The organism is Acidovorax lacteus (assembly GCF_039540375.1).
GTDB classification, from domain to species: Bacteria; Pseudomonadota; Gammaproteobacteria; order Burkholderiales; family Burkholderiaceae_C; genus Acidovorax_G; species Acidovorax_G lacteus.
On the sequence record NZ_BAABEX010000010.1, the window covers coordinates 1 to 57360 of the forward strand.

The 57360-nt window shown below is 68.6% G+C and carries 48 protein-coding genes (1 of these 48 only partly in view); 33 read left to right on the forward strand and 15 right to left on the reverse strand.

Going from position 1 to position 57360, the window contains the following annotated elements:
- Positions 1–756: MBL fold metallo-hydrolase (locus ABD866_RS08030; RefSeq protein ID WP_345063039.1), on the reverse strand; the 756-nt coding region annotated here is incomplete at its 3' end.
- 114 nt (positions 757–870) lie between these two features.
- Between ABD866_RS08030 and ABD866_RS08035 the strand changes: the two genes are divergently transcribed.
- The 9 genes from ABD866_RS08035 to ppk2 all read left to right on the forward strand — a co-directional run bounded on the left by ABD866_RS08035 (position 871) and on the right by ppk2 (position 10492).
- Entirely contained in the window at positions 871–1278 is a 408-nt protein-coding gene (locus tag ABD866_RS08035) for a MerR family transcriptional regulator (RefSeq protein ID WP_345063042.1), read from the forward strand.
- Between the two features lie 29 nt (positions 1279–1307).
- Positions 1308–1766: a PaaI family thioesterase gene (locus ABD866_RS08040; RefSeq protein WP_345063045.1), complete on the forward strand. Its 459-nt coding sequence runs from the start codon at positions 1308–1310 to the stop codon at positions 1764–1766.
- Between the two features lie 185 nt (positions 1767–1951).
- Positions 1952–3130, forward strand: a complete 1179-nt coding sequence (locus ABD866_RS08045) for an isovaleryl-CoA dehydrogenase (protein WP_345063047.1) — start codon at positions 1952–1954, stop codon at positions 3128–3130.
- Positions 3131–3208: 78 nt separating this feature from the next.
- Positions 3209–3868, forward strand: a complete 660-nt coding sequence (can, locus tag ABD866_RS08050) for a carbonate dehydratase (RefSeq protein ID WP_345063049.1) — start codon at positions 3209–3211, stop codon at positions 3866–3868.
- A 43-nt stretch (positions 3869–3911) separates the two neighbouring features.
- Positions 3912–5732, forward strand: coding sequence for a bifunctional isocitrate dehydrogenase kinase/phosphatase (aceK, locus tag ABD866_RS08055; protein ID WP_345063052.1), 1821 nt, complete (start codon positions 3912–3914; stop codon positions 5730–5732).
- Positions 5733–5848: 116 nt separating this feature from the next.
- Positions 5849–7033 carry an acetyl-CoA C-acyltransferase gene (locus ABD866_RS08060; protein ID WP_345063055.1) on the forward strand — a complete coding sequence of 395 codons (1185 nt, stop codon included), beginning with the start codon at positions 5849–5851 and terminating at the stop codon, positions 7031–7033.
- A gap of 322 nt (positions 7034–7355) precedes the next feature.
- Positions 7356–8030 carry an SDR family oxidoreductase gene (locus tag ABD866_RS08065; RefSeq protein ID WP_345063057.1) on the forward strand — a complete coding sequence of 225 codons (675 nt, stop codon included), beginning with the start codon at positions 7356–7358 and terminating at the stop codon, positions 8028–8030.
- A 41-nt stretch (positions 8031–8071) separates the two neighbouring features.
- Positions 8072–9202: an acyl-CoA dehydrogenase family protein gene (locus tag ABD866_RS08070; protein WP_345063060.1), complete on the forward strand. Its 1131-nt coding sequence runs from the start codon at positions 8072–8074 to the stop codon at positions 9200–9202.
- Between the two features lie 90 nt (positions 9203–9292).
- Positions 9293–10492, forward strand: a complete 1200-nt coding sequence (gene ppk2 / locus ABD866_RS08075) for a polyphosphate kinase 2 (protein WP_345063063.1) — start codon at positions 9293–9295, stop codon at positions 10490–10492.
- A 54-nt stretch (positions 10493–10546) separates the two neighbouring features.
- On the opposite strand, the gene ABD866_RS08080 is transcribed toward ppk2, so the two are convergent.
- The 4 genes from ABD866_RS08080 to ABD866_RS08095 are packed head-to-tail and all read right to left on the reverse strand — an operon-like array spanning position 10547 to position 15136.
- Positions 10547–12373, reverse strand: coding sequence for an ATP-binding response regulator (locus tag ABD866_RS08080; protein WP_345063066.1), 1827 nt, complete (start codon positions 12371–12373; stop codon positions 10547–10549).
- Entirely contained in the window at positions 12370–13029 is a 660-nt protein-coding gene (locus ABD866_RS08085; RefSeq protein WP_345063069.1) for a LuxR C-terminal-related transcriptional regulator, read from the reverse strand. Before ABD866_RS08085 ends, ABD866_RS08080 begins: the two co-directional genes overlap by 4 nt.
- The gene (locus ABD866_RS08090) at positions 13005–14117 is read right to left on the reverse strand and encodes an NAD(P)-dependent alcohol dehydrogenase (RefSeq protein ID WP_345063072.1); all 1113 of its coding nucleotides are present in this window, start codon (positions 14115–14117) and stop codon (positions 13005–13007) included. The genes ABD866_RS08085 and ABD866_RS08090 overlap by 25 nt, the downstream gene beginning before the upstream one ends.
- A gap of 11 nt (positions 14118–14128) precedes the next feature.
- Positions 14129–15136 (reverse strand): peptidoglycan-binding protein, encoded by a 1008-nt coding sequence (locus tag ABD866_RS08095; protein ID WP_345063186.1) that lies wholly within the window; start codon positions 15134–15136, stop codon positions 14129–14131.
- Between the two features lie 351 nt (positions 15137–15487).
- On the opposite strand from ABD866_RS08095, the gene ABD866_RS08100 reads away from it, so the two are divergent.
- From ABD866_RS08100 to ABD866_RS08115, 4 genes are all read left to right on the forward strand, one after another.
- Positions 15488–16546 (forward strand): DUF4369 domain-containing protein, encoded by a 1059-nt coding sequence (locus tag ABD866_RS08100; RefSeq protein WP_345063074.1) that lies wholly within the window; start codon positions 15488–15490, stop codon positions 16544–16546.
- 101 nt (positions 16547–16647) lie between these two features.
- A complete protein-coding gene (locus ABD866_RS08105; RefSeq protein WP_345063077.1) occupies positions 16648–17334 on the forward strand; it encodes a DUF4197 domain-containing protein in 687 nt (228 codons plus the stop codon).
- Between the two features lie 7 nt (positions 17335–17341).
- Entirely contained in the window at positions 17342–17791 is a 450-nt protein-coding gene (locus tag ABD866_RS08110; RefSeq protein WP_345063080.1) for a YchJ family protein, read from the forward strand.
- A 416-nt stretch (positions 17792–18207) separates the two neighbouring features.
- Positions 18208–18867, forward strand: coding sequence for an HAD family hydrolase (locus tag ABD866_RS08115; RefSeq protein ID WP_345063083.1), 660 nt, complete (start codon positions 18208–18210; stop codon positions 18865–18867).
- Between the two features lie 236 nt (positions 18868–19103).
- Here the strand turns inward: ABD866_RS08115 and ABD866_RS08120 are convergent, their stop codons facing one another.
- Complete coding sequence (locus ABD866_RS08120) at positions 19104–20210, reverse strand: tartrate dehydrogenase (RefSeq protein ID WP_345063086.1); 1107 nt, start codon at positions 20208–20210, stop codon at positions 19104–19106.
- Positions 20211–20304: 94 nt separating this feature from the next.
- Between ABD866_RS08120 and ABD866_RS08125 the strand changes: the two genes are divergently transcribed.
- Positions 20305–21228, forward strand: a complete 924-nt coding sequence (locus ABD866_RS08125; RefSeq protein ID WP_345063089.1) for a LysR substrate-binding domain-containing protein — start codon at positions 20305–20307, stop codon at positions 21226–21228.
- Between the two features lie 73 nt (positions 21229–21301).
- On the opposite strand, the gene ABD866_RS08130 is transcribed toward ABD866_RS08125, so the two are convergent.
- Complete coding sequence (locus ABD866_RS08130; RefSeq protein ID WP_345063188.1) at positions 21302–22306, reverse strand: AraC family transcriptional regulator; 1005 nt, start codon at positions 22304–22306, stop codon at positions 21302–21304.
- A 253-nt stretch (positions 22307–22559) separates the two neighbouring features.
- On the opposite strand from ABD866_RS08130, the gene ABD866_RS08135 reads away from it, so the two are divergent.
- The 8 genes from ABD866_RS08135 (at position 22560) to ABD866_RS08170 (ending at position 32467) form a co-directional block, all read left to right on the forward strand.
- Positions 22560–24281 carry an AMP-binding protein gene (locus ABD866_RS08135; protein WP_345063092.1) on the forward strand — a complete coding sequence of 574 codons (1722 nt, stop codon included), beginning with the start codon at positions 22560–22562 and terminating at the stop codon, positions 24279–24281.
- Between the two features lie 52 nt (positions 24282–24333).
- Entirely contained in the window at positions 24334–25941 is a 1608-nt protein-coding gene (locus ABD866_RS08140) for a carboxyl transferase domain-containing protein (RefSeq protein ID WP_345063095.1), read from the forward strand.
- A 31-nt stretch (positions 25942–25972) separates the two neighbouring features.
- Positions 25973–26989, forward strand: a complete 1017-nt coding sequence (locus ABD866_RS08145) for a dienelactone hydrolase family protein (RefSeq protein ID WP_345063098.1) — start codon at positions 25973–25975, stop codon at positions 26987–26989.
- Between the two features lie 26 nt (positions 26990–27015).
- The gene (locus ABD866_RS08150; protein ID WP_345063193.1) at positions 27016–27507 is read left to right on the forward strand and encodes a DinB family protein; all 492 of its coding nucleotides are present in this window, start codon (positions 27016–27018) and stop codon (positions 27505–27507) included.
- The gene (locus ABD866_RS08155) at positions 27504–28286 is read left to right on the forward strand and encodes an enoyl-CoA hydratase/isomerase family protein (RefSeq protein ID WP_345063101.1); all 783 of its coding nucleotides are present in this window, start codon (positions 27504–27506) and stop codon (positions 28284–28286) included. The genes ABD866_RS08150 and ABD866_RS08155 overlap by 4 nt, the downstream gene beginning before the upstream one ends.
- A 77-nt stretch (positions 28287–28363) precedes the next feature.
- Positions 28364–30385: an acetyl-CoA carboxylase biotin carboxylase subunit gene (locus ABD866_RS08160; protein WP_345063104.1), complete on the forward strand. Its 2022-nt coding sequence runs from the start codon at positions 28364–28366 to the stop codon at positions 30383–30385.
- A gap of 58 nt (positions 30386–30443) precedes the next feature.
- Positions 30444–31364, forward strand: coding sequence for a 2-hydroxyacid dehydrogenase (locus ABD866_RS08165; RefSeq protein ID WP_345063107.1), 921 nt, complete (start codon positions 30444–30446; stop codon positions 31362–31364).
- 194 nt (positions 31365–31558) lie between these two features.
- Positions 31559–32467, forward strand: a complete 909-nt coding sequence (locus tag ABD866_RS08170; RefSeq protein WP_345063109.1) for a hydroxymethylglutaryl-CoA lyase — start codon at positions 31559–31561, stop codon at positions 32465–32467.
- A gap of 18 nt (positions 32468–32485) precedes the next feature.
- Here ABD866_RS08170 and ABD866_RS08175 read toward each other — a convergent pair whose 3' ends face one another.
- On the reverse strand, positions 32486–34201 hold the full coding sequence (locus ABD866_RS08175; protein ID WP_345063111.1) for a 7TM diverse intracellular signaling domain-containing protein: 1716 nt from the start codon (positions 34199–34201) through the stop codon (positions 32486–32488).
- Positions 34202–34277: 76 nt separating this feature from the next.
- Here ABD866_RS08175 and ABD866_RS08180 point away from each other — a divergent pair, with 76 nt between their 5' ends.
- The 5 genes from ABD866_RS08180 (at position 34278) to ABD866_RS08200 (ending at position 37980) form a co-directional block, all read left to right on the forward strand.
- Entirely contained in the window at positions 34278–34790 is a 513-nt protein-coding gene (locus ABD866_RS08180) for a YbaK/EbsC family protein (RefSeq protein ID WP_345063113.1), read from the forward strand.
- A 14-nt stretch (positions 34791–34804) separates the two neighbouring features.
- Positions 34805–35074: a DUF1289 domain-containing protein gene (locus ABD866_RS08185; protein WP_425549563.1), complete on the forward strand. Its 270-nt coding sequence runs from the start codon at positions 34805–34807 to the stop codon at positions 35072–35074.
- Between the two features lie 19 nt (positions 35075–35093).
- Positions 35094–35747 (forward strand): 2-hydroxychromene-2-carboxylate isomerase, encoded by a 654-nt coding sequence (locus ABD866_RS08190; RefSeq protein ID WP_345063118.1) that lies wholly within the window; start codon positions 35094–35096, stop codon positions 35745–35747.
- A gap of 169 nt (positions 35748–35916) precedes the next feature.
- Positions 35917–37599 (forward strand): MFS transporter, encoded by a 1683-nt coding sequence (locus ABD866_RS08195; RefSeq protein ID WP_345063120.1) that lies wholly within the window; start codon positions 35917–35919, stop codon positions 37597–37599.
- 120 nt (positions 37600–37719) lie between these two features.
- Positions 37720–37980, forward strand: a complete 261-nt coding sequence (locus ABD866_RS08200; protein ID WP_345063123.1) for a hypothetical protein — start codon at positions 37720–37722, stop codon at positions 37978–37980.
- A 345-nt stretch (positions 37981–38325) separates the two neighbouring features.
- Here the strand turns inward: ABD866_RS08200 and ABD866_RS08205 are convergent, their stop codons facing one another.
- Entirely contained in the window at positions 38326–39459 is a 1134-nt protein-coding gene (locus ABD866_RS08205) for an ABC transporter substrate-binding protein (protein WP_345063126.1), read from the reverse strand.
- A 180-nt stretch (positions 39460–39639) separates the two neighbouring features.
- On the opposite strand from ABD866_RS08205, the gene uvrA reads away from it, so the two are divergent.
- The 5 genes from uvrA to ABD866_RS08230 all read left to right on the forward strand — a co-directional run bounded on the left by uvrA (position 39640) and on the right by ABD866_RS08230 (position 48987).
- The gene (gene uvrA, locus ABD866_RS08210) at positions 39640–45480 is read left to right on the forward strand and encodes an excinuclease ABC subunit UvrA (protein ID WP_345063128.1); all 5841 of its coding nucleotides are present in this window, start codon (positions 39640–39642) and stop codon (positions 45478–45480) included.
- A 70-nt stretch (positions 45481–45550) separates the two neighbouring features.
- Positions 45551–45946 carry a hypothetical protein gene (locus ABD866_RS08215; protein WP_345063130.1) on the forward strand — a complete coding sequence of 132 codons (396 nt, stop codon included), beginning with the start codon at positions 45551–45553 and terminating at the stop codon, positions 45944–45946.
- A 151-nt stretch (positions 45947–46097) separates the two neighbouring features.
- Positions 46098–46853, forward strand: coding sequence for a class II aldolase/adducin family protein (locus ABD866_RS08220; protein ID WP_345063131.1), 756 nt, complete (start codon positions 46098–46100; stop codon positions 46851–46853).
- Positions 46850–47905: a 2-dehydropantoate 2-reductase gene (locus tag ABD866_RS08225; RefSeq protein WP_345063132.1), complete on the forward strand. Its 1056-nt coding sequence runs from the start codon at positions 46850–46852 to the stop codon at positions 47903–47905. Before ABD866_RS08220 ends, ABD866_RS08225 begins: the two co-directional genes overlap by 4 nt.
- A 119-nt stretch (positions 47906–48024) precedes the next feature.
- Positions 48025–48987 carry a tripartite tricarboxylate transporter substrate binding protein gene (locus ABD866_RS08230; protein WP_345063134.1) on the forward strand — a complete coding sequence of 321 codons (963 nt, stop codon included), beginning with the start codon at positions 48025–48027 and terminating at the stop codon, positions 48985–48987.
- A 24-nt stretch (positions 48988–49011) separates the two neighbouring features.
- Here the strand turns inward: ABD866_RS08230 and ABD866_RS08235 are convergent, their stop codons facing one another.
- The 6 genes from ABD866_RS08235 to ABD866_RS08260 all read right to left on the reverse strand — a co-directional run bounded on the left by ABD866_RS08235 (position 49012) and on the right by ABD866_RS08260 (position 56127).
- Entirely contained in the window at positions 49012–49830 is an 819-nt protein-coding gene (locus tag ABD866_RS08235; protein ID WP_345063135.1) for an HAD-IIB family hydrolase, read from the reverse strand.
- A gap of 98 nt (positions 49831–49928) precedes the next feature.
- The gene (locus ABD866_RS08240; RefSeq protein ID WP_345063196.1) at positions 49929–51650 is read right to left on the reverse strand and encodes a hypothetical protein; all 1722 of its coding nucleotides are present in this window, start codon (positions 51648–51650) and stop codon (positions 49929–49931) included.
- Positions 51628–52737 carry a glycosyltransferase family 2 protein gene (locus tag ABD866_RS08245; protein ID WP_345063137.1) on the reverse strand — a complete coding sequence of 370 codons (1110 nt, stop codon included), beginning with the start codon at positions 52735–52737 and terminating at the stop codon, positions 51628–51630. The genes ABD866_RS08240 and ABD866_RS08245 overlap by 23 nt, the downstream gene beginning before the upstream one ends.
- 16 nt (positions 52738–52753) lie before the next feature.
- A complete protein-coding gene (locus tag ABD866_RS08250; RefSeq protein WP_345063139.1) occupies positions 52754–53104 on the reverse strand; it encodes an EamA family transporter in 351 nt (116 codons plus the stop codon).
- 28 nt (positions 53105–53132) lie between these two features.
- On the reverse strand, positions 53133–54509 hold the full coding sequence (locus tag ABD866_RS08255; RefSeq protein ID WP_345063141.1) for a hypothetical protein: 1377 nt from the start codon (positions 54507–54509) through the stop codon (positions 53133–53135).
- The gene (locus ABD866_RS08260; protein WP_345063143.1) at positions 54499–56127 is read right to left on the reverse strand and encodes a peptide chain release factor 3; all 1629 of its coding nucleotides are present in this window, start codon (positions 56125–56127) and stop codon (positions 54499–54501) included. The genes ABD866_RS08255 and ABD866_RS08260 overlap by 11 nt, the downstream gene beginning before the upstream one ends.
- 159 nt (positions 56128–56286) lie before the next feature.
- Between ABD866_RS08260 and ABD866_RS08265 the strand changes: the two genes are divergently transcribed.
- On the forward strand, positions 56287–57360 hold the 5' portion of the coding sequence (locus ABD866_RS08265) for a tetratricopeptide repeat protein (RefSeq protein ID WP_345063144.1). Its footprint extends 543 nt past the window's final position; the window shows 1074 of its 1617 coding nt (coding positions 1–1074); it begins with the start codon at positions 56287–56289; its stop codon lies off the right edge, out of view.

Genomic DNA, 57360 nt, shown 5'->3' on the forward strand with positions numbered 1-57360 from the left:
GTACCGCTTGAGCGACTTCAGGAACAGCCCCAACGGATCTCCATGCGGCTCCATTGCGTGCACGCTTACGTTCGTCGATATCGTCGGGAGAACCATGTCTCCGCTGATCAAGATATGCCGGTCAGCGCAATGCAGCATGATGTGCTCGGGAGCGTGCCCGTAGCCGTCGATCGCATCCCATTGATCCTGTCCCACACGCACCGCGTAGCCGTCTGCAAGGCGCTCAAACTGCCTCGGCAAGGACGGCACCAAGCCTGGGTAGTATCGGCGCCTTGCGCGGACGTGTTCCACGAACTCTGGTGTGTGAAAGCCGTGTTGTCGATAGAACGCGATACCAGACTCGCCACCGAAGCCATCCTGGTCATACACCCCGATGCGGGCTACGTGGTAATCGAGCACGCTGATCCACAGCGGGGCGTGGAAGCGATCACACAGCCAATGGGCCAGGCCGATGTGATCAGGGTGCATGTGCGTCACCACCACCCGCAGGATGGGCAAGTCGTCGAGCCCATTCGTGATGATCTGTTCCCACGCTGCACGGGTGTCTGCGGTGTCTGCGCCGCAATCCACCAGCGTCCAGCCCTCACGCCCGTCAATGGCGTCGCGTAAAAGCCAAAGGTTGATATGGTCCAGCGCGAAGGGAAGAGGCATCCGGATCCAGCGGATTCCTGGGGCCACCTCTAGAAAACTGCCGCGCTCAGGCAGTTGCGTGCCAAACGGGTAGTGAAGCGGTGCGGAACCAGTGGATGCGTACATGGTGAATCCGTTAGGATTGACGTTAACGTAAACGTCATGGGTTGCCCCATTGTAAAAACGCCTGCGCATTTCCCTGTCGCACGCGTGATCCCGCAATCGGAAGCCCCCATTTTCATGGCCACCACCTACAGCATCGGCGATCTCGCCAAAGAGTTCGATCTCACCACGCGCGCGATTCGCTTCTATGAGGACATGGGCTTGATACAGCCCGAGCGCACCGGCCCCGGCGGACGCAACCGCGTCTACAGTGCACGCGACCGTACGCGTCTGCGGCTGACTTTGCGGGCCAAGCGCCTTGGACTGTCCCTGACCGAGGCCAAGGAAATCATCGACCTCTACGACAGCCCGCGCGACACCGGCGTGCAATTGCGCCGTTTTCTGGATGTGCTGGCCGTGCACCGCGCCCAGTTGGAGGCCCAGATGGCAGAGCTTCAGGCCACGCTGGACGAAGTGCGCGAGCACGAGAAGGAGGCGCGAAGTCTGCTGACCAAAAGCGAAAAAAGCAAAATCGCGCATAATTGACGTTTACGTAAACGTAAATCAAAAGGATCATGCGCCCTGTTTTCGAGCCCCGCTGCGCCGACTATGCCGAGCGCGTGCGCGCCAGCTTTGCGCGCCAGGGCGTCATGCACACGCTGGGCGCGAAGCTGACCCGAATTGAGCCGGGCGCGGTGGACATAGCCCTCGACTGGGCTCCTGGGCTGACGCAGCAGCACGGCTTTCTGCATGCCGGTGTGGTGTCCACTGCGCTGGATTCGGCCTGCGGTTACGCAGGCTTCACGCTCATGGCTCAAGACGCAGCCGTGCTGACCATTGAATTCAAGATCAACCTGCTGGCACCGGCGCGCGGCGAGCGCTTTCGCATGGAAGGCCGTGTGATCAAACCGGGCCGCACCATTACGGTGTGCGAGGGCCAAGCCTTTGCACTGCAAGGCGATCAGGAGCATCTGGTGGCGACCATGCATTGCACGCTCATGGCCGTGGTGGGCCGTGATGGCGTGCAGGGATAAGCCATGCACACCGCCCGCATCGCGTCTGCACCGTCGCGCCGCACGCTGCTGTCGGCCTGCTGGCAAGGGCCGACCCCACCGCCCCAAACCCCGTGGTCTGGGCATGCTGGCCCGACCTCCCGAAGCGCCTGCGATGCCGCCCGGCGCACCACTGCCCACTTCCATTCCATTCCAAGGAGACTTCCATGAGCCTTCCAGGCCTGAACTTTCAACTCGGTGAAGACATTGACGCCCTGCGCGACGCGGTGCGCGACTTCGCGCAGGCCGAGATCGCGCCTCGCGCGGCCGAGATCGACAAGACCGACCAGTTCCCGATGGACCTCTGGCGCAAGATGGGCGATCTGGGCGTGCTGGGCATCACGGTGCCCGAGGAGTACGGCGGCGCCAACATGGGCTACCTGGCCCACATGGTGGCCATGGAAGAAATCAGCCGTGCCAGCGCGAGCGTCGGCCTGTCATATGGCGCGCACAGCAACCTGTGCGTGAACCAGATCAAGCGCAACGGCAGCGAAGCCCAGCGCCAGAAGTACCTGCCCAAGCTGATCAGCGGAGAACACGTGGGCGCACTGGCCATGAGCGAACCCGGCGCCGGCTCCGATGTCATCAGCATGAAGCTCAAGGCCGAAGACAAGGGCGGCTACTACCTGCTCAACGGCAACAAGATGTGGATCACCAACGGCCCCGACGCCGACACGCTGGTGGTCTATGCCAAGACCGAGCCCGAGCTGGGCGCGCGCGGCGTCACGGCCTTCCTGATCGAAAAGGGCATGAAGGGCTTATCGATCGCACAAAAGCTCGACAAGCTGGGCATGCGCGGCAGCCACACCGGCGAGCTGGTGTTTGAAAACGTTGAGGTGCCGGCTGAAAACATCCTGGGCGGGCTGAACAACGGCGCCCGCGTGCTCATGAGCGGGCTCGACTACGAACGCGCCGTACTGGCCGCAGGCCCCATCGGCATCATGCAGGCCGTGATGGACAACGTGGTGCCCTACATCCACGACCGCAAGCAGTTCGGCCAGAGCATTGGCGAGTTCCAGCTCATCCAGGGCAAGGTGGCCGACATGTACACCGTGCTGCAGGCCGGCCGGGCGTTCTGCTACACGGTGGGCAAGAACCTCGATTTGCTGGGTACCGAACACGTGCGCCAGGTGCGCAAGGACTGCGCTTCGGTCATCCTCTGGTGCGCCGAAAAGGCCACCTGGATGGCCGGCGAGGGCATCCAGATCTTCGGCGGCAACGGCTACATCAACGAATACCCGCTGGGCCGCCTGTGGCGCGATGCCAAGCTGTACGAGATCGGCGCTGGCACCAGCGAAATCCGCCGCATGCTGATTGGCCGCGAGCTGTTCGCCGAGACCATGTAAGGCCCAGGGCGCACGCCAGCCTCCCGCGTGCGCCGTTGGCGCCGCAGGCGGGAGGCGGGCGTGCCCCAGAATCGCGCCATGTCCGATATCCAAGACCTCTTTGCCCACAACCGCGCCTGGGCGGCGCAGATGGAGCGCGACCGGCCCGGCTTCTTCACCAACTTGATGGCGCAGCAGCAGCCCAAGTACATGTGGATCGGCTGTTCCGACAGCCGCGTGCCGGCCAACCAGATCACCGGGCTGGAGCCGGGCGAGGTCTTCGTCCACCGCAACGTGGCCAATGTGGTCGTGCCCACCGACCTGAACTGCCTCTCGACCATCCAGTACGCAGTCGATCAATTGCATGTGGAGCACCTGATGGTGGTCGGCCATTACGGCTGCGGCGGTGTGCGCGCCGCGCTGCAGGATGCGCGCGTGGGCCTGGCCGACAACTGGATCCGCCATGTAAAGGACGTACGCGACCGCCACCGCGCGCTGATCGCGGCCGTGCCCGAGGCGGCGCGTCTGGATGTGCTGTGCGAGCTCAACGCCATCGAGCAGGTGGTCAACATTGCCCAGACCACCGTGGTACAGGACGCCTGGGCGCGCGGCCAGCCGGTCACGCTGCACGGCTGGTGCTACGGCCTCAAAGACGGCCTGATCAACGACCTTCACATGACCGTGGCTGGCACGCAAGGGCTGGACGCGCTCTACAAAGCCGCCATCGAAGGTGTGGCCGCCGTGCGCCGCAGCGCCTGAAGGCGCGATGATCAGCGCTTTGCACCGAGCCCCAGGAGAACCCATGTTTCCGCAGCGACTGGACGCCCCCCAAGCCTACGACATCGCCAAGGCGATGATGGACGGCTTCAACCGCCACTACCGCCTGTTCCGCACCGAATCGGCCCGCGCCAAGCACCGCTTTGAAACCGCCGACTGGCACGGCCAGCAACGTGCGCAGCGCGAGCGCATCGAGTTCTACGACCTGCGCGTGAAGGAATGCACGCTGCGGCTGGAGAAGGAGTTCCGCGCGGGCGAGCAGCCCATGGAGGTCTGGCACCAGGTCAAGCTGCACTACATCGGCCTGCTGGTGAACCACCACCAGCCTGAGCTGGCCGAGACCTTCTTCAACTCGGTCACCACCAAGATCCTGCACCGCACGCACTTCCACAACGATTTCATCTTCGTGCGCCCCGCGGTCAGCACCGAATACATCGAAAACGACGAGCCCGCCGCGCGACCCACCTACCGCTCGTACTACCCCTCGCGCGACACCATGCACGAGACGCTCACGCGCATCGTGGACAACTTCCAGCTCCAGCGCGAGTTTGAAGATCTCTCGCGCGACACGGGCTTCGTGCTGGCGGCTATCCAGCGGCGCATCGGCAACGTCAAGCTGCGCGCCAACTTCCAGATCCAGGTGCTCTCCAGCCTGTTCTTTCGCAACAAGGGCGCGTACGTGGTGGGCAAGGTCATCAACGGCTTCAACGAGCTGCCGTTTGCGCTGCCCATCCTGCACAACCCGCAGGGCAAGCTGGTGATCGATGCCGCGCTGTTCGGCGAAGACGACCTGCAGATGCTCTTCAGCTTTGCGCGCGCCTACTTCATGGTGGACATGGAAATCCCCAGCGCCTATGTGCAGTTCCTGCGCAGCCTCATGCCGCGCAAGCCACGCGCCGAGCTGTACAACGCGCTGGGCCTGGCCAAGCAGGGCAAGACGCTGTTCTACCGCGACTTCCTCTACCACCTGCGCCATTCGAGCGACAAGTTCCGCATTGCGCCCGGCATCAAGGGCATGGTCATGCTGGTGTTCGACCTGCCGAGCTTCCCGTTCGTGTTCAAGATCATCAAGGACTACTACCCGCCCCAAAAAGACACCACGCGCGAGCAGATCAAGGGCAAGTACCTGCTGGTCAAGCAGCACGACCGCGTGGGCCGCATGGCCGACACGCTCGAATACAGCGAGGTGGCCTTTCCGCGTGAGCGCTTTGACGACGAGCTGATCGCCGAGATCCAGAAGTTCGCGCCCAGCCAGCTCGAAATCAGCGACCGCGACGGCGACGGCCAGCAGGAAGTGATCATCAAGCACCTCTACATCGAGCGCCGCATGATCCCGCTGAACATCTACCTGCAAGAAGCGTTCGACACCGGCCTGCAGGACACGCGTGCGCGCGAGCAGATGGAGCGCAGCGTGGTCGAGTACGGAAATGCCATCAAAGACCTGGTGGCCGCCAATATCTTCCCGGGCGACATGCTCTGGAAGAACTTCGGCATCACGCGCAACGGCAAGGTCGTGTTCTACGACTACGACGAAATCGAATACCTGACCGACTGCAACTTCCGCCGCGTGCCCGCGCCGCGCAACGAAGAAGACGAAATGTCCGGCGAGATCTGGTACAGCGTCGGCCCCAAGGACGTGTTCCCCGAAACCTTCGGCCCTTTCCTGCTGGGCAACCCCGCCGTGCGCGACGTGTTCATGCAGCACCACGGCGACCTGCTCGACCCGGCCTTCTGGCAGGCGCACAAAGAGCGCATCCAGGCCGGCCACGTGCACGACGTGTTCCCGTACGACCCCGAGCGCCGCTTTGCGCACCCGCCGCAGGCGCCCGCCACGGCAGCCGCCTGACGTCCCTGCCATGCCCCTGACCGCCGCACACCCCTGCTGTCGCATGGCCCGGCCCGCGGCGTATGTGCGGCGCCCACCCACCCTTCTTTCATCGCACCCCTTCAAGGAGAAAGCACATGGCTTCTGATCCCATCGTCATCGTCGGCGCAGCCCGCACCCCCATGGGCGCGTTCCAGGGCGAGTTTTCCGACCTGGCCGCGCACGACCTGGGCGGCGCCGCCATCAAGGCCGCCGTGGCGCGCGCAGGCGTGGCGCCCGAGAAGGTCGATGAAGTGCTGTTCGGTAACTGCCTGATGGCCGGCCAGGGCCAGGCCCCTGCGCGCCAGGCGGGCTTCAAGGGCGGGCTGCCGCGCAGCACCGGCGCCGTCACGCTGTCGAAGATGTGCGGCGCGGGCATGGAAGCCACCATCCTCGCGCACGACCAGCTTGTGGCCGGCAGCCGCGACGTGATGGTGGCCGGCGGCATGGAGAGCATGACCAACGCGCCCTACCTGCTCAAGAAGGGCCGCGGCGGCTACCGCATGGGCCACGACAAGATCTTCGACCACATGATGCTCGACGGACTGGAAGACGCCTACGAGGCCGGCCGCAGCATGGGCACCTTTGGCGAAGACTGCGCCGCCAAGTACCAGTTCACGCGCGAGCAGCAGGACGCCTTTGCCATGGCCAGCGTGCAGCGCGCGCAGCAGGCCATCCAGTCGGGCGCATTTGCCGCCGAGATCACGCCCGTGACCTTCACCACCCGCAAGGGCGAAGTCACCGTGGCGCAGGACGAAGGCCCGCTCAAGATCCGCCTGGACAAGATCCCCACGCTCAAGCCAGCGTTCAAGAAGGACGGCACCATCACCGCCGCCGCCAGCTCCAGCATCAACGACGGCGCTGCGGCGCTGGTGTTGATGCGCCAGTCCACCGCGCAGGCGCTGGGCTGCAAGCCGCTGGCAAAAATCGTCGCCCACGCCACCCACGCGCAAGAGCCCGAATGGTTCACCACCGCCCCCGTGGGCGCGACGCAGAAGGCGCTGAAAAAAGCCGGCTGGCAGGTCGACGACGTGGACCTGTGGGAAATCAACGAAGCCTTCGCCGTGGTGCCCATGGCGCTGATGGCCGACCTGAAGGTGCCGCACGAGAAGGTCAACGTGAACGGCGGCGCCTGCGCGCTGGGCCACCCGATTGGCGCGAGCGGCGCCCGCATCATCGTCACGCTGCTGCACGCGCTGCAGGCGCGCGGCAAGAAGAAGGGCCTGGCCACGCTGTGCATCGGCGGCGGCGAAGCCACGGCCATGGCGCTGGAGCTGGTCTAAGCCGCATCGGCCCGAGGCCCGGGCCATCGTCCCTGGCGGGCGGTGGGGGGCTTCGGAATGCTCTGTTTTTGATAGCTGCTCGTGCTTGATTTTGCTAGGCTGTAGGCCCAAAACGCCTTAAATGGCTCGCAGGGCGGTGCCAGGGTGCCGCCGCTGTGGCCCCGCCCAGACGGCGCAGGCGGCCTGGCCCCGCGGCGCCTGCACAGCGCTCTGGTCATGCGGCCAGTCCTGCTATTTGCTATGAATTTGGTAGCTGCTTGTGCTTGATTTCGCTGGATGAGCGCATGAAAACACCCCAAACCCACCTCCCTGGAGCCTACCCATGAGCCGCCCCGCCACGCTGGTCATCGGCGCCTCGCGCGGGTTGGGCCTGGAGTTGGTGCGCCAGTACCTGGACGAAGGCCGCCGCGTGATCGCCACCGCGCGTGACGACGCGGGCCTGGCCCGCCTGCGGGCGCTGGGGGCCGAGGTGCTGCGCTGCGACGTGGCCGACCCCGCCAGCGTGAGCGGTCTGGCCTGGCAGCTTGACGGCGAGGCATTGCCGCTCGCGCTGTACGTGGCGGGCGTGATGCGCCGCCCGGGCGCCACCACGCCGCCCACGCAGCAGGACTTTGACGCCGTCATGCACGCCAACGTGCTCGGGGCCATGCAGGTGCTGCCCCAGGTCGGCCCGCTGGTCGAGGCCGCGGGCGGCGTGTTCGGCTTTCTGTCGTCGTCCATGTCGCTGATCGGCAGCGTGCCGGGCAGCAACGCCTGGCTCTACCGCACCAGCAAGGCCGCTCTCAACATGGCCGTGGCGGCGGCGCGTTTCGACTACCCGCGCGCCGTGCTCTGCACGCTCGACCCCGGCTGGGTGCAGACCGACATGGGGGGTGCGCAGGCACCCCTCACCCCCGAAGAGAGCGTGCGCGGCCTGCGGGCCGTGCTCGCCAGCGTCACCCCGGCCGACAGCGGCCGCCTGCTGCACCACGACGGCCGGCGGGCCGCGCACTGGTGACACACGCTTTTTGACCCGAACCCCTATTCCGGAGACACCCCATGCTGCTGACCCAAGACCAGGAAATGATCCGCGACGCCGTGCGCGAGTTTGCCCAGGCCGAGCTCTGGCCCCACGCCGCGCGCTGGGACAAGGAGCACCACTTCCCGCGTGAAGCCCACCGCGGCCTCGCGGCGCTGGGTGCCTACGGCATTTGCGTGCCCGAGTCGTACGGCGGTGCCGGGCTCGACTACGTGAGCCTGGCCGTGGTGCTCGAAGAAATTGCGGCTGGCGACGGTGGCACCAGCACCGCCATCAGCGTCACCAACTGCCCGGTCAACGCCATCCTGATGCGCTACGGCAGCGAAGCGCAAAAGCAGCGCTGGCTGGCTCCGCTGGCCCGCGGCGAGATGCTGGGCGCGTTCTGCCTGACCGAGCCGCATGTGGGCTCCGACGCCTCGGCCCTGCGCACCACCGCCACGCGCGAAGGCGGCGAGTACGTGATCCAGGGCGTCAAGCAGTTCATCACCAGCGGCAAGAACGGCCAGCTCGCCATCGTGATCGCCGTGACGGACAAGGCCGCGGGCAAGAAGGGCATGAGTGCCTTCCTCGTGCCCACCGACACGCCGGGCTACACCGTGGCGCGGCTCGAAGACAAGCTCGGCCAGCACAGCAGCGACACCGCGCAGATCCTGTTTGAAGGCTGCCGCGTGCCCGCCGAGAACCTGATCGGCGCCGAAGGCGAGGGCTACAAGATCGCGCTGTCGGCGCTCGAAGGCGGCCGCATCGGCATTGCCGCGCAAAGCGTGGGCATGGCGCGCAGCGCGTTCGACGTGGCGCTGCAGTACGCCAAAGAGCGCGAGAGCTTCGGCACCGCCATCTTCAACCACCAGGCCGTGGGCTTCCGGCTGGCCGACTGCGCCACACAGCTCGAAGCCGCGCGCCAGCTCATCTGGCACGCCGCCGCGCTGCGCGACGCAGGCCGCCCCTGCCTGAAGGAAGCCGCCATGGCCAAGCTGTTTGCCAGCGAAGTGGCCGAGCGCGTGTGCAGCGCCGCCATCCAGACGCTGGGCGGCTACGGCGTGGTGGCCGACTTCCCGGTGGAGCGCATCTACCGCGACGTGCGCGTGTGCCAGATCTACGAAGGCACGAGCGACGTGCAGAAGATCCTGATCCAGCGCGCGCTGGCTTGACGCGCGGCAATCTTGATCTGGCGCAAGCGCCCTGCAGGTGGGGTCGCGCCACCCCTTTTGCCCGCCAGGGGCGGGTGACAGAATCGTGACATGAGCGCACGCGACACCGCCCCCACCCCCGCCACCCCGGCTGCTGCCGCCCTGGTGCCTACCGCCCCGGCCCCACGCCGCACGCCCCGTGCGGCCGAACGCCCGCGCCGCGTGGCGCAGGGCGACACCTTGGGCCTGCGCGACAGCAAGGCCGTCCGCGCCGCCGCCCCGCGCGAAGCCACGCGCGCCGCCCAGGGCCGCCAGCGTGCGGCCGTGGAGGGCCTGCTGGCCAACGCCGCGCTGGCCCCGGCCGAACGGGCCACCGCGCTGCTCACGCTGATCGAAGGCGCATCCGAAGACGACCGCGTGATGCTGCGCCGCCTGCTCTGGGCCGATGGCGAAGCCCCCGAAGACGAGCGCCCCACCAAGGGCCACCCCGACGACGAGTTGGCGCCCGACTGGCGCGACGGCGGCTACCCCTACAAGCACCTGATGCGCCGCGCCACCTACGAGGCGCAGAAGTACCAGTTGCAGGTCGAGCTGCTCAAGCTGCAGGCTTGGGTCAAAGAGACCGGCCAGCGCGTGGTGATCCTGTTCGAAGGACGCGACGCCGCAGGCAAGGGCGGCACCATCAAGCGCTTCATGGAACACCTGAACCCGCGCGGCGCGCGCGTGGTGGCGCTCGAAAAGCCCAGCGAGGTCGAGCGCGGGCAGTGGTACTTCCAGCGCTACATCCAGCACCTGCCCACGGCGGGCGAGATCGTCATGTTCGACCGCAGCTGGTACAACCGCGCGGGCGTCGAGCGCGTGATGGGCTTTTGCACCGACGCCGAATACCACGAGTTCATGCGCCAGGCGCCCGAGTTCGAGCGTCACCTGGTGCGCAGCGGCGTGCATGTGGTCAAGTTCTGGTTCTCCGTCAGCCAGGCCGAGCAGCGCCGCCGCTTCAAGGAGCGGCAGGTGCACCCGCTCAAGCAGTGGAAGTTGAGCCCCGTGGACCTGGCTTCGCTCGACAAGTGGGACGACTACACACGCGCCAAAGAGGCCATGTTCTTTGAAACCGACACGGCCGACGCCCCCTGGACGGTGATCAAGAGCGACTGCAAGAAGCGCGCACGCCTGAACGCCATGCGCTACGTGTTGCACAAGCTGCCTTACGCCAACAAGGCCCCCGAGGCGATTGGCAAGCTCGACCCGCTGATCGTGGGCCGCGCCCATGTGGTGTACGAGCGCGGCGAAAAGCCCGGCGCGCTGCTGTAAGCCCTGGGGAGCCCTGGGTTCGTTGCGCATGGGCCCAGGCCCTCGCGCGATGCGTCAGCCCGGATGTTCTGCCGGTGCGCTGCGCCCGGCAGGCGTGGCCCGCTGCGGCAGCCATTGCAGCAGCAGGCCCTGCAGCTGCGCGACGTCCACCGGTTTTTTGAGCACCAGATAGCCCTCGGCCTCGGCGTCGGCCAGCTCGGGTGCGTCGAATTCGCCGCTCACCAGCGCGCCGTGCGCGTCGGGGTATTGCGCCAGCAGTGCGCGCAGGATGTCGAAGCCGCTTTCGCCTGAACGCAGCCGTTGGTCGCACAGGATCACGTCGGGCGGTGCGTCTGCCTCCACGCGCGCAAAGGCTTCGCTCGCGTCTGATGCCAGCACACACTGCAACCCCCAGCTGGCCAACAAGGTGCTCCAGGCGTGCAGCACATGCGGGTCGTCGTCCAGCACCAGGCAGCGGCCCTGCAGCGGCAGAGCCCCTGGCAGCGGAACCGGCGAACTGGCGGGCACCGCATTCGGTGCCGTGGTGGCTTCAAGCTGTAGCCAGAAGCACGAGCCGCGGCCCAGGCGCGAGCGCAGGCCATGCTGTGCCCCCATCAGGTGTGCGCAGCGCGCCACCACTGCCAGCCCCAGGCCGTGGCCCTCGCGGTGGATGCTCCAGGCATGTTCGGGCCGGTAGAAGGGTTGGTAGATGCGGCCCTGGTCTTCGAGGGCCACGCCCAGGCCTGTGTCCCACACCTCGATGCGCCAGAAAGTCCCACGCTTGCGAACGCCCACCAGCACCCCACCCTGCGGCGTATAGCGCAGCGCGTTGTGCACCAGGTTGGCCAGCGACTGGCGCAGCAGCGGGTCGTCGGCCCGCACCGTGGCCCCCGTGGGGGGCGGCCGCAGTCGCAGCGCCAGGCCGCGGGCGCGGGCTTCAGGGGTGAACTGCAGCAACAGATCGTCCAGCAGTGGCGCGAGCAGCACCGGCTGAGGGCGCAGTGCGAGGGTGCCCGATTCGATCTTCGAGAGGTCGAGCAGCGAGTCGAACATGCGCTGCACGGCCCGCAGGTTGTGGCGCAGATCGCTCAGGGGTTCAGCCAGCGACGGGTCGCGGTTGCGCAGCACGACGGCCTCGGTCAGCAAGGCAATCGCATGTACGGGCTGGCGAAGGTCGTGAGCGGCGGTGCTGATGAAGCGGTTCTTCTCGGCCAAGGCCACCTCCGCAGCGTCCCGGGCCGCACGGTAGCGCACGGCCAGGTCACGGCTGTGCTCGCCCAGCGCCACCTGGCGCACGAAGAAGCGATGGGCTTGCAGCGCGCTGCGGTCGATCACCACCGACATCACCAGCGCCATGGGCACCAGAAAATAGGAATACTCCGGAAAAGTCCAGGGGCTCAGCAGCACGATGCCCACCGTGCCCAGAAAGAAGCAGCGGTAGATCGAAAGCACGGCTGGCATCTGGGCCGCATTCACGGTCAGGATGGCCAGCAACGTGACGTGCAGCAGCAGCATGAACTGCGGCGGGGAGTGGCCGATGCACAGGACCACGGTCAGCGACAGGCCCACACCATGCCCGATGGCCAGGGCATGCATGCGCGGCATCCACCGCGCCAGTTGCGCCTCAGGGGACTGCCAGCCTTTGTCCTGGCGATAGCGTCGGCGCACCATGTTCACACCCAATGCGACCACCGCGTAGGCTGCCCCCCAGACCCACAGGACCCAGCCATCGCCGCCATGCCAGTGCAGCAGAGCGCCCATCAGCGCCCCCATGGGGGTCATCGTCAGCACGCTCAGGCGCAGGCGCGCAAAAGAGGTTTCCAGCAGTTCTAGCCTGCCCCCCGGCGTGATCCGATCGCCTTCTGCGGCGGGCGTGTCACTCAGCTCGGCCACGGTACTCATCGTGCGTCGTTGGGCAGAACCAGTTGGCGGCCCCGCAGGTGTGTGATCGCCTCCACCCGCGTACGCACCCCCAGCTTTTGCAGGATGCCAGTCACATGTTCCTTGACGGTGGCCTCCGAGATGTCGAGCGCCTGCGCAATGCGTTTGTTGGGCTGCCCCTGCAGCACCCGGGCCAGTACTTCTCCTTGCCGCAGCGACAGCCCCAGCTCTTGCGGGGTGACAGGCAGCTCTCGTGCTCGGGGTGCTGCGGTGGCAGCGAAAGAGGCGGGAAACCAGGACTCGCCAGCACGCAAGCGCTGCAGAGCAGTGGCAAAAGTGTCAGGAGACTCCTGCTTGTGTAAAAAACCGCGCGCACCGGCTGCGCGTGCGCGCTCGACGATCTGCGGGTCGTCGTCGCCGCTGACCACCGCCACGGGGGTGCCCGGGCAGTGCAGGCGCAGCGCCTGCAGTGCCGACAGGGCCGCGCCGTCGGCCAGCCAGAAATCCACGATCGCCAGTTGCGGTGCGCCCCGCTGGGTCAAGGTGGTCTCCAGGCAGGCCATGCCTTCGAGCGCCAGCACCTCGGTGTCGGGCAGCAGGGCCCGCAGAAACTCGGCCATGCCACGCGCCACCAGCGGGTGGTCGTCCAGGATCAGCGCGTAGGGGGCAGGGTGCATGGGGCGTGGGCTTCAGCGGGTGCGGCAGGTGCTATGTTGCCTGCAGTGTCCGGCCGGGTCGGGCGGGCATTCGGCGGCAAGGCTTGTTTGTGGATCGGCGCGGTAGCGTCGTCAAGCGGTTCTACCCGCAGCACCAGGCTGCCGCATTTGTGGCCGTCCTCCACGCGGGCATGGGCTTCGCGGAATGCCGACCAGGGCAGCACTGCGCCCACCACGGGGGTGTAGAGACCCAGCGCCGACAGGCGTGCCAGCTCCTGTACGTCGTCCGCACGCTCTTCGGCGGGGCCTGCCACCACACGCAGACCCTGCAGCCGACCAAGCCAGGGGGCAGCCAGCAGTTCGGCCAGCGTGGCTGTGAGCAGCAGCAGGCGCCCGCCGGGGTTCAGCAGCTGCAGCAGCGGTACCACGCCACGGCCGCCGTGGCAGTCCACCACCACGTCGTAGCGCTCCGTCTGCTGCGCCATCGGTTCAGCATGGGGGTCGATGCACTGCTGCGCGCCCAGCCGGTGCATCAGCGCCCGGCGCGGTGCACTGCAGGCGGCCGTGACGCGCGCGCCCAGAATGCGCGCCAGTTGCACGGCGGCGGTGCCCACGGTGCCGCTTGCGCCGAGCACCAGCACATGCTCGCCCGCGCCCAGGCGTGCGCGCCGGTAGAAGTCCAGCATGGTGCTGCCGCCAAAGCACATGGCGGCGGCGTGCTCCAGCCCCAGGCGCTGCGGAATGGCGGCCACCGGGCCGTGCTCAGCGACGCACACGTATTCGGCGTGGCATCCCATGCGCCCACCGGAGAAACCGAACACGGCATCGCCCACCCGAAAGCGCCGCACTGCGGGCCCCACCGCATCGACGATGCCCGCAAACTCGCTGCCCAGCACGGGGCGGCGCGGGCCCCGCCAACCCAGCGCCAGCCGGCCCAGCAGGCCAAAGCCCGGGGGCAGGGCGCGGGCGCGCACACGCCAGTCGGCGCTGTTCACGGTGGTGGTCAGCACGCGCACGCGCAGCTCGTGCGGTGCGGGCTCGGGCGTGGGCAGATCGGCCCACTCCAGCACATCCGGCGCGCCGTAGCGCGTGCAGACGATGGCGCGCATGGGGCGCCGGCTCAGCGAGACAGGGCCGCGGCCGTGGCCGCGTCCAGGCGGCCACTCTGTGGCAAGCCTTTGTCCTTCTGGAAGGCACGCAGCGCGGCGGCGGTGCGCTGGCCCATCGCGCCGTCAGGCGTGCCTGCGGTGTAGCCCAGCGCGTTCAGCCGCTCCTGCGCATCCCGCAGCGACAGGCCGCCGGCAGCGGGCGTGGCGGCCGCCGGGGCAGCCCGCGGGGCCGACGTCTGCGAGGGCGCGGCTGCGCCATCCACCGCCAGGCGGCCACCGCCACCCAGGCCCTGGCCCTGCACCGTCTGCGCGCGGTACTGGCGCAGGGAGCGCACCATCTGGTTGAAGGCGTCCATGAAGGCGGCGGCAATCACCTTGCCTTCGGCCGTGTTGCTGTAGCCGCCCAGGCGTGCGCCGCCCGATCCGCCCATGAGCTGGCCCATGGCGCCGAAGTCGGTTTTGGCGGCGCTGCCTTCCGATGCAGCCACCTGCACGCCGGAGCGGTGGTCGATGAGCGTGAGCAGTGCGCTGGCTTCTTTGGTGTTCATGTTGGCGCCCACGGCCGCCAGCAGGCCGCCAGCGCGTCCTCCCACCAGCCCGCCCAGCGAGGCCGATGCGCCGCCGGCGTTGTGGTTCTGGAAGACGATTTCGGGCGACAGCCCGTAGTCTGACGCCACCACCTGGCCCTGGCCGAACTGGCTGCCCTGGCGCATTTCGCCAGCCTGCATCAGCGCGCGTTCGCGCTGCATGGCCTGCATGCCGGCCGCACCGCGCTCCACCACCACAAAGCAGTTGGATTGCTGCACCAGCAGGCGCAGCAGGTTGGCTGTGGGTGGCAGGCGGTACTGGTCGCGCAGGATGGTGTACCAGCCGGCCTGCTGGTTTTCGATCAGCGACACCGTGCCCAGCGGGCTGTCGCAGCGCTCAAGCTCGCTGTTCGTGTTGCTGGTGGCCGCGCCAGCAGCGCTGCCCGTGGCCACGGTCTTGGCCTCCGGGCTGCCCATGCGCATGGGCGACATGGTTTCGCAGCCGGCCAGCAGCAGCGCGGCGCAGGCCGCCGTGGCCAGCACGCCCCAGCGGGGGGCGGTGCGCAGTGCCAGGGCGTGGTCAAGGGTGGGCGCGTGGGGAGTCCGGTGCTCAGGGGTCATGGTGCAAGCGGGGCAGGAGGGTGTGCAGGAAAGGGCTGACGAAACGGAGCGCGCAAGCGGGAGCGCGCAAGCGCAGCCGCTGGCCGTGCGCCGGCGCGCGGCATGGGGCCGGACTGTCGCCGTCCTGTAGGGCTGCGACAACCCTCCGGACGGAGGGTTGTGTCCTACGCAGGGCGATTTCGAGAATGGCCCGCTGTTGTTGGGAAACCTAGGAGTGATGACATGAACAGCAGAGCAGAAGCCGCGGGCATGCGGCGCCCGGTGCGCCACGCCGCCGTCTGGGCCGCGGGCGCGGCCGCCCTGGCCCTGGTGGGTTGCGGGGGCGGTGGAGGCGACGGTCCCGGCACCGGCCCCGACGTGGGCTACACCATTGCCGGGCAGTTGTCGGGCCTGGCCGCCGGGCAGCGCGTGGTGCTGCAAAACAATGGCGGCGACGACTTGAGCGTGGCGGCCAACGGCCGGTTCGCGTTCGGCACCACCGTGTCCGCCACACGGCCCTATGCCGTGACGGTGAAGACCCAGCCCACGGGCCAGCGCTGTACCGTGAGCCAGGGCAGCGGCAATGCCACCGGCCCGGTCGAGAACGTGGCCGTGCGCTGCGAGAACGTGGCTGCGGGCACCTACACCGTGGGCGGCACGGTGAGCGGGTTGTCGGGCGCGGGCCTGGTGCTGCAGAACAATGGCTGGGACAGCCTGGCCGTTGGCAGCAACGGGGGCTTTACTTTTGGGTCCACCATGGCGGGCGGCGCGACCTACGACGTCACCGTGCGCAGCCAGCCAGCCGGGCAAAGCTGCTCGGTGCGCAACGGCCGCGGCACCGTGGGGACGGCCCCCGTCAACAACGTGGAGGTGACCTGCGGCAACACGCTCGACCTGCCCGTGGGCGACTGGAAGGTCGAGCTGTGCACCCAGGTGCGCCCGGGGCAGTGGGGCCGCAACCTCTGGCGCGTCACGCGGCAGGCTGACAATCGTGTCACCGCCCAGATGGGTGCAGCGCTCTACAGCAGCTCGACCTGCTCGGGCACGCCCACCATTCCCCCGCCGTTGACCGACGTGGGCACCATCGTGTTCGACCGCAACGCCAGCACGCCAGCGCTCACGGCCTTCTGGGGCCTGTGGACGCAGCCGTCGGGCCAGAGCACGCGCGTGGTCTGGGGCCGCAAGAACGGCCGCCTGTGCCTGATGGCCGACCAGACGCCCAGCGTGTTCCCCACCGCGGCCAGCGTGGAGAGCTATGTCGATCTGGTGATCCCGAACCGCCTGTGCTACACGCTGGAGTGAGCCCGGGCCTGCCCCACGCCGCGTGACCGGTGTGGGGCCAACCTGCGCAGACGGGTCGCAGGCGGTGGGACAATCAGCGCCCCATCTGCCCGCCTTGCCCCATGCTGCGCCGCCACGTTGTTCCTGCTGTCGCCCTCGCTCTGGGCCTGGCCGTTCGGCCGGGCGCAGCCCAGTCTGCAGCGCTGCGGCCGGCCGAAGCCGCGCGCGCCGTGCGCAGCCTGCTGCAGCAAGGCGTGCAGGCCGCCATCGATGAGCTGGGCCAGGCCGACGGCTTCTGGTCGCGCCCGCGCGTGCGCATCGGTCTGCCGCCGTACCTGGACGACGCCGCCACCGTGCTGCGGTCCACCGGGCAGCGCCAGCGGCTCGATGAGCTGCACCGCGCGCTCAACCGCGCCGCCGAAGCCGCCGTGCCCCTGGGGCGCGAGCTGCTGCTGCAGACCGTGCAGCGCATCAGCGTGGACGACGCGCTGGCGCTGCTGCGTGGCGGCGACACGGCTGTCACCGCTTTTTTTGAGCGCCGCACCCGCGAGCCACTGACCCAGCGCTTCAAGCCCGTGGTGCAGCGCGCCACCGAGCAGGTGGGCCTGGCCCGCCAGTACGACGCTGTGGCCGGCCGCGCCGAACGCATGGGCCTGCTGCGCCCGGGCGAAGGCAGCGTGGCCGAGTACGTGACCGCGCGCACGCTCGACGGCCTGTTTGCCACCGTGGCCGAGCACGAACGCCGCCTGCGCGACAACCCCGCCGACGCCGCCACCAGTCTGCTGCGCCGCGCGCTGCAACTGCGCTGAGCCCGCCATGCCCGCTGCGCCGCTTTCCCTGTTCGCCTCGGTTGCCGCCACCGAGCCCTGCCCCTGCGGCCGCCAGGACGCCCGGGGCCGCCTGCGCCCGCATGGGCAGTGCTGCGGCCCCTGGCTGGCGCCCGACGGCGCGCCCGCGCCCGATGCCGAGGCGCTCATGCGCTCGCGCTATAGCGCCTTCGTGCTCGGGCGGGCCGACTACCTGCAGGCCACCTGGCACGCCAGCACGCGCCCTGCCGATCTGGTGCTGGACCCGGCCGTGCGCTGGCTGGGGCTGCAGGTGCGCGGCCACTGGGTCACGGGGGCGGATACGGCCGAGGTCGAATTCGTCGCCCGCAGCCGCCAGGGCGGGCGCGGTGTGCGCCTGCACGAACGCAGCCGCTTTGTGCGCGAGGCGGGCCGCTGGTGGTACGTGGACGGCGACTTTCGGGACGGCAGCGCGGCTTGACGTTCCATCGGCCTGCAGCCCAGCAAAGTCAAGCACGAGCAGCTATTGATTTGATAGCGACCAAGCCCCACTGGACCTCGGCATCCGGTCTGCACGCCACGGCGCTTGCACGCGCAACCCGCACAGCCCCACAGCCCCACAGCCCCACAGCCCAGTTTTGCAAGCCAAAACCGACGCGGGAGCAGCAAATTCAAGCACGGCCAGCTATTAAAAGAGGAGCGACCGAAGCCTGCGGGTGCTACCGCCATCCCGCCCGCGCGGGCTGACGTACCATCGGGTGCCATTCTGGGCGCGGTTCCGGGTGCTGCCGTGGGCGCTGCCCAGGCCGTTGCCTGCGGCCCGGCGCGCGCAGGGCCGGCTGCCATCGTTGTTCTGCCTGGCCGCGCCTTGGCCGCCAGGCCCAGCCCCTTTGCCCCATGACCTTTGAAGCCATTTTGTTCGACTGCGACGGCGTGCTCGTGGACAGCGAACCCATCACCAACGGCGTGCTGCGCGACATGCTCGAAGAAGCCGGCTGGAGCCTGACGCCCGAAGCCTGCATGCAGATCTTCATCGGCAAGACGGTGCGCAGCGAAGCCGCGCGCATCGAGGCGCACACCGGCCAGCCCCTGACCGACGCGTGGATGGACGCCTTCTACGCGCGCCGCAACGCACGCCTGGCGGCCGAGCTGCAGCCCATTGACGGTGCGCTGGAAACGGTGGCCGCCGTACACGCGCGCCTGGCCGGCCGCATTGCCTGCGCGTCGGGGGCCGATCGCTTCAAGGTGGAAATGCAACTCGCCCAGGTGGGCCTTGCGCCGCTGTTTGCCGGCCGCGTGTTCAGCGGCCACGAAATGCCCCGTACCAAGCCCGCGCCCGACGTGTACCTGGCCGCAGCCGCAGCCCTGAACGTACCCCCCGCGCGTTGCCTGGTGGTGGAAGACACCGTGACCGGCGTCACCGCTGGCGTGGCCGCCGGGGCCACGGTGGTGGGCTACAGCCCCTCGCCCGTGGGCCACGGCACGCCCGAGGCGCTGCGCGCCGCCGGGGCGCAGCACATCCTGCACGATTTGCGCGGGCTGGTGGCGTTGTTGTAGGGCGCGCGCCCGGTGCGGGGACGCGGGGGTGGGCGTGGTGTCCGTCCCTCGCGCCAGCGCATCGCGGCATGCTCGGCCGCGAGTACCTGTGCCAACGCCGGGTGGGCCCACGGCCGCTGCGGGCAGGGGCGATGGAGCCCGGTGATGCACCGGGACGGGGCCCGATGGCGCTGCGTGCCGAGTGATCCTCAATGCGCCAGCCAAGCGCTCGCGGCCGACGCGGTCGCGGGTATGGTTCAGAGAACGTTGCTGGCAGGTGTGCTGGCCACCAGGGCCGCGATGGCCTGGCCGACGTCGGTGGTGCTGGCTGTGCCTCCGAGGTCGGGTGTGCGGGGTCCGCTGGCCAGCACGGTCTCGATCGCCCGGACGATCGCGTCGTGGGCAGCGCGTGCCGCGCCTTGTCCATGGCCGAGAAAGTCCAGCATGAGTGCGCCGGACCAGATCATGGCGATCGGATTGGCGATGTTGCGGCCGTAGATGTCGGGCGCGGAACCGTGCACGGGTTCGAACAGCGACGGAAACGTCCGTTCCGGATTCAGGTTGGCTGAGGGGGCCAGCCCCATGGTGCCCGCACTGGCGGGCCCCAGATCCGAGAGGATGTCCCCAAACAGGTTGCTGGCGACCACCACATCAAAGCGCTGCGGTTGCAGTACGAACCGCGCAGCCAGGATGTCGATGTGCTGTTTGTCGATGTGGACGTCTGGGAACTGCCGGGCCATGGCGTCGACCCGCTGGTCCCACCAGGGCATGCTGATGGCGACGCCGTTGCTTTTGGTGGCCGCCGTCAGTCGTTGGCGCGGCCGTTGCCGGGCGAGCTCGAATGCGAATCTGAGCACGCGGTCGGTGCCGTGACGGCTGAAGACCGACTCCTGAACGACGATTTCCCGGTCGGTTCCCTCGAACATGATGCCCCCGAGGTTGGTGTATTCGCCTTCGGTGTTCTCACGGACGATCAGGTAGTCGATGTCCCCTGCGCGGCGACCCGCCAAAGGGCTGGGCACACCTTCGAACAGGCGCACCGGGCGCAGGTTGATGTACTGGTCGAACTCCCGCCGAAACTTGAGCAGACTTCCCCACAGCGAGATGTGGTCTGGCACGGCCGATGGCCAGCCCACCGCGCCAAAGTACAGGGCGTCGGTGCCTTGCAACTGGGCCTTCCAGTCGGGCGGCATCATGCTGCCGTGTTGCTGGTAGTGGTCGCAGCTGGCCCAGTCGATGTGCGTCAGCTCCAGTGGTATGCCAAATCGCTGGCTCGCGGCCTGGAGCACCCGGACCCCCTCTGGGGCGACCTCTTTGCCGATGCCGTCCCCGGGAATGACGGCGATTCGATGTGCCTGTTGCATGGTGCGTGTTGCGTGCTGTGGAAGGGATCAGCAGCTTAAAAGACGGCTTAAACGTGCACAATCTTTGTAATCGTTGTCTTTATGTTTACGTTTCGTGTTCAATAAAGCGCCGTCGAATGACGATCTGAGGGTCTTTTGTGCGGTGGTGGAGCGCGCTGGTTTTGCCGCTGCCGCACAGGATCTGGGGGTGTCCACCGCTTTCGTGAGCAAGCGCGTGCGCTTGCTGGAGACACAGCTGGGGGCGAGGCTCTTGCACCGAACGACGCGCAGGGTCACCCTCACCGAAAGTGGCGAGCGCACCTACGGCTGGGCCCAGCGCATCCTGGACGACGTCGATCAGCTCCTGCAGGACGTGGGAGACGTGGCGGTCCAGCCGCGTGGAGGCTTGAGGGTCTGCAGCAGTTTCGGTTTTGGCCGCATGCAGGTCGCTCCGGCTCTGGATGCGCTGACGCAGCGGTATCCCCAGCTTCGCGTGCGCCTGGATCTGTACGACCGCCTCGTCGACGTTGCGGCGGAGGGGTTCGATCTGGACATCCGTGTAGGCGACGGGGTGGAGCCGCATCTGATCGCGCGCCCTTTGGCGGACAACCACCGGGTGCTGTGTGCATCTCCCCAATACCTGGCGCAGCGGGGCACACCGCAATCGCTCAAAGACCTTGCGCACCATGATTGCCTGGCCATCAAGGAGCGTGACCATCCACTCGGGGTTTGGCGCCTGCACAACCGCGACCGCGAGCACGCCGTGAAGGTATCCGGCGCACTGTCCAGCAACCATGGTGAGGTCGTGCTGCGCTGGGCTCTCGATGGGCGGGGTATCGTGCTGCGGTCCATGTGGCAGGTGGCGCCCTTGCTGCAGACGGGGCAGTTGGTGCAGGTGCTGCCCGGGTGGCGTCAGTCGGCCAAGATTTGGGCGGTGTACCCATTACGGCTGGAGCGCTCGGCCAAGCTGCGTGTGGCGGTGGAGTTTCTGGCCGACTGGTTTCGCCACAGCGTTCCCCGGGAAGCCGCTCAGGGCTGAAATCGCTCCAGAGCGCCTTCCAATCCAGGGGCTGATCGTGTCCGATCGCGCGGCGGCAGAGACGGACAAGGCCTCAAATCCGCACCATCTTTCTGAACTCGGCCGGTGAGTGCCCCGTCCAGGCCCGAAAAGCACGGATGAAGCTTTTTTCGTTGCCGAAGCCCGCAGCCTCGGCCACCTGCTTGATGGGGCGCTGCGTGCGGTGCAGCAGCTCCACCGCGCGGGCGCGGCGCACTTCGTCTTTCAGGCCCTGCAGCGTGGCGCCTTCTTCCTTGAGCTGCCGGTGCAGCGTGCGGGGCGACACGTGCAGCAGCGCGGCCAGCGATTCGGCGCTGTGCTGGGGCAGCGCCTGAATCGGGTGGCCGGCCTGCGGCGCTGCCAGCAGCTGGCGCACGCGCTGCACCAGCAGGCGGTCGCGGCGGTACTGCAGCACCGTCAGGGGCAGGGCGTTCTGCAGCATCTGGCGCAGCGCGGCTTCGTCGCGTCGCAGGGGCAGGGTCAGGTAGCGCGCGTCAAAGTGCAGCGCGGTGCGCAGTGCGCCAAAGCGCACCGGGCTCGGGAACAGCACCTCGTACGCGTCGGCGTGTGCAGGCTCGGGCAGGGGCAGCTCCACCTGCAGCACCGGAATGCGCGAGTCGATGTACCAGCACGACAGGCCCAGCGCATTGCGCAGCACCGACACCAGGCAGAACTCGCGCAGCGGGCCCAGGTCGCGGTGTTCGGTGATGGCGAGCGTGGCGCGCTCGCCGCTTACCGTGAGGTCGAGCGTGATGTCGTCGGCAATCAGCGCATGGTGGCGGCACCAGCGCAGCAAGGCCACTCGCAGGTCGGGTGCGCTGACAGACGCGCGCGCCAGCATGCCGTAGCTGCCCCAGGGCAAGCGGCGCACAAACCAGCCCAGCGCCTCGTCGTCCAGCTCGCGCATGGCCGAGCCCGACAGGCGCTCGAACTGCCAGGCGGTGATGCGCGCGCGGCTGTCGGCCACCTGTTCGGGCGCAATCTGTGCCTGCGCCAGCGCGCCACTGGCGTCCAGACCGCGCTGGGCGTAGGCGAGCACGATGGCCTGCACGAACGCCATGGGCGTGCGTGCCGGACTGCCTTCGGCCGCGGGGAGAGGCAGTGCCGCCACCGGCGGGGGTGTGTGGGCGCGGACAGGGGCTGTGTCGGCGGGTGGGCGGTGGCGGGCAGGCATTGGGGCAGTGTGCCGGGTGCTGGCACGATTTGCAACCATGCTGGCAACCCGCCGAGGGCGCTGCGCTCCTATCCTTGCGGTTTGCTTCCCGGGTGCGCCGCAGCGTTCGGCGCGCCTCCCGCCTGCAGGAGACACGCCCATGACCGCGACCACGACGAGTGCTTCCGCCCCCAGCTGGGCCCGCGGCGCGACCGACACCCCGCTGATCGAGCAGACCATCGGGGCCTTTTTCGACGCCATGGTGGAGCGCCAGCCCGAGCATGAGGCGCTGGTGAGCGTGCACCAGGGCCGCCGCTACACCTACCGCAGCCTGCAGGCCGAGGCCCAACGCCTGGCCAGCGCCCTGCTGGGCCTGGGCCTGGCCGTGGGCGACCGCGTGGGCATCTGGTCGCACAACAACGCCGAATGGGTGCTGATGCAACTGGCCACGGCCAAGGTGGGCCTGGTGTTGGTCAACATCAACCCCGCCTACCGCACGTCGGAGGTGGAGTACGCGCTCAATAAGGTGGGCTGCAAGGCGCTGGTGACCATGCCGCGCTTCAAGACCAGCGACTACCTGGGCATGCTGCGCGAACTGGCGCCCGAGCTGGCCACCTCTGCGCCGGGCGCGCTGCAGGCGGCCCGCCTGCCCGAGTTGCGCACCGTGGTGTGGATCGACGTGGCGGGCGAGGGCGCCGACGAGCCCGGCGTGATGCGCTTTTCCGACCTGCTGGCCAGCGGCCGTGCGGGCGACACGCGCCTGCCGGCCATTGGCGCGGCGCTGCGCGTGAACGACCCGATCAATATCCAGTTCACCAGCGGCACCACGGGCTTTCCGAAGGGGGCCACGCTGACGCACCGCAACATCCTGAACAACGGCTTCTTCATCGGCGAATGCATGCAGCTCACGCCGGCCGACCGGTTGTGCATTCCGGTGCCGCTGTACCACTGCTTTGGCATGGTGCTGGGCAACCTGGCCTGCCTGACGCATGGTGCGACCATCGTGTACCCCAACGACGGCTTCGATGCGCTGTCGGTGCTGCAGACGGTGCAGGCCGAGCGCTGCACCGGCTTGCATGGCGTGCCCACGATGTTCATCGCCGAGCTGGACCATCCGCGCTTTGCGGAGTTCGACCTCTCGACGCTGCGCACGGGCATCATGGCCGGCTCACCCTGCCCCATCGAGGTGATGAAGCGCGTGGTCGACCAGATGCACCTGTCGCAGATCACCATCGCCTACGGCATGACCGAAACCAGCCCCGTGAGCTGCCAGAGCAGCACCACCACGCCGCTGGAAAAGCGCGTGTCCACCGTGGGCCAGGTGCAGCCGCACCTGGAGGTGAAGATCGTGCACCCTGAGACCGGGGCCGTGGTGGGCCGCGGCGAATCGGGCGAGCTGTGCACGCGCGGCTATTCGGTGATGCACGGCTACTGGGGCGACGAGGCCAAGACGCGCGAGGCCATCGACGCCGAAGGCTGGATGCACACGGGCGACCTGGCCACCATGGACGCCGAGGGCTACGTGAACATCGTCGGCCGCATCAAGGACATGGTCATCCGCGGCGGCGAGAACGTGTACCCGCGCGAGATCGAGGAGTTTCTGTACCGCCACCCCAAGGTGCAGGACGTGCAGGTGGTGGGCGTGCCCGACGCGCGCTTTGGCGAAGAGCTGTGCGCCTGGATCGTGCCGCGCCCCGGCCAGCAGATCACCGAAGACGAGATCCGCGACTTCTGCAAGGGCCAGATCGCGCACTACAAGGTGCCGCGCTACCTGCGCTTCGTGGACGGATTCCCGATGACCGTGACCGGCAAGATCCAGAAGTTCAAGATCCGCGAGGCCATGAAGGACCAGCTGGGGCTGTCCGAACAGGCCACCGCTTGATCCTGCCGTTTTTTTCCATCAGTTCGCGCAACCCGCAAGCCCAAGGCGACGCATGACGATTCTCGACACCCAACTCAATCCCCGCTCGGCCGACTTTTTGGCCAACGCCCAGGCGATGCAGCGCCTGGTGGAAGACCTGCAGGCCCAGATCGAGCGTGTGGCGCAAGGCGGCGGCGAGGCCGCCCGCGCCAAGCATGTGGCCCGCGGCAAGCTGCTGCCGCGCGAGCGTGTGCAGATGCTGCTCGACCCGGGCACGCCCTTCCTGGAGCTGGCCCCGCTGGCGGCCCTGGGCATGTACAACGACGACGCGCCCTGCGCGGGTGTGATCGCGGGCATCGGCCGTGTGAGCGGTGTGGACTGCATGATCGTGTGCAACGACGCCACGGTCAAAGGCGGCACCTACTACCCCATGACGGTGAAGAAGCACCTGCGTGCGCAGGAGGTGGCGCAGCAGAACCACCTGCCCTGCATCTACCTGGTGGACTCAGGCGGGGCCAACCTGCCCAACCAGGATGAGGTGTTCCCGGACCGCGACCACTTCGGTCGCATCTTCTACAACCAGGCCAATATGAGCGCGCTGGGCATCGCCCAGATTGCGGTGGTGATGGGCTCGTGCACGGCCGGGGGGGCGTATGTGCCCGCCATGAGCGACGAGACCATCATCGTGAAGAACCAGGGCACGATCTTTCTGGGCGGCCCCCCGCTGGTCAAGGCCGCTACTGGCGAGGTCGTCAGTGCTGAAGACCTGGGCGGTGGCGACGTGCACACGCGCCTGTCGGGCGTGGCCGACCACCTGGCCCAGAACGACCTGCATGCCCTGCAACTGGCCCGCCAGGCGGTGCGCAACCTGCACCGCGCCAAGCCCGCAGGCCCGGCCGACGTGCCGTCCGTGCCGCCCCGCTTTGCGGCCGAGGAGCTGTATGGCGTGATCCCGGTGGACACGCGCAAGCCGTTTGACGTGCGCGAGATCATTGCGCGCATCGTGGATGGCTCGGAGTTCGACGAATTCAAGGCGCGCTTCGGCACCACGCTGGTCTGCGGCTTCGCGCGCATCGAAGGCATGATGGTCGGCATCATTGCCAACAACGGCATCCTGTTCTCGGAAAGCGCGCTCAAGGGGGCGCACTTTATCGAGCTGTGCTGCCAGCGCAAGATTCCGCTGGTGTTCCTGCAGAACATCACCGGCTTCATGGTGGGCCGCAAGTACGAAAACGAAGGCATCGCGCGCAACGGCGCCAAGATGGTCACAGCCGTGGCCACGGCCAGCGTGCCCAAGTTCACCATCATCATTGGCGGCAGCTTTGGCGCTGGCAACTACGGCATGTGCGGCCGCGCTTACAGCCCGCGCTTTTTGTGGATGTGGCCCAACGCACGCATCAGCGTCATGGGCGGCGAGCAGGCCGCCAGTGTGCTGGCCACCGTCAAGCGCGACGGCATCGAGGCCAAGGGCGGCCAATGGAGCCTGGAAGACGAGGAGGCCTTCAAGGCCCCGATCCGCCGCCAGTACGAAGAGCAGGGCCACCCGTACTACGCCACTGCGCGCCTCTGGGACGACGGCGTGATCGATCCGGCCGACACGCGCCGTGTGCTGGCCCTGGGCCTGGCCGCCACGCGCAACGCGCCGATCGAAGACACCAAGTTCGGCATCTTCCGCATGTAAGGCGCAGTACGTCCTTCGGCCTGTGTCCACCATGAACCTTCTGCACCGTGCCGCTGCGCTGCATAGCCTGTTGCGGGCTGCGCCGCGCCGTGCGTCTTGTGCGGGCCTGGCGGCGGTGCTGGCCGTGCTGGCGGGTTGCGCTGCGCCCCGCGATGCGGCAACGCCACCCGACGCTGGGGCAATGACTGCCCCTGTGCCGGCCGCCACCACTGCAACGCCGGTGCGGCCTACTGTCGGCCAGCCCTGGCAGGCGGTGGTGATCGACGGTCCGCAGGGTGTGCGCCTGCGTGCGCACTTCCTGCCGCCGCCGATTGACGCCCGCACGCCCGCCCCGGCGGTGCTGGCCCTGCACGGCTGCGGCGGGCTGTACACCGCCAGTGGTGCCTTGTCGTCGCGCTACACCGAGGCGGCCCACCGTTTGCAGGCGGCGGGTGCCGCAGTGCTGCTGGTGGACAGCTTCGGTTCCCGCCAGGTCGAGCGCGTGTGCCAGACCCGCTATGCCGAGCGCCGCATCGAGGTGGCCGACCGCGTGGGCGACGCCCAGGCCGCGCTGGCCTGGCTGGGTGCGCGCCCGGGTGTGGATGCGCAGCGCCTGGCGCTGATGGGCTGGTCCAACGGTGGCACCACGGTGCTGCATGTGCTGGCGGCGCTGCGCAATCGCCCGTCCGGTGTCCCCCTGCCGGCCGCTGCAGCCGTGTGGTACCCGGGCTGCGTGCCCCTGGCGCGTGAGCGCACGGCCGTGGCCGCCGTGCCGCTGCTGATGCAACTGGGGGCGCTGGACGACTGGACACCCCCGGCCCCGTGCGAGGCCTGGGCGCGGCAGGCGCAGCAGCAGAACACCCCCATCGAGTGGCATGTGCACGCCGACAGCTACCACGGCTTTGACGGCACGGCACCCGTGCGATTCCGCTCCGATGTGCCCAACGGGGTGAATGGCCGCGGTGTGCACCAAGGCGGCCATGCGCCGGCCCGCGCCGTGTCGCAGCGCCTGCTGGACGCGTTTTGGGCACGCACGTTGGGCCTTTCGCTTGCGGAGGGCGTACGGTGACCCCGCTGCTGGCGCATCTGGCGCTGATGGCGCGGCACAACGCCTGGGCGTATGGCCGTCTGCTGGACGCTGTGGCAGCCGTGTCTGAGGCCGACTACCGCCGCGACATGGGCCTGTTTTTTCGCAGCATCCACGGCACGCTCAACCACCTGCGCGTGGGGGAACAGCTTCTGTGGTTCGAGCGCTTTGCCGCAGGCCGCTCGCCCGCCCTGGCGCTGGATGCCGAGGTCGAGCCCGACCGCGAGCGCCTGACGGGCGCACTGCGCGCGGGGGCGGCCCGCTGGATCGACTGGTTGCCCACCGTACCGCCCGCGCGCTGCGACGGCACGATCGACTACACCACCACCCGGGGCGAAACCGTGTCGCTGCCCTGGACGGGCACGCTGGCGCATGTCTTTGTGCACAGCACCCATCACCGCGGCCAGATCACCGCGGCCCTCACGGCACTCGGCCATCCGTGTCCGGTGCTGGACCTTGTGTATTTCCTTCGGGCCGAGCAGGCCGGAGCCACTTCATGAGCCATACCTCTCTGCAGATCACCTATGAAGGGGCTGTTGCGCGCATCACGCTCACGCAGCCCGACATCCGCAACGCCTTCAGCGACGAGGTGATTGCCGACATCACCGCGGCCTTCACCGAGGTGGGCAGCCGCGCCGATGTCCGAGCGGTGGTGCTGGCGGCCCAGGGGCCCGCGTTCTGCGCTGGGGCCAACCTGCACTGGATGCGCCGCATGGCCGACTACACGCACGACGAGAACCTGCAGGACGCGGGCAAGCTCGCCGAGATGCTGCGCGTGATCTACGAGTGCCCCAAGCCCACCATTGCCCGTGTGCAGGGCGACGTGTACGCCGGAGGCATGGGTCTGGTGGCGGCCTGCGACATGGCCGTGGCGGTGGACACAGCGGGCTTTTGCCTGAGCGAGGTGAAGCTCGGCCTGATCCCGGCCACCATCAGCCCCTACGTGATCCGGGCGATGGGGCCGCGTGCCGCGCACCGCTACTTCCTGACGGCCGAGCGTTTCGGGGCTGCCGAAGCGCTGCGCATCGGCTTCGTGCACGCGGTCGTGACCGCCGACCAACTGGACATCCAGGTGGACGAATGGCTCAAGGCCCTGACCACGGCCAGCCCGAATGCCGTGCGCGTGTGCAAGAAGCTGGTGATCGATGTGGCCGAGCGTGAAATCAACGCCGGGCTGATTGCTGCCACGGTCGAAGGCATTGCCAACATCCGCGCAAGCGCTGAGGGCCGGGAGGGCGTGCAGTCCTTCCTGAACAAGCGCAAGCCAGGCTGGCTATGACATCCCACCCTGCGCCCCGGCGTGTTCTGCCGCGGCCTTCGTCTTTCTTTGTTTCTGCTTCTGCCAAGGTGGCTTGAATGTTCAAAAAAATCCTGATCGCAAACCGCGGCGAGATCGCCTGCCGTGTGGCCGCCACGGCCAGGCGCCTGGGCGTGAAGACCGTTGCCGTGTATTCCGACGCCGACGCGCGTGCCAAGCACGTGGCGGTGTGCGACGAGGCCGTGCACATTGGCGGCAGCGCGCCCAAGGAGAGCTACCTGCGCTGGGAGCGCATCATCGAGGCGGCCAAGGCCACCGGGGCCGAGGCCATTCACCCCGGGTATGGCTTTCTGAGCGAGAACGAGGACTTCGCCCAGGCCTGCGCCGACGCCGGGCTGGTGTTCATCGGTCCGCCGCCCTCGGCCATCAAGGACATGGGCCTGAAAGCCGAGTCCAAGCAGCTCATGGAAAAGGCCGGTGTGCCCCTGGTGCCCGGCTACCACGGCAGCGACCAGGACCCGGCGCTGCTGCAGCGCGAGGCCGACCGCATCGGCTACCCGGTGCTCATCAAGGCCAGCGCAGGCGGCGGTGGCAAGGGGATGCGCGCTGTCGAGAAAAGCGAAGACTTTGCTGCGGCGCTGGAGTCTTGCAAGCGCGAGGCCATCAACAGCTTTGGTGACGACGCCGTGCTGGTCGAAAAATACGTGCAGCGCCCGCGCCACATTGAAATCCAGGTGTTTGGCGACACGCACGGCAATGTGGTGTACCTGTTCGAGCGCGACTGCTCGGTACAGCGCCGCCACCAGAAGGTGCTCGAAGAAGCCCCTGCCCCGGGCATGACGCCTGCGCTGCGCCAGCAGATGGGCGAGGCCGCCGTGGCCGCCGCCAAGGCCGTGCACTATGTGGGCGCGGGCACGGTGGAATTCATCGTGGAGCAACCGGGCGGCTACGACCGGCCCGACCAGATGAAGTTCTACTTCATGGAGATGAACACCCGCCTGCAGGTGGAGCACCCGGTGACCGAGGCCATCACCGGCCTGGACCTGGTGGAGTGGCAACTGCGCGTGGCCTCGGGCGAGCCGCTGCCGTTGAAGCAGGAAGACCTGCGCATCCACGGCCATGCGATCGAGGCGCGCATCTGCGCCGAGAACCCGGACAACCAGTTCCTGCCCGCCACGGGCACCCTGGCTGTGTACCGCAAGCCGGCCTGCACCAGCTTTGAGCGCGGCAACGTACGCGTGGACGACGGCGTACGCGAGGGCGACGCCATCAGCCCCTTCTACGACTCGATGGTGGCCAAGCTGATCGTGCACGGCGACACCCGCGAGCAGGCGCTGGCGCGGCTCGATGAAGCGCTGGCCCAGACCCGCATCGTGGGCCTGGCGACCAACGTGCAGTTCCTGCGGCATGTGGCGCGCAGCGCCTCGTTTGCGCAGGCGCGGCTCGACACGGCGCTGATCCAGCGCGAGCAGGCCGTGCTGTTCCAGCAGGAACCCGTGGGCTTGCCGCTGGCAGCGGCCGCCGTGGTGGCCCAGACGCTGCAGGCCGAGCGCACGCAGGAAACCGCCGACCCGTTCAGCCGCCGCGATGGCTGGCGCTCGCACGGGCGCACGCAGCGGCGCTTTGCCTTCCGCTTCCAGGACGCCGAAGTGCATGCCGTGCTGACCTACGGGCGGCCGGCGGCCTTGCACCTGCGGGTGGGCGAGGGCGATGCGGCCGTGCAGGGCGCGCTGCAGTTCGAGGCCCTGTCCGACGGCGGTCTGCTGCTGGAGTTTGCGGGCGAGCGCACCCGCGCCTGGGTGCACGCGCAGGGCGAGGTGGACCATGTCTTCACGCCACGCGGTGCCACGCGCATCGAAGCCATCGACCTGCTGGCCCATGCGGGTGACACCCAGGCCGAGGGGGGACGCTTGACGGCCCCGATGCCAGGCAAGGTGGTGTCGTTTGCCGTGCAGGCGGGCGACACCGTGCGCAAGGGCCAGCCGCTGGCGGTGATGGAGGCCATGAAGATGGAGCACACCATTGCCGCACCCGCCGATGGCGTGGTGCAGGAGTTGCTGTACGCCCCGGGCGACCAGGTGACCGAAGGGGCCGAACTGCTCAAGCTCGCCGCCGCCTGAGCGGGCGGGCGTGCCCTTGCGACAGCCGAGGCGTGTGCGCCGCGCTACGCTTGCTGCCATGAAAATCCTGTTCTGCTGCACCGATACCAAACCCGAGCCCTGGCTGGAGGGCCTGGCGGCCGCCCTGCCGGGGGCTGATATCCGCGTCTGGGCGCCTGGCGCACCGCCTGCCGACTTTGCCGTGGTCTGGGCTCCGCCCCAGCAGTTTCTGGACGAACAGCCGGGCCTGCGGGCGCTGTTCAACATTGGCGCGGGCGTGGATGCGCTGCTCAAGCTGCGGTTACCGCCGGGTGTGGCGGTGGTGCGGCTCGACGACGCGGGCATGGCCGTGCAGATGGCCGAGTACGTGTGCCATGCGGTGATCCGGCACTTCCGCGAGTTCGACCGATACGACGAGGCTGCGGCGCAGGCGCAATGGGCGTTTCGCAAACCGCGCCTGCGGCAGGACTTTCCGGTGGGGGTGCTGGGCTTGGGCGTGCTGGGCCAGCGGGTGGCCCAGGCTCTGGCGCAGTTCGAGTTTCCGGTGCACGGCTGGAGCCGTGGCCCGCGTGAGGTGCCAGGCGTGCGCTGCTACCACGGACCGCAGGGGCTGCCTGCATTTCTGGCCGCAAGCCGCGTGCTGGTGAACCTGCTGCCTCTGACGCCCGAGACCCGCGACCTGCTCAACCACCAGACGCTGTCGCAACTGCAGCCCGGTGGCTATGTGGTCAATGTGGCACGCGGCGCGCACCTGGTGGACGAAGACCTGCTGGCCCTGCTCGACAACGGCCACCTGGCGGGCGCGACGCTCGACGTGTTCCGCACCGAGCCGCTGGCTTCGGGCCATCCGTTCTGGCACCACCCGCGCATCACTGTCACGCCGCACACCTCGGCGCGCACGCTGCGCGACGAGAGCATTGCCCAGATTGCGCGCAAGATCCGCGCGCTCCAGCAGGGTGAGCCAATTGCCGGGGTGGTGGATGTCCAGCGCGGCTACTGATTCCATGCGTCCGCTGCCGCGCCAGGCGCCGCTCGCGCGGCCCGCGGGCGGGCTGTGCTGCGCCGGTCCCTGGCCTGTGCCCGCTGCAGCGTCGTTGCCGAAAGCCTGTCCTCGACTTCGGTTCATGGCCCAGGCCTGAGCCGGATCGGTTCCCTGTTTTGTCTCTCTACCGTTGCGATCCGGAGCCCTTCAGCATGACCCTTCCTTCCCGCGTCCAGCTCATCGACGTCGGCCCGCGTGACGGGCTGCAGAACGAGAAAACCCCCGTGCCTGCCGCCGTCAAGGTGGCGCTGGTGCACCGCCTGCAGGCGGCGGGGCTCACCGAGATCGAGGTGACCAGTTTCGTGAGCCCCAAGTGGGTGCCGCAAATGGCCGACAACGCCGAGGTGATGGCCGGCATCGCCCGCCAGCCGGGCGTGCGCTACTCGGTGCTCACGCCCAACCTCAAGGGGTTCGAGGCGGCCGTGCCCACGCGGCCGGACGAGATCGTGGTGTTCGGCGCCGCCAGCGAGGCGTTCAGCCAGAAAAACATCAACTGCAGCATTGCCGAGAGCATCGAGCGCTTTGCGCCGGTGGTCGAGGCCGCGCGGGCTGCAGGCATCGAGGTGCGCGGTGCGATGAGCTGCACCGTGGGCTGTCCTTACGAGGGCGACATTGCCCCCGAGCGCGTGGGCTACCTGGCGGGTCTGATGAAGCAGATCGGCGTGCAGCGCGTGGACGTGGCCGACACCATTGGCGTGGGCACGCCGCGCCAGGTGCAGCGCGCGTTCGAGGCGACCCTCGCGCATTTCGACCTCGACCACGTGTCGGGCCACTTCCACGACACCTATGGCCAGGCGCTGTCCAACACGCTGTCCGCGCTGCAGATGGGGGTGTGGAACTTCCAGTCGTCGGTGGCGGGTCTGGGCGGCTGTCCGTACGCCAAGGGCGCCACCGGCAATGTGGCCACGGAAGATGTGGTGTACCTGCTGCGGGGCATGGGCATCGACACGGGCATCGACCTTGATGCGCTGATCGACGCCGGGGTGTTCATCAGCGAGCAACTGGGTCGGCCCACGCAGTCGCGTGTGGCCCGGGCACTGCTGGCGCGCCGCGCGGGCTGAGGGGCCGCAGCACAGCGCTCAGGTCGCAGCGCTTGCGGCCTTGCGTGCCTGCTTCACGCGGTACATGGCCGCGTCGGCATGGCGGATCAGCTCGGGCAGTGTGGTGCCATCGCGCGGGCTGCGAGCCACGCCGATGCTGACCCCCACCGCCAGCATCAGCCCTTGGAACGCCACGGGTTGTTGCAGCGCCCGCTCCAGGTCTTGCACCAGGGCCTGCAGTCGCTCCTCGGGCAGGGGGCCAGGCAGCAGCACAACGAACTCGTCTCCGCCCAGCCGCGCCGCCAGGTCGCCCGCGCGCACCTGCGCCCGCAGGCGCTGGGCCAGGGTGCGCAGCACGGCGTCGCCTGCGTCGTGTCCGTGCTGGTCGTTGATGGGTTTGAAGCGGTCCAGGTCGAGCAGCAACAGGGCCGGCGATTCGCCTGCGCCCAGCACATGGGCCGCGCCCTGGGCCAGACCGGCGCGGTTGGGCAGCGCGGTCAGCGGGTCGGTGGCGGCAGCCTCGGCCAGGTGGGCGGCCTCCATGCGCAGTGCTATCTGGCTGGCCTGCATGCGGCTGATGCGGCTGCTCAGCGCAATCGCGAACACCACCATTTCTGCCGCCACGCCAGCCTGCAGGCCGTTGGAGGGCAGGAAGGGCACGTCAATCACTTTCCAGTTGACCAGCACGAGGCCCACGACCGAGACGAACAGCATGCCCTGGCCCGCAAGGTACCAGCGTGCGGCTTCCATACCGTCGCGCAGGCGCACGACACCCGCCACCACGGCCAGCAGCGTGCCTCCAAAGGCCACCGCCTCGTTCAGCCGCTGTGCCAGCACCAGATGGCCTGACAGTCCCATCACCGCCGACAGTGCCATGAGAGCCCCGGCGGCCAGCAGTGGCCGGTCGAGCCAGCGCCGGGCACGGGTGTCCAGAAAGCTGCGCGTGAACAGCAGGGCAAAACCCATCCACAGGCTGGGCAGCACCACGTTGGCCCGTCCTTGCCACCAAGGCCAGTCGCCCCACAGGTAGTGCCCCGCGTGGCCGTTGAAGCTGGCCACGCTCAGCAGTGCGAAGGCGCACTGGCCCACATAAAACAGGAATGTGCGGTCGCGGAAGATGCTGGCCAGTGCCAGGTTGTAGCTCAGCAAGGCCAGCAGGATGCCGTAGCAGATGCCGTCGAACAGGCGCTTGTGCTGGCGCCACTGCAGGTAGTCGGTGACCTCCCACACGTCCAGGTTCATCTGCGAGGCGGTTCCTCCGAGCAGGCGCACGTACACGGTGTAGGTGCCAGGCTCGGGCAACTGCAGCCGCATGATGTAGCGCTCGCTGCCCAGTGGGCGGGTGTCAAACGGCTGGGAGAGCCCGGTGTGCACCGGTGGTGCCAGTGCCCGGCCTTGCGCATCGAAGGGTCCATAGAAGCGCACGTCCTGCAGCGCCGTGGTGTGCGCAGCCAGGACCCAGTCGCCAGGCCCCGGAGGCTGAAGAAGTTCGATCTTGAACCAGTGCGGGTGCGTGGTGCTCTGGGCTCGCGGCGGATGCGGCGCGGGTACGAAGCGCCCGGCGGCGTCACCGCTGCGCACGTCGTCCAGGCCCAGATGCTCGTCGGCGTTGGGAATCCACTGTAGGGCGCCCCGTTCACTCAGTGAGACACCCTGGCCCTGCGGCAACGATGCCAGAGGCACCGCGGGTGCGGCGGACACCAGGGTCCACAGGAGGACAAAACACAGGAGCAACGCGGCGCGCAACAGCTTCATGGACAATCGTCGGAACAACAGCCTCCACTGTAGCGACGGATTGCGACAGCCGCCGCCACATTGCTTCGCACTGCCTATGAACACACCTCCTTTGCCCGACGGCGTGGCACGCGTTGCGGCCGAATTGCAGCGCCTGGGACACCCGCATGCGCCGCGCATGCTCGACGATGCGGCCCGCACCGCGCAGCAGGCCGCCGATGCGCTGGGCATTCTGGTGGGCCAGGTGGCCAAGAGCATCATCTTTCGCCGCAAGGCCGACGACGTGGCCGTGTTGGTGGTCACCTCGGGCGACCGGCGGGTCGATGAAAAGAAGGTCGAGGCGCAGGTGGGCAAGATCGGCCGCGCCGATGCCGACTTTGTGAAGTCGCGCACCGGCTTTTCGATTGGCGGCGTGTCGCCCGTGGGTCATGCGAGCCCCCCGGTCACCCTGATCGACCGCGAACTGATGCGCTTCGAGACCATCTGGGCTGCGGCCGGGCATCCGCATGCGGTGTTTCCGCTGCGCCCCCAGGACCTGGAACACCTGACCGGCGCGCCGGTGGTGGACGTGGTGCAGCCCGTTGCGCCTGCGTCGGCGGAGGCTGCATGAGCGTTGCTATCAAAATGCTAGCTGATCGTGCTTCACAAATAAGCACGAGCGGCCTGTTTGATGCCCAGGCGCAAGGCGACGTGCCCTCGCCCTGCGTGTCGGTGTGCCGCATGACCCCCGACCGCAGCCACTGCGAAGGCTGCTTCCGCACCCTGGACGACATCCGGGTCTGGTCGCGCGCCGACGCGGCCACGCGCCGCACTATCTGGGCCCAGGCGCTGCGCCGGGCCGGGCTGCCTCTGCCGCCCGCGCTGCAGGCGCAGGCCACCACCGAGCACTCTTAGCACTCCAAGGCGCATGGCCATGAAGCACATCACGTTCTACCTGGATTGCGTTTCACCCTACGCCTGGCTGGCCCACGAGCGCCTGCCCCAGGTGCTGGAAGGCCTGAGCTACAGCCTGGAATACCGGCCCGTGCTGCTGGGCGCGCTGCTGCAGCAGCATGCCAACCCCGGCCCGGCGGGCATCGCGCCCAAGCGCGACTGGACCTACCGCCACGTCACCTGGCTGGGCCATGCCCAGGGCACGCCGCTACAAATGCCTGCGCGCCACCCGTTCAACCCGGTGCCGCTGCTGCGCCTGGCGCTGGCCTGCAGCGACGACGGCAGCATCAACCGCTTTGTGGCTGGCGCCCTGTTGCGCCACGTGTGGCAAGGCGGGGCCGACGCGCTGGACCCTGTACGCCTGCAGACCCTGCAGTCCGAGCTGGTCGCCCAGTTGCGGCCAGGGCAGGACGCGCAGTCTGATGCCCCCAAGGCGCTGCTGCGCGCCAACACCGAGGCCGCCCAGGCCAAAGGCGTGTTCGGGGTGCCGATGTTCGAGGTGGACGGCAAGCTGTTCTGGGGCCTCGACAGCCTGCCGATGTTGCGCGCATACCTCGACGGCGACGCCTGGTTTGCCGGACCGGACTGGAATGCCGTCAGCGCGCTGCCTTCGGGTTTACCCGCGCGCGGCTGAGCTTTTTTTGCATGCCGGAACCCGCTCTGCGGGTTTGCACTGAAACCGTCAGGCAGCGGTCAGTTTGGCGCAAGCCCGTGTTGGTTTCGCGTCAGAGCGTGGTCAGTGCGATCTCCAAGAATGGCCTCAGCCCGCCTAGCGGTCTGATAACTTACTGGAGACAAACCTCATGGCCACCAAAACCGCATCAGGGGTCGCACCCCGGCCCATGACGAATGAGGAGAAGAAGGTCATCTTCGCCTCCTCGCTGGGAACCGTATTCGAGTGGTACGACTTCTACCTCTACGGTTCGCTTGCCGCGATCATCGCCAAGCAGTTCTTCGCAGGCTTGGATCCGACGTCCGCGTTCATCTTCGCGCTGCTGGCCTTTGCGGCGGGCTTCATCGTGCGTCCGTTCGGTGCGCTGGTGTTCGGCCGCCTGGGCGACATGATCGGTCGCAAGTACACCTTCCTGGTCACCATCCTGCTGATGGGTGTCTCGACCTTCATCGTGGGCATCTTGCCCACCTACGCCACCATCGGCGTGGCCGCGCCCATCATCCTGATCGTGTTGCGCATGCTGCAGGGTCTGGCCCTGGGCGGTGAGTACGGCGGTGCCGCCACCTATGTGGCCGAGCACGCGCCCAACGGCCGCCGCGGTGCCTACACGGCATGGATTCAGACCACCGCCACCCTGGGTCTGTTCCTGTCGCTGATCGTGATCCTGAGCACCCGCACCATCGTGGGCGAGGCCGCGTTCGCCGATTGGGGCTGGCGCATTCCGTTCATCGTCTCCATCGTGATGCTGGGCATTTCGGTCTACATCCGCCTGTCGATGAACGAATCGCCCGCCTTCCAGAAGATGAAGGCCGAGGGCAAGACCTCCAAGGCCCCGCTGTCCGAGTCCTTCGGCCAGTGGAAGAACCTCAAGATCGTGCTGCTGGCCCTGTTCGGCCTGGTGGCTGGTCAGGCGGTGGTCTGGTACTCGGGCCAGTTCTATGCGCTGTTCTTCCTGACCTCGGTGCTCAAGGTGGACGGTGCCACGGCCAACATCCTGGTGGCCGCCTCGCTGATCATTGGCACGCCCTTCTTCGTGATCTTCGGTGCCCTGTCGGACAAGATCGGCCGCAAGCCCATCATCCTGGCCGGCATGGCCCTGGCAGCCCTCACGTACTTCCCGCTGTTCGGCGCGCTGACCAAGGCCGCCAACCCTGACCTGGCCGCCGCACAGGCCAAGAACCAGATCGTGGTGACAGCCGCCGCCGGTGACTGCTCGTTCCAGGGCAACCCCGTGGCCCGCGAGATCGACTTCACGAAGTCCTGCGACATCGCCAAGCGCTTCCTGGCCCAAAACTCGGTGAGCTACGAGAACGCCACGGCTTCCGCCGCAGGTCCTGCCACCGTGAAGATCGGCGAGAAGGTCATCACCGCCCCGGTCGCCACCGTGCAGAACTCCAAGTTCACGCCTGAAAGCACCGCCGCCATCGCCGCCTTCAAGAAGGAAGTGACGGAAGCCCTGAAGGCCGCTGGCTACCCTGCCAAGGCCGACCCGGCCAAGATCGACAAGGTCACCATCGTGCTGATCCTGTCGGTGCTGGTGATCTACGTGACCATGGTGTACGGCCCGATCGCCGCCATGCTGGTGGAACTGTTCCCGACCCGCATCCGCTACACCTCCATGTCGCTGCCGTATCACATCGGCAACGGCTGGTTCGGTGGCCTGATGCCGACCATTGCCTTCGCCATGGTCGCGCAGAACGGCAACATGTACTACGGCCTCTGGTATCCGATCGTCATCGCTGCCGTGACCTTCGTGATCGGCCTGCTGTTCGTGCGTGAAACCAAGGACGTGGACATCTACGCCAACGACTGAGCACCGCCGCACCGGCTGCGCCCTCGGGGGGCGGCCGGACGCGGCATCTGCCGGGGCTTCGCGGCGCTGCACAGGCCTGCGAAGCCCTTCAACCTTGAATCCCCTGGGAGACGAAGAATCATGTGGAAGCTGATTGTTGGATTTATCTTGTTTGCAGCCTTGTCGCTGTTCGTGATCATGAAGGGCGGCAACTCGCTCGACATGGGAGGTGAGAAGCATGGTTCGGAGCCGTCCCACAGCGAGCCCGCAGCGTCGGCACCGGCCGCCGCGGCACCCGCTCCTGCGGCCGCACCGGCGGCCAGCGAAGCGGCTCCGGCTGCGGCTGCTGCCCCGGCTGCAGCACCTGCCGCAGACGCACCGGCTTCGGCCGCGTCCAAGTAACGGCAGTCCAAGGCTGCGCACCGGCGCTGCCGACCGGGCTTGCCGAGGCCTGGCGCGGTGGCACCGGGCAGAGCAGGCCTTGCACGCCAGCGCCACACCAGCCGCCTTCGGGCGGCTTTTTGCTGGGCGCAGCCTTGCCGGGGCGACCAGCGCGCGCGCGGCGTGGCCGTGATGCTTCCTTCAGCCCGCCATCACAGGCGAGCCGGGCCAGCGCCCGCGCAGCCTGCCGGGCACGGCCGCGCGAAGGGGGCGCTTGCCCACCGGCTGGGTGCACCTGCAAAAAAAGGCTCCCGAAGGAGCCCTGTGCGCGGCCGACGTTCCGGGCCATGCCCGGCGCGGGTGGCCCTAGCGGCGGAACTTCCCGTCGGTGCCGATGATGGACAGGTCTGCGAAGTCCAGGCCCGTGTGGTCCTCGGGCGAGAAGTTCACTTCCAGGCCGCCGATGTCGAACTTGCGGATGCCTTCCAGCGCGGCGTGCACCTTGTCGCGCGTGGGCTTGGGGCCTGCGCGGCGCAGGGCTTCCACAAGCACCTTGGCTCCGGCAAAGCCTTCGAGCATGGCCGGGCTGACCTCCCCGAGGCCCTTGGCGCGCGCCAGATCCTGTGCCTCTTTGACCAACGGAAACGTGAGCGCCCGCTCGTTCGGGAACACCTGCGTCACGATCACGCCGCGGCCGTTGGCCCCCAGGCTCTTGATGAAGCCGCTGGATGCGTTGTTGGACAGGGTCACGATCTGTGCTGTGGATCCTGCCTGGCGCAGTGCGGTGGTGGCCTCGACCACTGCGGTGCCCGAGGCGACCAGCAGCACCGCCTGGGCCTCGGCCTTGGCCACCTTGGCCACGATGGGCGCAAAGTCGGGCTTGGCGCGGTCGAACTTCTCCTGCACCACAGGCTGCAGCTTGCTGGCCGTCAGGCCCTTGAGGGCTCCGGCGATGCCGTCGTCGCCAAAGCTGTCGTTGGCCGACACCAGCGCGATGCGCGTCACGCCCATGGAGGCCAGATGGGTCATGGCCTTCTCGGCTTCGCGCTGGTAGGTGGCACGCACGTTGAAGATGTACTTTTGCACCGGCCGGTGCAGCACCATGGCCCCAGTGGACGGAGCCACCAGCGCGACGCCGTGCTTGTCGAGCAGCGGGATGATGGCCTCGGTGTGGGGCGTTCCGCGCGTGAGGAACATGGCCACGACACCCTGTTCTTCGATGAGCTTGCGCGCGTTCTCGGCTGCGAGCTTCGGATCGAACTTGTCGTCCAGCGATACCAGTTCGATCTTCTGGCCATTCACGCCGCCTTTGGCGTTGACTGCCTCGATGAACATCAGCGCGCCGTCGGTGGTTTCGCGCACCCCGGCCGCCACCTGGCCCGAAAAGCCAGCCGTCTGGCCGACCAGAATCTGGGCCTGCGCGTTGCCCGCCAGGGCCATGCCCCAGACCGCGGCGGCCAGGGCGGCAGCGCGGCGCCAGCGGTTCCATGCGTGTGTCATGTTCGTCTCTCCTGCCTCGTAGTGGATGGCGAAGTCTAGCCACCGTTCTGTGACCACGCCATTGTGGACTGTCGCACGCGCTCTGGGGCCTGCAGACAGGCCGGGCGGCAAAACCCCCTGCGCGGCGCTGCTGCAAAGCGCTGCCTAGAATCTTTGGCCTCACTGCCGAAAGACCGTCACATGACCCAGGGACTGATCCGCATCCGCGGCGCGCGCCAGCACAACCTCCGCAACCTGGACCTGGACCTGCACACGGGCGAGTTGACCGTGGTCACCGGCCCCAGCGGTTCGGGCAAGTCCAGCCTGGTGTTCGACACGCTGTACGCCGAAGGCCAGCGCCGCTATGTGGAGACCTTCAGCGCCTATGCGCGGCAGTTTCTCGACCGCATGGACAAGCCCGCGGTCGACCGCGTCGAGGGCGTGCCACCGGCCATCGCCATCGACCAGACCAACCCGGTGCGCTCGAGCCGCTCCACCGTGGGCACGATGACCGAGCTCAACGACCACCTCAAGCTCTGGTTTGCGCGTGCGGCCCAGCTGTTTGACCGGCAGACGGGCCTGCCCGTGCGGCACGACACGCCCGACACGATCTGCGCCACGCTGGCCGAGCGCGCCGCCACCCAGGGCGACCCGCGTCTGGTGCTCACCTTCGCGGTCGAGCTGCCCGCCCACACCACGGCCGACGAGGTGCAGCAGTGGCTGTCGGCCAGCGGCTTCACGCGCGTGCAGGCCGAGCGCGAGGTGGCCACGCCCACGGGCCCCCGCAAGGTGCTGGACGTGGTGGCCGACCGCTTCCGCATGGGGGGGGCCGAGCGTGCGCGCGTCATCGAGGCGATCGAGGTGGCGCTCGCGCGCGGCGCGGGCCGGCTGCAGGTGTACCGGCTGCCCGACGCCGACGCGCCCGAGGGCACACAGCCCGAGGTGTGGCGCTTTTCCACCGGGCTGCACTGCCCCGAGAGCGACCTGCGCTACAGCGAGCCGCTGCCCTCGATGTTCTCGTTCAACTCGGCCGTAGGGGCCTGCGAGAGCTGCCGCGGCTTTGGCCGCGTGATCGGGGTGGACTGGGGGCTGGTGATCCCGAACGACAAGCTCACGCTGCGCGCAGGCGCGATCAAGCCCATCCAGACGCCCGCCTGGCAGGAGGCGCAGGACGACCTCATGCGCCACGCCGAGGCCGCGGGCATTCCGCGCGACACGCCCTGGGCCAAGCTCACGCCCGAGCAGCAGCACTGGGTGCTGCACGGTTCGCCGCACTGGAATGGCAAATGGAACCAGCAGTGGTACGGCATTGCGCGCTTTTTTGAGTACCTGGAGAGCAAGGCCTACAAGATGCACATCCGGGTGCTGCTGTCCAAGTACCGCAGCTACACCCGCTGCCCGGCCTGCGCGGGCGCGCGGCTCAAGACGGAAAGCCTGCTGTGGCGCATCGGCACGCGCGAGGCGGCCGACGCCGTGCTCCCGCCCGCCGAGCGCTTTCTGCCCCAGGGCGTGGGCTTCGGGCGCGAGGTGCTTGAACGCCTGCCCGGCCTGTGCCTGCACGATTTGATGCTCCTGCCGCTCGATCGGCTGCGCCGCTTTTTCGACCACATGGCGCCGCCCGCGCAGGATGCGGCTGGCGGCAGCGGCGAGGCGCAGGCCCTGCGCCTGCTGCACGAGGAAATCACCACGCGCATCCGTTACCTGTGCGACGTGGGCATCGGTTACCTCACGCTCGACCGGCAAAGCCGCACCTTGAGCGGCGGCGAGGTGCAGCGCATCAACCTCACCACGGCCCTGGGCACCAGCCTGGTCAACACGCTGTTCGTGCTCGACGAACCCAGCATCGGCCTGCACCCGCGCGACATGCACCGCATCACCGAGGCCATGCTGCGCCTGCGCGACGCGGGCAACACCCTGGTGGTGGTGGAGCACGACCCGGCCGTGATGCTGGCGGCCGACCGCATCATCGACATGGGCCCGGGGCCGGGCCGCCAGGGGGGGCAGATCGTGTTCGACGGCCCCACGGGCGCGTTGCGCCAGGCCGACACGCTGACCGGCGCCTACCTGGGCGGGCGCAAGCAGGTGGGCTTCGGCTTCAAGCGCATGGTGACGGCGGCCACGCCGCGCCTCATCCTCGAAGGCGCGCGCGAGCACAACCTGCAGAACGTGTCGGTCGAGTTTCCGCTGCAGCGCCTGGTCACGGTGACCGGCGTGAGTGGCTCGGGCAAATCCACCCTGGTGCAGGACGTGCTGGCCCCGGCGCTGCTGCGCCACTTTGGCAAGGCCACCGAAACCCCGGGCGCACACGACCGCCTGCTGGGTGCCGACCATCTGGCCGACGTGGTGTTCGTGGACCAGACGCCGATTGGCAAGACCGCGCGCTCCAACCCCGTGAGCTATGTGGGCGCGTGGGACGCGATCCGCGAGCTGTTTGCCGTGGCGCCGCTGTCGCGCGAGCGTGGCTACACCGCGGCCAAGTTCAGCTTCAACAGCGGCGACGGGCGCTGCCCCACCTGCGGCGGCTCGGGCTTCGAGCATGTGGAGATGCAATTCTTGAGCGACGTGTACCTGCGCTGCCCCGACTGCGACGGCCAGCGCTACCGCGCCGAAATCCTGGAAGTGCGCATCGAGCGCGGCGGCGTGCTGATGAACGTGGCCGACGTGCTGGGCCTCACGGTGGCCGAGGCCGTGGCCCGCTTCGCGCAGGACCGCGAGGTGCTGCGCGCGCTGCAGCCCATCGTGGACGTGGGCCTGGACTACGTGACCCTGGGCCAGCCCGTCCCCACGCTGAGTGGCGGCGAGGCGCAGCGCCTCAAGCTCGCGGGCTTTCTGGCCGAGGCCGCCAAGGGCGGCGCAAGCAGCCGCCAGCCCGTGGCGCGCAAGGGCACGCTGTTCCTGTTCGACGAGCCCACCACCGGCCTGCACTTTGACGACATTGCCAAGCTCATGCGCGCGCTGCGCAAGCTGGTGGACGCGGGGCATTCGCTGGTCGTGATCGAGCACAACCTTGACGTGATCCGCGCCAGCGACTGGCTGATCGACCTGGGCCCCGAGGGCGGCGATGGGGGCGGGCGGGTGGTGGCCGAAGGCACGCCCGAAGACGTGCGCCAGCACCCCACGTCGCACACCGGGCGCGCGCTGCGCGAGTACGACCTGGCCCTGGGCGAAGGCGGGCACAGCGTGCACGAGCAGCAGGCTGTGCTCCGAAAAAAGGAGCGGGAGAGCCAGCGTGGACAAGCACAAACTGCCGATTTGGTGCATGGTGCCCACGGGGCCATCGAGATCGTCAACGCCCGCGAACACAACCTGCGCGGGCTGGACGTGCAGATTCCGCGCGGCCGCTTCAACGTGATCACGGGCGTGAGCGGCTCGGGCAAGTCCACGCTGGCCTTCGACATCCTGTTCAACGAGGGTCAGCGCCGCTACCTGGAAAGCCTCAACGCCTACGCGCGCAGCATCGTGCAGCCTGCCGGGCGGCCCGAGGTGGACGCGGTGTACGGCATTCCGCCCACGGTGGCGATCGAGCAGCGCCTCTCGCGCGGCGGGCGCAAGAGCACGGTGGGCACGACCACCGAGGTCTGGCACTTCCTGCGGCTGCTGTACGTCAAGCTGGGCGTTCAGCACTGCGTGCACGACGGCGCGGCCGTGCAGCCGCAGACGGCCGAGAGCATCGCCGCGCAGTTGCTCACGCAGTTTCGCGGGCAGACGATTGGCCTGCTGGCCCCGCTGGTGCTCAACCGCAAGGGCGTGTACACCGAGCTGGCCGACTGGGCGCGGCCGCGCGGCTTCACGCACCTGCGGGTGGACGGCGAATTCCTGCCGACCACCGGGTTCCCGCGCATCGACCGCTTCAAGGAGCACACCATCGAGCTGCCCGTGGCCAGCCTGCGCGTGGTGCCCGAAGACGAAGGCCTGCTGCGCGCCAAGCTGGCCGAGGCATTGGGCCACGGCAAGGGCGTGCTGCATGTGCTCAGCGGCCTGGATGGCCTGGCCGAGGCGCTGCAGGCCGGTGCCTCCACCGCGGGCATCGGCACGCTGCAGGTGTATTCGACCCAGCGCGCCTGCCCGGTGTGTGCCACCAGCTATGCCGAGCTGGACCCGCGCCTGTTCAGCTACAACAGCAAGCACGGCTGGTGCCCCGACTGCGTGGGCACGGGCGTGCAGCTCACGCGCGAGCAGCGCAAACTGCTCGACGATTCGCTGCCGTCCGACAAGGACAAGGGCCGTGAGCAAACCTTTGCCGAGCCCGAGGTGGACGACGTGGCCGACCAGCCCTGCCGCACCTGCGGCGGCACGCGGCTCAATGCCACAGCCCGGGCCGTGCGCTTTGCGGGCGTGGGCATTGCCGACATCGCCCGCCTGAGCGTGAGCGACGTGCGCCGCTGGGTGCAGAACCTCCGCGCCCAGGGCGGCCTGACGGCGCGCGAGGCCGACATTGCGCGCGACCTGCTGCCCGAGATCCAGGGGCGGCTCGAATTCCTCGAAGAAGTGGGCCTGGGCTACCTCACGCTCGACCGTGGCGCGCCCACGCTCAGCGGCGGCGAGGCGCAGCGCATCCGCCTGGCCGCGCAGCTGGGCAGCAACCTGCAGGGCGTGTGCTACGTGCTCGACGAGCCCACCATCGGCCTGCATGCGCGCGACAACCAGATCCTGCTGAACGCGCTGCACAAGCTGGGCGACAAAGGCAACACGCTGGTGGTGGTGGAGCACGACGAAGACACCATCCGCCGCGCCGACCACATCATCGACATCGGCCCGAGCGCGGGCAAGCGCGGCGGGCGGCTGGTGGCGCAGGGCAGCGTGGCCGACGTGCAGGCCGCCGAAGACTCGCAGACCGGCCGCTACCTGCGGCACGCCATGCGCCACCCGCTGCAGCCACGCCGCGCGGTGATTGCTCCTGAATCCATAGCGCGAGATGCAGCGCAGATAAGCACGAGCGGTACAAATGGCACTAAAGACGCAAAAGAGCCAGAGCCGCTGCGCTGGCTCACGGTGCAGGGCGCGCACCTGCACAACCTGCAGCAGGTCACGGTGCGCGTGCCGCTCAAGCGCCTGGTGGCCGTCACAGGCGTGAGCGGCTCGGGCAAATCGACCCTGGCGCGCGACGTGCTGCTGGCCAACGTGGCCGCCTGGGTGCAGCAGCGCGCCACCAAGGCCGGGCGCGACGCGATGGACGCGGGCAAGGCCCCAGCGCTCATGGGCTGCACCGGCCTGGCCGGGTTCGAGACCATCGACCGCGTGCTCGAAGTGGACCAGACCCCGATCGGCAAAACGCCGCGCAGCTGCCCGGCCACCTACATCGGCTTCTGGGACACCATCCGCAAGCTGTTTGCCGAAACCCTGGAGGCCAAGGCGCGCGGCTATGCGGCCGGGCGCTTTTCCTTCAACACCGGCGAAGGCCGCTGCCCGGTGTGCGAAGGGGCGGGCGTGCGCACCATCGAGATGAGCTTCTTGCCCGACGTGAAGGTGCCCTGCGAGGCCTGCCATGGCGCGCGCTTCAATCCCGAGACCTTGGCCGTGTCCTGGCGCGGCAAGAGCATTGGCGACGTGCTGCGCATGGAGGTGGACGAGGCGGTGGAGTTCTTCGCCAGCATGCCCAGCATCGCGCACCCGCTGCAGCTTTTGAAGGACGTGGGCCTGGGCTACCTCACCCTGGGCCAGCCCTCGCCGACCTTGAGTGGTGGCGAGGCGCAGCGCATCAAGCTCGTGACCGAGCTGACCAAGGTGCGCGACGAGGTGGGCCGCCGCGGGCAAAAAGCGCCGCACACGCTCTACGTGCTGGACGAGCCCACCGTCGGTCTGCACATGGCCGATGTGGACAAGCTCATCCGCGTGCTGCACCGCCTGGTGGACGGCGGCCACAGCGTGGTGGTGATCGAGCACGACCTGGACGTGATCGCTGAGGCCGACTGGATCATCGACCTGGGCCCTGAAGGCGGGGAGGGTGGCGGCCGCATCGTGGCCGCCGACACGCCCGAAGCCGTGGTGGCGCAGGGCACGCACACGGGCCGGGCGCTGGCGCCGGTGCTCGCGCGGGGCTGACCCGGCCGCCGCTCTGGGCGGGGCGCGTTCGGGCCCCGTACCATGCAGCCACCCGCGTGCCCTCCCGCCCATGCCCCCGGATTCCGCCCCGCCCCCCGACACCGCCGCAGCACCCGGCCGGGTGGTCGCCTGGCTGCAGCCGGCAGCGCCACCCAAGCCGCCCGTGGGCGCGCCCTGCAATGGCTGCGGCCTGTGCTGCCTGGCCGAGCCCTGTCCGGTGGGCATGCTGCTGTCGCGCCGCCGCCAGGGGGCCTGCGTGGCGCTGCGCTGGCAGGCCGATGCCCAGCGCTATGCCTGCGGTTTGCTCATCGACCCGGGCGGCGTGACCGGCCTGCGCGCCGCCTGGGCGCAGCGCACCGTGGTGCGGCTTGCGCGCCGCTGGATTGCGGCTGGCACCGGCTGTGACGCCGACCTGGAGGCCGCGCCCGGTACGCCCGGGGGCCAGCCCCCGCATGGCCAGCCTTGAGACGCGGTGTGCCGTGGCGGCCGCCGGGTGTGGCCCGCAGCGCCAATGTCACCTGCACGACGGACACAGGCCGCGATCCCGCTAGAGTGGGCAACCACCGCCCGGCGCATCTTTTCTTGTGCTCCGCCGCCGCGCGGCCAGGAGACAACACATGCACATCCCCTCCCTGCAAGGCCAGGTCTCGCCCGAAGAATGGCAACTGCGCGTGGACCTCGCGGCCTGCTACCGCCTTGTGGCGCTGTACGGCTGGAGCGATCTGGTCTTCACCCACATCAGCGCGCGCGTGCCCGGGCCCGAGCACCACTTCCTCATCAACCCCTACGGGCTCATGTTCGACGAGATCACCGCCTCGTCGCTGGTGAAGGTGGACCAGGACTGCCAGAAGCTGCACGACAGCCCCTTCCCGGTGAACCCCGCAGGCTTCACCATCCACAGCGCGGTGCACGAGGTGCGCCCCGACGTGACCTGCGTGCTGCACACCCACACCCGCGCGGGCGTGGCCGTGGCCGCGCAGCGTTGCGGTGTGCTGCCCATTTCGCAGCAAAGCACTTTCGTGCTGGCGTCGCTGGCCTATCACGACTACGAAGGCGTGGCCTTCCGCCCCGAAGAAAAGCCGCGCCTGCAGGCCGATCTGGGGCAGGCCAACTTCCTGTGCCTGCGCAACCATGGCCTGCTCACAGTGGGCCGCACCATTGCCGACGCATTCCTGTCGATGTACGTGTTTGAAAGCGCGTGCCAGATCCAGGTGGCCGCGCAGGCCGGCGGCGAACTGGTGCAGGTGGACCCGGCCATCATCGCTGGCACCGCGCGCGCCATGCAGGTGCAGACCGGCGGCATGGGCGGGCAGTTTGCATGGCCCGCGCTGATCCGCAAGCTTGACCGCGTGGACGGCAGCTACAAGACATGAGCGCAGCCGCCACTGCCGCCCCCCAGGCGGTCATTCAGGCCGTGCCGGGCACGGTGGTGGTGCTGGGCGCAGGCTCCATCGGGGCTTACGTCGGCGGCGCGTTGCAGGCGGCGGGCGTGCCCGTGGTGCTCGTGGGCCGTGCGCGCATGGCCGAGCGCATCGCCCGCCACGGCCTGCGTTTGTCGGACCTGGCTGGCCGCCAGACCCACCTGCCGGCCGAGGCCGTGCGCTACACCCAAGACCCGGCGGCGCTGGCCCAGGCCGTGCTCGTGCTCGTGGCCGTCAAAAGCGGCGACACCGACACGGCCGCGGCCACCGTGGCACGCCATGCCCCGGCCGGGGCGGTGGTGCTGAGCCTGCAAAACGGCATCGGCCATGCCGAGCGCCTGCGCGCGGCGCTGCCGGGGCGCACGGTGCTGGCCGGCATGGTGCCCTTCAACGTGGTGCAGACGCCCGATGGCCGCCTGCACCGTGGCACCTTTGGCGAGCTGATGGTCGAGGCCCACCCGGCCTGGGCCGCCTGGCACGCAGGCTTTGCCGCCGCCCACCTGCCGCTGCAGGAGCGGCCCGACATGCCGGCCGTGCAGTGGGGCAAGCTGCTGCTCAACCTCAACAACCCGGTCAATGCGCTGTCGGGCCAGCCGCTGCAGCGCCAACTGTCGCAGCGTGCCTACCGCCGCGTGCTGGCCGCAGCGGTGGACGAAGCCCTGGCCGCGCTGCGGGCCCACGGCATCACCCCTGCGGCTGTGGGGGCAGTGGCCCCGCGCTGGCTGCCCACGCTGCTGCGCCTGCCCGATGCGCTGTTTCGCCGCGTGGCCGCGCGCATGCTGCGCATGGACCCGGAGGCCCGCTCCTCCATGTGGGAAGACCTGCAGGCCGGCCGTTTGACCGAGGTCGAAGCCCTGAACGGTGCCGTGGTGCGCCTGGCCGCCCAGGCGGGGCGGGAGGCGCCCGTGAACGCCCGGCTGTGCGCGCTGGTGCATGCGGCCGAATCCGGCGGGCCGCGTGATTTCAGCGGCCCGGCGCTCTGGCAGGCCGTGCGGCCTGGCTGAGGCCAGCGCGCCCTGCGGGCCATGGCACCTTGGCGACAGCGGGCTAGGGCTTTCCTTCATGCGCGGGTCTGCCGCCTGCAGTGCAATAAAGCATCGTGATTCCCCAAGGAGTACCCACCATGCAGCGTCGTCAACTCATCCAGTGGGGCGCGGCCGCGCTGGCTGCCGGCAGCCTGCCCGCCCAGGCCCAGGCGTTTCCGGCCAAGCCGATCAAGCTCGTGATCGCGTTTCCGGCGGGGGGGCCCACCGACATCACCATGCGTGCGCTGGCCGACAACGCGAGCAAGATTCTGGGCCAGGCCGTGGTGGTGGAAAACCGACCGGGTGCCGGTGGCACGCTGCCCGCGCAGGCCCTGCAGACGGCCCCCGCCGATGGCTACACGCTGGCGCAGATTCCGCTGGGCGTGTTCCGACTGCCCTACACCACCAAGATCAACTGGGACCCGATCAAGGACATCAGCTACGTGCTCAACGTCACGGGCTATGCCTTCGGCCTCGTGGTGCCGGCCGACTCGCCGCTCAAGACCTGGACGCACTTCGTGGCCTGGGCCAAGGCCAACCCGGGCAAGCTCAGCTATGGCTCCACCGGCACGCTGACCAGCCCGCACCTGACCATGGAGCTCATCGCCCAGCAACTGGGCCTGGAGCTGCTGCATGTGCCCTACAAGGGAAGCGCCGATCTGATGCAGGCCATTCTGGGCGGGCAGATCATGGCGGCCGCCGATTCCACCGGTTTTGCGCCGCAGGTCGAGGCGGGCAAGCTGCGCGTGCTCAACACCTGGGGCGCAGAGCGCCTGGCCAAATTCCCCGACGCGCCCACGCTCAAGGAATTGGGGCTCGATCTGGTGCAGAACTCGCCGTTCGGCATCGGCGCGCCCAAGGGCACGCCACCCGAAGTCGTCAAGCGCCTGCACGATGCGTTCAAGCAGGCCATGGAGCAGGAGAGCTACCGCACCGCGCTGGCACGCTACGACATGGTGCCCATGTACATGGGCACGGCCGCGTACCTGAAGTTTGCGCAGGAAACCTTCAACCGCGAGAAGGCCCTGGTCGAGAAGCTGGGCCTGGCCAAGCCGCAGTGACGTCGCCCGGCGCGCAGCCGTGGCTTATGGGCCGAGCAGGTGGTGCACCAACTCGGCAAAGCCTGCGCCGCGCTCGCCCTGCGTGACCCAGCGCGGAAGGTGCGCGAGCTGCGGCACAAAGCGCGCGATGTTGGCCACGCCCACGCTGTGCGGGAAGTGCTCAAACATGCGCTGGTCGTTGGTCGAATCGCCCACATAGACCCAGCCGTCCAGCTCGGCGTCCAGGTCGCGCCCCCAGAGCGTGCGCACAATCCAGCGCGCGCCCTCGAGCTTGTTGTGCGCGCCGTACCAGCCGTTGATGTGGATGCTGCTCACGGTGGCGTTCATGCCCGCGTCCTGCATCAGGCGCACAGCCTGGTCGATGGCGGCCTGCGGCAGCTGGGTGAACTCGCTGTGGTCAATGGCGATGTCGGTTTCGCGGCCTGCGGAATCGGTGGCGCGCCGTGCGCCGGGCACGGTGGCTTCGATGTGCGCCAGCACCTGCTGCATGCGGGCATGGTTCACAGCCCGCGTTGCCGAGTCCTGTTGATACAGTTTTGATAGCGGCTTGTGCTTGTTGCCGCTGGGTTTCAGGGCAGTTGAGCCATTTTCTGCCACGATCGCATCCACCGGCCACTGCAGCGCAAACGGCTCGCTCCAGCCCACCGGGCGGCCGGTGATGGGCACCACGTGCAGGCCCGCGCTCCGCATGGCGGCCAGCGCGGCCAATGCGTCGGGCGTGATCGCGCCGTCGGTCGTCAGCGTGTCGTCGATGTCGGTGAACACGCCCACCCAGCGCCGCCCGCGCAGCGCATGGGCCAGGGCCAAGGGTTGGAGTCGGTCAGGGGGCAGGGCAGAGGGCATGCGATGAGGGGAAGCGGTGCAGGGCGAGGGCCAGGGACCGGTCAGGCCCGGGCCGGGCGGCGCGCAGTGTGCCACGAAAGGCGCGGCTGCGCTGTACCCTACTGGCGCGCAAAGTCCACGATGGCGCGGTAGAACTGGTCCGAGCCGTCCTTGGGGTTGGTGGGCGTGAGCTCCATGCGGTTCACGCCATGCTCGGCCCCGCCCTTGAAGCGCGGGGGTACCACCGTGAAGTAGTACGGGCTCACAAAGCGCGCACCGGCCTTCTGGTGGCGCTGCAGTGCGCGCAGGGCCGCGCCGGGCTCTTTCCATTGCTGGGGGTGGAACTCCGGCACCCCGTAGCCGCGGATGCCCTGGGCCTGGAAGTAGGCCTGCACCCAGTCGCTGTCGGTCATGCCGCCGTAGAGGTTCAGCCCGTGGTTCCAGGCCGCGTCGCCGCGCAGCGTGTCGTCCATGGCAAACAGCTGCGGGTTCCAGGTGCCGTTGGCGCGCGGCACGATCTGGTGCGAGAACAACCAGGCGGCGGGCAGGCCTGCGGCGCGCGCGCGGCGGTGGAATTCGGCCAGGAACGCCGCCGCCTGGTGGCTGCGAAAACGGTTCCAGTCGCGCGCCACCGGGTTGTAGTACAGGTCCAGCGGGGGCTGGGGCAGGTCCATCCAGGCCCGCACGCCGCGCAGGCGCGCCAGTGGCTTGGCCGACGTGGCGGCCGGACTGCCCGCACGCGGCGGGCGCTGGTCGCGCTCCATGACCACGAATTCGGTCTGCGCGACCTCGAACAGGCCTTCGGCCGTGTGCGCGATGACCTGGGCGCGGTGGCGTCCCGGGGCCAGGTTCCGGTAGTCGAGGTCGTAGCGGAACCCGGTGTTGGGGTTGCGGATCTCGTCCACCGCCCGATACACATCCAGCCGGTGCAGGCCGCGTGGCACGTCGGCCAGGGGCTGGCCATCGAGGTGCAGCTGCAGGCGCTGTACCTTGCCTTGCGGGTCCCACAGCCAGCCCGACAGCGGCAGCGTGCCATCGGCATACGCGTCGTAATGCTCGGCAAAGCCCTTGAGCGGCTCCTTGCGGATGTCGCGTGAGGGCGCGGGCACCTCGTCGAAGCTCTGCCAGGGCAACCCGGTCGCGCGGGCATAGGCGTCCACGCTGCCGTACTCGCGCGCCAGCCAGCGGCGGAAGTCGGCCACCGATTCGGGTCGGTAGTCGGTCACGCGCACGTCCTGGTGGCGGCCCATGCCGCTTTCAAAGTCGGGAAACAGGTGGTGCAGTTCGCCCGCCAGCGTCACCGCCACGATGCGTTTGCGGGTGGCCTCGGGCAGTGCCAGCAGGCGCTTGGCCACGGCCTCCAGAGCGGCATAGCGGTAGCGATTGACCGGTATGTCGGCGTCGGTGCGCAGGGTGTAGGGTGCGATCCGGTAGCCGAAATAGCCCAGCTGCGGCGGCTGGCCGTCGCGCAGCGCCATCAGGTTGCGCGGGTCGGCCAGCAATTCCTCGGTAAGCGGACCGGTGGAGTCGAAATGCCCGGCCGAGAGGTACACCACCACGGGGCGCTGCACTTCGGTGATCAGCCGCATCCAGGTGTCGAGCTGTACGGGGTCGATGGCCCAGCCCTTGGGCGTGCGGTGGTAGAGGGCCAGCAGTTGCAGGGTTACGGTGTAGCCCACCTGCACCGCGCCCTGGGGCCCGCCGGGCTCCAGGGTGTCGAGGAGGCGGCGCAGGGCCGGGGCGGCGCTTTCTCGCCGCTGCAGGCAATAGGCCTGCGCCTGGCTCAGCGAGGCGACTTCGGGCGCGCGCTCGGCCGATTCACAGGCGAGCAGCCCCTCCACCGTCGGCGCGACGATGAAGGGTGGCGCTGAGGTCGTCGGGCTCGGCGGTGGTGCTTTCGGGGCGGGGGCGGCCAGCGTCAGGGCGGGCCACAGCAGGCTGGCCAGCAGCAGCCGGCAGTTCGTGAAACGGGGGCTCATGTCCCAGGATGGTACTCAGCGGTTCGGTGGGCACGCTGTCCACGTCGTAGTGCAGAAAGGCAATCAGGAACTGGATACCGATGAGCACCGGCAGGGCCGCCAGCATCACCGTGCCGCTGGAGGCCGGTTGGCCGCTGAGGGCGCTGCCGATCCAGTGCGCCACACCGAAGATCAGGCCGGACAAGAGCATCAATAGCCCGGCCACGCTGTACACGGTGCCCGGGTTGAAGTCGCGCACCAGGTAGCTGTAGGCATAGCGGCGCCACCAGCGCGACCAGTGCTTGGCCAGGAACTCGGGCACCACCTTGCGTACGTTCAGGTGCGACACCTCGTCGGCGTACACCGCGTCCATGGGCACGTCTTTGACCACGGCCCGCACGGTGTTGAGGCGGAACAGCATGTCCGTCTCGAAGAAATAGCGGCGCTCAATCTTGTCCAGCGGCAGTTCGCGCAGCACCCGCGTGTGCACGGCCGTGTAGCCGTTGGTCGGGTCCATGAGGGGCCAGTAGCCGCAGCTGAGCTTGGTCACGAACGACAGCACCGCGTTGCCAAACAGGCGCACGGGCGGCATGCCGAGCACGGATTCCGGGCGGAAGAAACGGTTGCCCTTGGTGTAGTCGGCCCGGCCTTGCAGGATGGGGGCGACGAACTGCGGAATCAGCCGCGGGTCCATCTGCCCGTCGCCGTCGATTTTGACCACGATGTCCATGCCGTCGGCCAGCGCCTGGCGGTAGGCGGTGAGCACCGCCCCGCCCACGCCCTGGTTTTGCATGTGGCGCAGCACCTGCACGCGCGGGTCGCGGCAGCGGGCCTCAATAAAGGCTCCACTGCCGTCGGGGCAGGCGTCGTCCACGGCGTAGATGCGCGCCACACCGGGGGGTACGGCGGCGATGACCTCCAGCACGTGGCGGGTGACGCGGAAGCAGGGAATGGCGACAGCGATCTGCATCGGATGCTCCCAGCCCTTATTGCGAGCGCGCGGCCAGCGTCACACCCGCCAGAATCAGCACGCCGCCGGCCAGTGTCTGCATCGACACGGCCTCGCCCAGCCACACCCGCCCGAGCAAGGGCACGATGAGGAAGGCCAGGCCCATGAACGGATACGCCAGCGACAGCGGCGCATGGCGCAGCACCCAGACCCAGCCAAGGGTCGTCACCCCGTACAGCACCAGCGCCGCCAGCAGCCAGCCGTTGAAGGCCCAGTCGGCCCAGCCTGCGTGGGGCGGCATGCTCATGGCCGCCTTCTTGAACAGCAGCTGCCCGAGTGAGATGCCCAGAACGCAGGTGAGGGTGGCAAGGACGGTGGAAAGGGGCATGGACCAGCAAAAAGCCCAGGGGGGCGTGTCAGACAGCCTTGGAGCGTACCCCGAGCCACAGCGGGCCCCACAGGACGGTGAGGGTAAAAAACGGTAACAGGTAGCGGTATTCGCCCGCGATCGAAAAGACCGTGATGGCGCCGAACTGCAGCACCATGGGCGCGGCCACCAGCACCGTGGCGCGGTCGCGCCGCTGCCAGCCCGCCCACAGCGCCCAGAACGCAAGCGCCACGCCCACGAAGGGTGTCCACAGCAGCCAGCGCCACTGGAACGACCATTCGTACAGGGTGAACAGCGCAATGCCGCCTGCGAGCCAATCGGTCTTGCGGAACCGCGATTTCGTCTCGATCTGCTGCAGCACATGCGCGGCATAGCTGTGCGATGGAAGACCGCCTTGCGCAAACCCGGCCACCAGCAGCAGGTTGACGCGGCTGCCTACGAACTTGGGCATGTTGTGCCAGAGGTTGTAGGTGAAGAACTGCTCCACCACGGCTTTGCGATCGTCTTTGGGCAGGCCCATCACGCGCGGGCCGTCGGCGCGGAAGGTCAGCGGGTCCCAGTAGTCCGGGTCGTAGAACGCAATCACCTTCTCGTAAATGCCGTGGCGCTTGAGCAGTTGCACGGTGTCGGGATGCACGCGGGGCGATGCCGTCCACAGGTTCATGGGCCGCGGTTGCAGGAAGTTCGCGGTTTCGTAGATGGCCAGCGGGTAGAGCACGCTGTGGGTTGGCACTTCCTGCCGACCCTGGCCAGCCGCCATGTTCAGTGCGATGGATGACAGGGCGATGACGCCCAGCCCCAAGCGCCCTCTGCCTTGCACCCACCACAGCGCCAAGGCCACCGGCAGCAGGAACACGATGCCGTTCGGCCGCAAGAAGGCGGCAAACGGCAGCGTAAGGGCGACGAACACCAGGCCGCTCGCATCCATGCGCCGTGCGCGCACTGCGCGCCACAGCTCGAACAGCAGCCCGGTCACGGCCACGGCGTAGTAGCCGTCGGGATACAGCGAGCCTGCAAAGAACACCATTTGCGGTGCGGCGCACACCAGCAGCAACAGGACGGCGGTGGTCTTGCGCAGGCCATGCTGCCATTGCCAGGCCAGCAGGCGCGCAAACACCAGGGCCGTGAGCAGCAGCAGCACGGCAATGGGCACCTCGACCCGCTGCGTGCCCGCGTACAGCAGCCGCACGAAGCCGTACCAGAAGTCGGGCTTGCCCGAGTGGTGCACCGCGGGGTTCTGCACCTCGAGCAGGATGGCCAGGCTGTCCTGGCCCAGCACGCCCGGCCAGAACGCGACGAGCCAGGTGCCATAGACCAGTGCCAGCAGCGCCAGCAGCACCCCGAACGGCCGCCAGGCAAAACGCTCCAGCGAGGCGGTTGCGCGGGGCGCTCCGTCAGTGCGCATTGCTCAGCGCGAGCCCTGCATGCTCGCGCAGCGGATGGAAGTGGATCTTGGGGAATCGCTCCTGGGCCAGCCGCACGTCGTACGGGCTGGTGCACAGGTAGGCCAGGGTGTCGGCCGCGTCGTGGGCCAGCCGCATCGGGTAGGCGTCGGTGAAGGCCTTGAGGTCGGCCGCGCTGTCGGCAGTGATCCAGCGGGCGCCGGTGTACTGGCAGCTCTCCAGACGCACGTCGCAGTCGTACTCGGCCTTCAGGCGGTGCTGCACCACTTCAAACTGCAGTTGGCCCACCGCACCCAGCAGCATGTTGCCGCCAGTGTCCGGCTTGAACACCTGGATCGCGCCTTCTTCGCCCAGTTGTGCCAGGCCCTGCTGCAACTGTTTGGTGCGCAGCGGGTTTTTGAGCACCACGGTCATGAACATCTCGGGTGCAAAGAAGGGCAGGCCGGTGAACTGCAGGTTGCTGCCGTCGGTGATGGTGTCGCCCAGCTGCACGCCGCCGTGCGTGGTGAAGCCGATGATGTCGCCCGCATAGGCCTCTTCCACGGCTTCGCGCCGCTGGCTCATGAAGGTCACCACGCTCGTGGGGCGCAGCTCCTTGGCGGTGCGCTGCACCTTGAGCTTCATGCCCGGTGTGTAGCGGCCCGAGGCCACGCGCACGAAGGCGATGCGGTCGCGGTGGTTGGCGTCCATGTTGGCCTGCACCTTGAAGACCACCCCTGCGAAGCCCGTGTCTTCGGGTTTGACTTCGGTTTCGGTGGTCTGGCGGTTCACCGTGAGGCGGCTGATGCGTGGGCGAGGCGAGGGCGCCAGGTCCACCAGCGCATCGAGCACTTCCATCACGCCGAAGTTGTTGACGCCCGAGCCGAAGAACACCGGCGTCTGTTTGCCCGCGAGGAAGGCCTCGTGGTCCCATGCGGGCGAGGCGCCCACGGCCAGCTCCATGCTCTCGAGCGCTTCGTCAAAGGCGCTGCCAAAGCGGGCGCGCAGCGTGTCGGCGTCCGACAGCGGAATGGCTTCGAAGTCTTGCGGGCGGCGTTCGCTGCCGGCCTCGAACACCGTCATGGTCTGCGTGCGCAGGTTGATGATGCCGCCAAAGCTCTTGCCCTGGCCCACGGGCCAGGTCATGGGGACACAGGGCATGCCCAGTTCGCGTTCCACTTCGTCCAGGATGTCCAGCGGCTCGCGCACTTCGCGGTCCATCTTGTTGACGAAGGTGATGATGGGCGTGTCCCGCTGGCGGCAGACCTCGATCAGCCGCCGCGTCTGCGCTTCCACGCCGTTGGCTGCGTCGATCACCATCAGCGCCGAGTCCACGGCCGTGAGTACGCGGTAGGTGTCTTCCGAGAAGTCTTTGTGGCCGGGCGTGTCGAGCAGGTTGACCACGTGCTCGCGGTAGCTCATCTGCATGACCGAGCTGGCCACCGAGATGCCGCGCTGCTTTTCGATTTCCATCCAGTCGGACGTCGCGTGGCGGCTGGCCTTGCGGCCCTTGACGGCGCCTGCGATCTGGATCGCGCCCGAGAACAGCAGCAGCTTTTCCGTCAGCGTGGTCTTGCCCGCGTCGGGGTGGGAAATGATGGCGAAGGTGCGGCGGCGCCGCGTTTCGGCCGTGTACGACATGGTGTTCCAAGAAGAAGGGTCTGGTGGTGCCCGTCCTGGCGGTGCAGGCGGCTCCACGGGTGCAGCAAGCGCACGGGAGAAGGCTCCGATTATCACCGCCATGCCCGCCAACGCGGCCGCCATAATCGCAACCCTTCATAACAGGCGAGAGGGAAGGCTGTGCTTCGAAAGCATGCAATCTGGGCGCGGCGCATGGCGCTGCTGGGGCTGGCGATGGTGTCCAGCGGGTGGGCGTATGCCAGTTTTGAGGAAGGCATGGGCGCGATGGGCACGCGCGATTTCGCCAGGGCCCGGGCGTTCTTCGAGGCCGCACCGGCCGATGCGCGGGCCGTGTACCAGCTCAGCCGTCTGGCGCGGCTGGGCCTGGGCGAAGCCGTGGACGCCACGCGCGCTGCGCAACTGCTGGCGCGGGCGTCCGAGCTGGGGCACCTCGATGCCCAGCTGGACTATGTCTATGCGCTGGCCAACGGGCAGGGCGTCGCCAAGGACGTGCCCGGTGCCATGCAGCGCCTGCAGGCCCTGTCCGACAAAGGTGTGGTGGAGGCGCAGATCGAACTGGGCCGCGCGCTGTACTTCGGCTTCTGGGGCCAGCCGCGCGAGGTGCAGCGCAGCCTTGTGTGGCTGGAGAAGGCGGCCAGAACCGGCAACGCGGAGGCCAAGACCCTGTTGGGCATTGCCTTGCTGGACGGAGACGGAGCCCCCATCGACGAGGCCCGTGGGGTGGCGCTGGTGCGCGAAGGCGCGGAGGGGGGGCGCGCGGATGCCATGAACCGCTATGCGGCCATGCTCACGTTCGGGCGCGTGGTGCCGCGCGACGAGGCGGCCGGCGCGCGCTGGTACCGCCAGTCGGCCGACAAGCTCGACCCGACGGGCCAGTACGGAACGGCGCTCGCGTACCTGAACGGCCGGGGCGTGCCCAAAGACGAGGCGCTGGGCATCCGCTATCTGGACGCTGCGGCCCGGCAGGGCTGGGCCTGGGCGCAAATGGACCTGGCCGAGCGCTACTTCTGGGGGCAGGGCGTGCCGCAGATGCGCGGCGAAGCGTACTACTGGTACTCGGTGGCCGCGACCAGCCGCACCGCCAGCGTGCAGGAGCGCGCGGGCGTGCGTCGGGCCGAGGTGGCGCGCGAGTTGAACGCCGCCGAGGTCGAGCGCACGGCCAAACGGGCGGCGGCGTTCCGCGTCCAACCCGGTTTCGCTCCGCGCGCCGAGGCGCTGCCGGTGCTGTCGGCC

Excerpts from the sequence above, each read along its gene's own strand:
- ABD866_RS08035 (WP_345063042.1), top strand. The coding sequence starts at position 871 with ATGGCCACCACCTACAGCATCGGCGATCTCGCCAAAGAGTTCGATCTC.
- ABD866_RS08040 (WP_345063045.1), top strand. The coding sequence starts at position 1,308 with ATGCGCCCTGTTTTCGAGCCCCGCTGCGCCGACTATGCCGAGCGCGTG.
- ABD866_RS08045 (WP_345063047.1), top strand. The coding sequence starts at position 1,952 with ATGAGCCTTCCAGGCCTGAACTTTCAACTCGGTGAAGACATTGACGCC.
- can (WP_345063049.1), top strand. The coding sequence starts at position 3,209 with ATGTCCGATATCCAAGACCTCTTTGCCCACAACCGCGCCTGGGCGGCG.
- aceK (WP_345063052.1), top strand. The coding sequence starts at position 3,912 with ATGTTTCCGCAGCGACTGGACGCCCCCCAAGCCTACGACATCGCCAAG.
- ABD866_RS08060 (WP_345063055.1), top strand. The coding sequence starts at position 5,849 with ATGGCTTCTGATCCCATCGTCATCGTCGGCGCAGCCCGCACCCCCATG.
- ABD866_RS08065 (WP_345063057.1), top strand. The coding sequence starts at position 7,356 with ATGAGCCGCCCCGCCACGCTGGTCATCGGCGCCTCGCGCGGGTTGGGC.
- ABD866_RS08070 (WP_345063060.1), top strand. The coding sequence starts at position 8,072 with ATGCTGCTGACCCAAGACCAGGAAATGATCCGCGACGCCGTGCGCGAG.
- ppk2 (WP_345063063.1), top strand. The coding sequence starts at position 9,293 with ATGAGCGCACGCGACACCGCCCCCACCCCCGCCACCCCGGCTGCTGCC.
- ABD866_RS08080 (WP_345063066.1), bottom strand. The coding sequence starts at position 12,373 with ATGAGTACCGTGGCCGAGCTGAGTGACACGCCCGCCGCAGAAGGCGAT.
- ABD866_RS08085 (WP_345063069.1), bottom strand. The coding sequence starts at position 13,029 with ATGCACCCTGCCCCCTACGCGCTGATCCTGGACGACCACCCGCTGGTG.
- ABD866_RS08090 (WP_345063072.1), bottom strand. The coding sequence starts at position 14,117 with ATGCGCGCCATCGTCTGCACGCGCTACGGCGCGCCGGATGTGCTGGAG.
- ABD866_RS08095 (WP_345063186.1), bottom strand. The coding sequence starts at position 15,136 with ATGTCGCCCATGCGCATGGGCAGCCCGGAGGCCAAGACCGTGGCCACG.
- ABD866_RS08100 (WP_345063074.1), top strand. The coding sequence starts at position 15,488 with ATGAACAGCAGAGCAGAAGCCGCGGGCATGCGGCGCCCGGTGCGCCAC.
- ABD866_RS08105 (WP_345063077.1), top strand. The coding sequence starts at position 16,648 with ATGCTGCGCCGCCACGTTGTTCCTGCTGTCGCCCTCGCTCTGGGCCTG.
- ABD866_RS08110 (WP_345063080.1), top strand. The coding sequence starts at position 17,342 with ATGCCCGCTGCGCCGCTTTCCCTGTTCGCCTCGGTTGCCGCCACCGAG.
- ABD866_RS08115 (WP_345063083.1), top strand. The coding sequence starts at position 18,208 with ATGACCTTTGAAGCCATTTTGTTCGACTGCGACGGCGTGCTCGTGGAC.
- ABD866_RS08120 (WP_345063086.1), bottom strand. The coding sequence starts at position 20,210 with ATGCAACAGGCACATCGAATCGCCGTCATTCCCGGGGACGGCATCGGC.
- ABD866_RS08130 (WP_345063188.1), bottom strand. The coding sequence starts at position 22,306 with ATGGCGTTCGTGCAGGCCATCGTGCTCGCCTACGCCCAGCGCGGTCTG.
- ABD866_RS08135 (WP_345063092.1), top strand. The coding sequence starts at position 22,560 with ATGACCGCGACCACGACGAGTGCTTCCGCCCCCAGCTGGGCCCGCGGC.
- ABD866_RS08140 (WP_345063095.1), top strand. The coding sequence starts at position 24,334 with ATGACGATTCTCGACACCCAACTCAATCCCCGCTCGGCCGACTTTTTG.
- ABD866_RS08145 (WP_345063098.1), top strand. The coding sequence starts at position 25,973 with ATGAACCTTCTGCACCGTGCCGCTGCGCTGCATAGCCTGTTGCGGGCT.
- ABD866_RS08150 (WP_345063193.1), top strand. The coding sequence starts at position 27,016 with ATGGCGCGGCACAACGCCTGGGCGTATGGCCGTCTGCTGGACGCTGTG.
- ABD866_RS08155 (WP_345063101.1), top strand. The coding sequence starts at position 27,504 with ATGAGCCATACCTCTCTGCAGATCACCTATGAAGGGGCTGTTGCGCGC.
- ABD866_RS08160 (WP_345063104.1), top strand. The coding sequence starts at position 28,364 with ATGTTCAAAAAAATCCTGATCGCAAACCGCGGCGAGATCGCCTGCCGT.
- ABD866_RS08165 (WP_345063107.1), top strand. The coding sequence starts at position 30,444 with ATGAAAATCCTGTTCTGCTGCACCGATACCAAACCCGAGCCCTGGCTG.
- ABD866_RS08170 (WP_345063109.1), top strand. The coding sequence starts at position 31,559 with ATGACCCTTCCTTCCCGCGTCCAGCTCATCGACGTCGGCCCGCGTGAC.
- ABD866_RS08175 (WP_345063111.1), bottom strand. The coding sequence starts at position 34,201 with ATGAAGCTGTTGCGCGCCGCGTTGCTCCTGTGTTTTGTCCTCCTGTGG.
- ABD866_RS08180 (WP_345063113.1), top strand. The coding sequence starts at position 34,278 with ATGAACACACCTCCTTTGCCCGACGGCGTGGCACGCGTTGCGGCCGAA.
- ABD866_RS08185 (WP_425549563.1), top strand. The coding sequence starts at position 34,805 with ATGCTAGCTGATCGTGCTTCACAAATAAGCACGAGCGGCCTGTTTGAT.
- ABD866_RS08190 (WP_345063118.1), top strand. The coding sequence starts at position 35,094 with ATGAAGCACATCACGTTCTACCTGGATTGCGTTTCACCCTACGCCTGG.
- ABD866_RS08195 (WP_345063120.1), top strand. The coding sequence starts at position 35,917 with ATGGCCACCAAAACCGCATCAGGGGTCGCACCCCGGCCCATGACGAAT.
- ABD866_RS08200 (WP_345063123.1), top strand. The coding sequence starts at position 37,720 with ATGTGGAAGCTGATTGTTGGATTTATCTTGTTTGCAGCCTTGTCGCTG.
- ABD866_RS08205 (WP_345063126.1), bottom strand. The coding sequence starts at position 39,459 with ATGACACACGCATGGAACCGCTGGCGCCGCGCTGCCGCCCTGGCCGCC.
- uvrA (WP_345063128.1), top strand. The coding sequence starts at position 39,640 with ATGACCCAGGGACTGATCCGCATCCGCGGCGCGCGCCAGCACAACCTC.
- ABD866_RS08215 (WP_345063130.1), top strand. The coding sequence starts at position 45,551 with ATGCCCCCGGATTCCGCCCCGCCCCCCGACACCGCCGCAGCACCCGGC.
- ABD866_RS08220 (WP_345063131.1), top strand. The coding sequence starts at position 46,098 with ATGCACATCCCCTCCCTGCAAGGCCAGGTCTCGCCCGAAGAATGGCAA.
- ABD866_RS08225 (WP_345063132.1), top strand. The coding sequence starts at position 46,850 with ATGAGCGCAGCCGCCACTGCCGCCCCCCAGGCGGTCATTCAGGCCGTG.
- ABD866_RS08230 (WP_345063134.1), top strand. The coding sequence starts at position 48,025 with ATGCAGCGTCGTCAACTCATCCAGTGGGGCGCGGCCGCGCTGGCTGCC.
- ABD866_RS08235 (WP_345063135.1), bottom strand. The coding sequence starts at position 49,830 with ATGCCCTCTGCCCTGCCCCCTGACCGACTCCAACCCTTGGCCCTGGCC.
- ABD866_RS08245 (WP_345063137.1), bottom strand. The coding sequence starts at position 52,737 with ATGCAGATCGCTGTCGCCATTCCCTGCTTCCGCGTCACCCGCCACGTG.
- ABD866_RS08250 (WP_345063139.1), bottom strand. The coding sequence starts at position 53,104 with ATGCCCCTTTCCACCGTCCTTGCCACCCTCACCTGCGTTCTGGGCATC.
- ABD866_RS08255 (WP_345063141.1), bottom strand. The coding sequence starts at position 54,509 with ATGCGCACTGACGGAGCGCCCCGCGCAACCGCCTCGCTGGAGCGTTTT.
- ABD866_RS08260 (WP_345063143.1), bottom strand. The coding sequence starts at position 56,127 with ATGTCGTACACGGCCGAAACGCGGCGCCGCCGCACCTTCGCCATCATT.